At 38.4% G+C, this 57,671-nt stretch carries 54 protein-coding genes and 3 tRNA genes (2 of these 57 cut by a window edge); 24 read left to right on the top strand and 33 right to left on the bottom strand.

The features are described from left to right. Both fabF and ACJVDH_RS18495 read right to left on the bottom strand, forming a co-directional pair. Nucleotides 1-693: the 5' portion of a beta-ketoacyl-ACP synthase II gene (gene fabF, locus ACJVDH_RS18490; RefSeq protein ID WP_443944882.1), read on the bottom strand. It extends 561 nt beyond the left edge of the window; only the first 693 of its 1,254 coding nucleotides appear in the window; the start codon lies at nucleotides 691-693; its stop codon lies beyond the left edge, outside the window. A 22-nt stretch (nucleotides 694-715) separates the two neighbouring features. Continuing rightward, nucleotides 716-952: an acyl carrier protein gene (locus ACJVDH_RS18495; protein ID WP_008508386.1), complete on the bottom strand. Its 237-nt coding sequence runs from the start codon at nucleotides 950-952 to the stop codon at nucleotides 716-718. Between the two features lie 158 nt (nucleotides 953-1,110). Here ACJVDH_RS18495 and ACJVDH_RS18500 point away from each other — a divergent pair, with 158 nt between their 5' ends. From ACJVDH_RS18500 to ACJVDH_RS18510, 3 genes are all read left to right on the top strand, one after another. Next, nucleotides 1,111-1,530 carry an IPExxxVDY family protein gene (locus ACJVDH_RS18500; RefSeq protein WP_443944883.1) on the top strand — a complete coding sequence of 140 codons (420 nt, stop codon included), beginning with the start codon at nucleotides 1,111-1,113 and terminating at the stop codon, nucleotides 1,528-1,530. 145 nt (nucleotides 1,531-1,675) lie between these two features. Next, nucleotides 1,676-3,106, top strand: coding sequence for a pyruvate kinase (gene pyk / locus ACJVDH_RS18505; protein WP_443944884.1), 1,431 nt, complete (start codon nucleotides 1,676-1,678; stop codon nucleotides 3,104-3,106). A 163-nt stretch (nucleotides 3,107-3,269) separates the two neighbouring features. Beyond that, on the top strand, nucleotides 3,270-4,022 hold the full coding sequence (locus tag ACJVDH_RS18510) for an SDR family NAD(P)-dependent oxidoreductase (RefSeq protein WP_443944885.1): 753 nt from the start codon (nucleotides 3,270-3,272) through the stop codon (nucleotides 4,020-4,022). 224 nt (nucleotides 4,023-4,246) lie between these two features. On the opposite strand, the gene ACJVDH_RS18515 is transcribed toward ACJVDH_RS18510, so the two are convergent. Then, nucleotides 4,247-5,089 carry an aldo/keto reductase gene (locus tag ACJVDH_RS18515; RefSeq protein WP_443944886.1) on the bottom strand — a complete coding sequence of 281 codons (843 nt, stop codon included), beginning with the start codon at nucleotides 5,087-5,089 and terminating at the stop codon, nucleotides 4,247-4,249. A gap of 334 nt (nucleotides 5,090-5,423) precedes the next feature. On the opposite strand from ACJVDH_RS18515, the gene ACJVDH_RS18520 reads away from it, so the two are divergent. After that, nucleotides 5,424-5,849 (top strand): winged helix-turn-helix transcriptional regulator, encoded by a 426-nt coding sequence (locus tag ACJVDH_RS18520; protein ID WP_443944887.1) that lies wholly within the window; start codon nucleotides 5,424-5,426, stop codon nucleotides 5,847-5,849. A gap of 142 nt (nucleotides 5,850-5,991) precedes the next feature. Here ACJVDH_RS18520 and ACJVDH_RS18525 read toward each other — a convergent pair. Further along, nucleotides 5,992-6,079: transfer RNA gene (locus ACJVDH_RS18525), tRNA-Ser, on the bottom strand. 123 nt (nucleotides 6,080-6,202) lie between these two features. Further along, a complete protein-coding gene (locus ACJVDH_RS18530; RefSeq protein ID WP_443944888.1) occupies nucleotides 6,203-6,994 on the bottom strand; it encodes a glucose 1-dehydrogenase in 792 nt (263 codons plus the stop codon). Between the two features lie 257 nt (nucleotides 6,995-7,251). Here ACJVDH_RS18530 and ACJVDH_RS18535 point away from each other — a divergent pair, with 257 nt between their 5' ends. After that, nucleotides 7,252-7,605: a hypothetical protein gene (locus ACJVDH_RS18535; RefSeq protein WP_443944889.1), complete on the top strand. Its 354-nt coding sequence runs from the start codon at nucleotides 7,252-7,254 to the stop codon at nucleotides 7,603-7,605. A gap of 52 nt (nucleotides 7,606-7,657) precedes the next feature. On the opposite strand, the gene ACJVDH_RS18540 is transcribed toward ACJVDH_RS18535, so the two are convergent. The 8 genes from ACJVDH_RS18540 to panC all read right to left on the bottom strand — a co-directional run bounded on the left by ACJVDH_RS18540 (nucleotide 7,658) and on the right by panC (nucleotide 16,409). Beyond that, entirely contained in the window at nucleotides 7,658-8,335 is a 678-nt protein-coding gene (locus ACJVDH_RS18540) for a metal-dependent hydrolase (protein ID WP_443944890.1), read from the bottom strand. Between the two features lie 78 nt (nucleotides 8,336-8,413). Beyond that, the gene (locus ACJVDH_RS18545) at nucleotides 8,414-8,719 is read right to left on the bottom strand and encodes a YbaB/EbfC family nucleoid-associated protein (RefSeq protein WP_443944891.1); all 306 of its coding nucleotides are present in this window, start codon (nucleotides 8,717-8,719) and stop codon (nucleotides 8,414-8,416) included. Nucleotides 8,720-9,320: 601 nt separating this feature from the next. Further along, the gene (locus ACJVDH_RS18550; RefSeq protein ID WP_443944892.1) at nucleotides 9,321-10,304 is read right to left on the bottom strand and encodes a hypothetical protein; all 984 of its coding nucleotides are present in this window, start codon (nucleotides 10,302-10,304) and stop codon (nucleotides 9,321-9,323) included. Between the two features lie 40 nt (nucleotides 10,305-10,344). After that, complete coding sequence (locus ACJVDH_RS18555; RefSeq protein ID WP_443944893.1) at nucleotides 10,345-11,574, bottom strand: serine hydrolase domain-containing protein; 1,230 nt, start codon at nucleotides 11,572-11,574, stop codon at nucleotides 10,345-10,347. Nucleotides 11,575-11,643: 69 nt separating this feature from the next. After that, nucleotides 11,644-12,195, bottom strand: a complete 552-nt coding sequence (locus ACJVDH_RS18560; RefSeq protein ID WP_443944894.1) for a cupin domain-containing protein — start codon at nucleotides 12,193-12,195, stop codon at nucleotides 11,644-11,646. A 327-nt stretch (nucleotides 12,196-12,522) separates the two neighbouring features. Beyond that, a complete protein-coding gene (locus ACJVDH_RS18565; RefSeq protein ID WP_443944895.1) occupies nucleotides 12,523-14,196 on the bottom strand; it encodes a 2-oxo acid dehydrogenase subunit E2 in 1,674 nt (557 codons plus the stop codon). 30 nt (nucleotides 14,197-14,226) lie between these two features. Beyond that, a complete protein-coding gene (gene pdhA / locus ACJVDH_RS18570; protein WP_443944896.1) occupies nucleotides 14,227-15,222 on the bottom strand; it encodes a pyruvate dehydrogenase (acetyl-transferring) E1 component subunit alpha in 996 nt (331 codons plus the stop codon). 341 nt (nucleotides 15,223-15,563) lie between these two features. Beyond that, nucleotides 15,564-16,409 (bottom strand): pantoate--beta-alanine ligase, encoded by an 846-nt coding sequence (panC, locus tag ACJVDH_RS18575; protein WP_443944897.1) that lies wholly within the window; start codon nucleotides 16,407-16,409, stop codon nucleotides 15,564-15,566. Between the two features lie 149 nt (nucleotides 16,410-16,558). Here panC and ACJVDH_RS18580 point away from each other — a divergent pair, with 149 nt between their 5' ends. The 6 genes from ACJVDH_RS18580 to feoB all read left to right on the top strand — a co-directional run bounded on the left by ACJVDH_RS18580 (nucleotide 16,559) and on the right by feoB (nucleotide 26,033). Further along, entirely contained in the window at nucleotides 16,559-17,383 is an 825-nt protein-coding gene (locus ACJVDH_RS18580) for a glycogen/starch synthase (protein ID WP_443944898.1), read from the top strand. A gap of 21 nt (nucleotides 17,384-17,404) precedes the next feature. Further along, nucleotides 17,405-18,775, top strand: coding sequence for a DUF4270 domain-containing protein (locus ACJVDH_RS18585; protein WP_443944899.1), 1,371 nt, complete (start codon nucleotides 17,405-17,407; stop codon nucleotides 18,773-18,775). 78 nt (nucleotides 18,776-18,853) lie between these two features. Next, entirely contained in the window at nucleotides 18,854-20,692 is a 1,839-nt protein-coding gene (gene glmS / locus ACJVDH_RS18590; RefSeq protein ID WP_443944900.1) for a glutamine--fructose-6-phosphate transaminase (isomerizing), read from the top strand. Between the two features lie 143 nt (nucleotides 20,693-20,835). After that, on the top strand, nucleotides 20,836-23,607 hold the full coding sequence (locus ACJVDH_RS18595; RefSeq protein ID WP_443944901.1) for an outer membrane beta-barrel family protein: 2,772 nt from the start codon (nucleotides 20,836-20,838) through the stop codon (nucleotides 23,605-23,607). A 90-nt stretch (nucleotides 23,608-23,697) separates the two neighbouring features. After that, nucleotides 23,698-23,913, top strand: coding sequence for a FeoA family protein (locus ACJVDH_RS18600; RefSeq protein ID WP_443944902.1), 216 nt, complete (start codon nucleotides 23,698-23,700; stop codon nucleotides 23,911-23,913). Between the two features lie 11 nt (nucleotides 23,914-23,924). Further along, entirely contained in the window at nucleotides 23,925-26,033 is a 2,109-nt protein-coding gene (gene feoB, locus ACJVDH_RS18605; RefSeq protein ID WP_443944903.1) for a ferrous iron transport protein B, read from the top strand. A gap of 503 nt (nucleotides 26,034-26,536) precedes the next feature. On the opposite strand, the gene ACJVDH_RS18610 is transcribed toward feoB, so the two are convergent. Further along, nucleotides 26,537-27,013 carry an Lrp/AsnC ligand binding domain-containing protein gene (locus tag ACJVDH_RS18610; RefSeq protein WP_133260856.1) on the bottom strand — a complete coding sequence of 159 codons (477 nt, stop codon included), beginning with the start codon at nucleotides 27,011-27,013 and terminating at the stop codon, nucleotides 26,537-26,539. 153 nt (nucleotides 27,014-27,166) lie between these two features. Between ACJVDH_RS18610 and ACJVDH_RS18615 the strand changes: the two genes are divergently transcribed. From ACJVDH_RS18615 to ACJVDH_RS18625, 3 genes are all read left to right on the top strand, one after another. Further along, nucleotides 27,167-27,274: transfer RNA gene (locus tag ACJVDH_RS18615), tRNA-Asp, on the top strand. 73 nt (nucleotides 27,275-27,347) lie between these two features. Further along, nucleotides 27,348-27,493 (top strand) — tRNA-Asp (locus ACJVDH_RS18620). Between the two features lie 146 nt (nucleotides 27,494-27,639). Then, the gene (locus tag ACJVDH_RS18625) at nucleotides 27,640-28,656 is read left to right on the top strand and encodes a LacI family DNA-binding transcriptional regulator (protein WP_443944904.1); all 1,017 of its coding nucleotides are present in this window, start codon (nucleotides 27,640-27,642) and stop codon (nucleotides 28,654-28,656) included. 43 nt (nucleotides 28,657-28,699) lie between these two features. Here the strand turns inward: ACJVDH_RS18625 and frr are convergent, their stop codons facing one another. From frr to ACJVDH_RS18675, 10 genes are all read right to left on the bottom strand, one after another. Further along, nucleotides 28,700-29,263: a ribosome recycling factor gene (frr, locus tag ACJVDH_RS18630; RefSeq protein WP_443944905.1), complete on the bottom strand. Its 564-nt coding sequence runs from the start codon at nucleotides 29,261-29,263 to the stop codon at nucleotides 28,700-28,702. 37 nt (nucleotides 29,264-29,300) lie between these two features. Further along, nucleotides 29,301-30,005: a UMP kinase gene (gene pyrH, locus ACJVDH_RS18635; RefSeq protein WP_443944906.1), complete on the bottom strand. Its 705-nt coding sequence runs from the start codon at nucleotides 30,003-30,005 to the stop codon at nucleotides 29,301-29,303. Between the two features lie 64 nt (nucleotides 30,006-30,069). Then, a complete protein-coding gene (gene nagA, locus ACJVDH_RS18640; protein WP_443944907.1) occupies nucleotides 30,070-31,158 on the bottom strand; it encodes an N-acetylglucosamine-6-phosphate deacetylase in 1,089 nt (362 codons plus the stop codon). Between the two features lie 138 nt (nucleotides 31,159-31,296). After that, on the bottom strand, nucleotides 31,297-32,142 hold the full coding sequence (tsf, locus tag ACJVDH_RS18645; RefSeq protein ID WP_443944908.1) for a translation elongation factor Ts: 846 nt from the start codon (nucleotides 32,140-32,142) through the stop codon (nucleotides 31,297-31,299). Nucleotides 32,143-32,270: 128 nt separating this feature from the next. Then, nucleotides 32,271-33,110 carry a 30S ribosomal protein S2 gene (gene rpsB / locus ACJVDH_RS18650; RefSeq protein ID WP_443944909.1) on the bottom strand — a complete coding sequence of 280 codons (840 nt, stop codon included), beginning with the start codon at nucleotides 33,108-33,110 and terminating at the stop codon, nucleotides 32,271-32,273. 18 nt (nucleotides 33,111-33,128) lie between these two features. Further along, nucleotides 33,129-33,515 (bottom strand): 30S ribosomal protein S9, encoded by a 387-nt coding sequence (gene rpsI / locus ACJVDH_RS18655; protein ID WP_443944910.1) that lies wholly within the window; start codon nucleotides 33,513-33,515, stop codon nucleotides 33,129-33,131. 3 nt (nucleotides 33,516-33,518) lie between these two features. After that, the gene (gene rplM / locus ACJVDH_RS18660) at nucleotides 33,519-33,962 is read right to left on the bottom strand and encodes a 50S ribosomal protein L13 (protein WP_090888304.1); all 444 of its coding nucleotides are present in this window, start codon (nucleotides 33,960-33,962) and stop codon (nucleotides 33,519-33,521) included. Nucleotides 33,963-34,109: 147 nt separating this feature from the next. Further along, the gene (locus tag ACJVDH_RS18665) at nucleotides 34,110-34,295 is read right to left on the bottom strand and encodes a hypothetical protein (protein ID WP_443944911.1); all 186 of its coding nucleotides are present in this window, start codon (nucleotides 34,293-34,295) and stop codon (nucleotides 34,110-34,112) included. Next, complete coding sequence (locus ACJVDH_RS18670; RefSeq protein ID WP_443944912.1) at nucleotides 34,288-34,464, bottom strand: ORF6N domain-containing protein; 177 nt, start codon at nucleotides 34,462-34,464, stop codon at nucleotides 34,288-34,290. Before ACJVDH_RS18670 ends, ACJVDH_RS18665 begins: the two co-directional genes overlap by 8 nt. A 45-nt stretch (nucleotides 34,465-34,509) precedes the next feature. After that, nucleotides 34,510-34,641: an ORF6N domain-containing protein gene (locus ACJVDH_RS18675; RefSeq protein ID WP_443944913.1), complete on the bottom strand. Its 132-nt coding sequence runs from the start codon at nucleotides 34,639-34,641 to the stop codon at nucleotides 34,510-34,512. A gap of 154 nt (nucleotides 34,642-34,795) precedes the next feature. On the opposite strand from ACJVDH_RS18675, the gene ACJVDH_RS18680 reads away from it, so the two are divergent. Next, a complete protein-coding gene (locus ACJVDH_RS18680; RefSeq protein WP_443944914.1) occupies nucleotides 34,796-35,875 on the top strand; it encodes a mechanosensitive ion channel family protein in 1,080 nt (359 codons plus the stop codon). 47 nt (nucleotides 35,876-35,922) lie between these two features. On the opposite strand, the gene ACJVDH_RS18685 is transcribed toward ACJVDH_RS18680, so the two are convergent. The 9 genes from ACJVDH_RS18685 to ACJVDH_RS18725 all read right to left on the bottom strand — a co-directional run bounded on the left by ACJVDH_RS18685 (nucleotide 35,923) and on the right by ACJVDH_RS18725 (nucleotide 45,541). Then, nucleotides 35,923-38,211 carry a Tex family protein gene (locus ACJVDH_RS18685; RefSeq protein WP_443944915.1) on the bottom strand — a complete coding sequence of 763 codons (2,289 nt, stop codon included), beginning with the start codon at nucleotides 38,209-38,211 and terminating at the stop codon, nucleotides 35,923-35,925. A gap of 314 nt (nucleotides 38,212-38,525) precedes the next feature. Beyond that, the gene (locus tag ACJVDH_RS18690) at nucleotides 38,526-38,894 is read right to left on the bottom strand and encodes an iron chaperone (protein ID WP_443944916.1); all 369 of its coding nucleotides are present in this window, start codon (nucleotides 38,892-38,894) and stop codon (nucleotides 38,526-38,528) included. A gap of 18 nt (nucleotides 38,895-38,912) precedes the next feature. After that, a complete protein-coding gene (locus tag ACJVDH_RS18695) occupies nucleotides 38,913-39,485 on the bottom strand; it encodes a pentapeptide repeat-containing protein (RefSeq protein ID WP_443944917.1) in 573 nt (190 codons plus the stop codon). 391 nt (nucleotides 39,486-39,876) lie between these two features. Then, on the bottom strand, nucleotides 39,877-40,863 hold the full coding sequence (locus ACJVDH_RS18700; RefSeq protein WP_443944918.1) for a pyruvate dehydrogenase complex E1 component subunit beta: 987 nt from the start codon (nucleotides 40,861-40,863) through the stop codon (nucleotides 39,877-39,879). Between the two features lie 246 nt (nucleotides 40,864-41,109). Beyond that, nucleotides 41,110-41,466 carry a bleomycin resistance protein gene (locus tag ACJVDH_RS18705; protein WP_443944919.1) on the bottom strand — a complete coding sequence of 119 codons (357 nt, stop codon included), beginning with the start codon at nucleotides 41,464-41,466 and terminating at the stop codon, nucleotides 41,110-41,112. Between the two features lie 4 nt (nucleotides 41,467-41,470). Further along, the gene (locus ACJVDH_RS18710) at nucleotides 41,471-42,034 is read right to left on the bottom strand and encodes a GNAT family N-acetyltransferase (RefSeq protein ID WP_443944920.1); all 564 of its coding nucleotides are present in this window, start codon (nucleotides 42,032-42,034) and stop codon (nucleotides 41,471-41,473) included. A 54-nt stretch (nucleotides 42,035-42,088) separates the two neighbouring features. Further along, the gene (locus ACJVDH_RS18715) at nucleotides 42,089-42,880 is read right to left on the bottom strand and encodes a rhamnogalacturonan acetylesterase (protein ID WP_443944921.1); all 792 of its coding nucleotides are present in this window, start codon (nucleotides 42,878-42,880) and stop codon (nucleotides 42,089-42,091) included. Between the two features lie 23 nt (nucleotides 42,881-42,903). After that, nucleotides 42,904-44,523: a glycoside hydrolase family 43 protein gene (locus tag ACJVDH_RS18720; protein ID WP_443944922.1), complete on the bottom strand. Its 1,620-nt coding sequence runs from the start codon at nucleotides 44,521-44,523 to the stop codon at nucleotides 42,904-42,906. Between the two features lies 1 nt (nucleotide 44,524). Beyond that, nucleotides 44,525-45,541, bottom strand: coding sequence for a pectinesterase family protein (locus tag ACJVDH_RS18725; RefSeq protein WP_443944923.1), 1,017 nt, complete (start codon nucleotides 45,539-45,541; stop codon nucleotides 44,525-44,527). A 241-nt stretch (nucleotides 45,542-45,782) separates the two neighbouring features. On the opposite strand from ACJVDH_RS18725, the gene ACJVDH_RS18730 reads away from it, so the two are divergent. From ACJVDH_RS18730 to ACJVDH_RS18770, 9 genes are all read left to right on the top strand, one after another. Then, nucleotides 45,783-46,739 carry a pectinesterase family protein gene (locus ACJVDH_RS18730; protein WP_443944924.1) on the top strand — a complete coding sequence of 319 codons (957 nt, stop codon included), beginning with the start codon at nucleotides 45,783-45,785 and terminating at the stop codon, nucleotides 46,737-46,739. Between the two features lie 152 nt (nucleotides 46,740-46,891). After that, nucleotides 46,892-48,562: a glycoside hydrolase family 28 protein gene (locus tag ACJVDH_RS18735; RefSeq protein WP_443944925.1), complete on the top strand. Its 1,671-nt coding sequence runs from the start codon at nucleotides 46,892-46,894 to the stop codon at nucleotides 48,560-48,562. A 6-nt stretch (nucleotides 48,563-48,568) separates the two neighbouring features. Next, nucleotides 48,569-50,497: a DUF4350 domain-containing protein gene (locus ACJVDH_RS18740; RefSeq protein WP_443944926.1), complete on the top strand. Its 1,929-nt coding sequence runs from the start codon at nucleotides 48,569-48,571 to the stop codon at nucleotides 50,495-50,497. A 22-nt stretch (nucleotides 50,498-50,519) separates the two neighbouring features. After that, entirely contained in the window at nucleotides 50,520-51,548 is a 1,029-nt protein-coding gene (gene pelA, locus ACJVDH_RS18745) for a pectate lyase (RefSeq protein WP_443944927.1), read from the top strand. A 29-nt stretch (nucleotides 51,549-51,577) separates the two neighbouring features. Next, the gene (locus ACJVDH_RS18750; RefSeq protein WP_443944928.1) at nucleotides 51,578-53,089 is read left to right on the top strand and encodes a tagaturonate reductase; all 1,512 of its coding nucleotides are present in this window, start codon (nucleotides 51,578-51,580) and stop codon (nucleotides 53,087-53,089) included. 1 nt (nucleotide 53,090) lies between these two features. Then, on the top strand, nucleotides 53,091-54,737 hold the full coding sequence (locus ACJVDH_RS18755; RefSeq protein ID WP_443944929.1) for a UxaA family hydrolase: 1,647 nt from the start codon (nucleotides 53,091-53,093) through the stop codon (nucleotides 54,735-54,737). 72 nt (nucleotides 54,738-54,809) lie between these two features. Then, on the top strand, nucleotides 54,810-56,210 hold the full coding sequence (gene uxaC, locus ACJVDH_RS18760) for a glucuronate isomerase (RefSeq protein WP_443944930.1): 1,401 nt from the start codon (nucleotides 54,810-54,812) through the stop codon (nucleotides 56,208-56,210). Nucleotides 56,211-56,324: 114 nt separating this feature from the next. After that, complete coding sequence (locus ACJVDH_RS18765) at nucleotides 56,325-57,374, top strand: PfkB family carbohydrate kinase (RefSeq protein ID WP_443944931.1); 1,050 nt, start codon at nucleotides 56,325-56,327, stop codon at nucleotides 57,372-57,374. After that, nucleotides 57,371-57,671: the start of a bifunctional 4-hydroxy-2-oxoglutarate aldolase/2-dehydro-3-deoxy-phosphogluconate aldolase gene (locus tag ACJVDH_RS18770; RefSeq protein ID WP_443944932.1), read on the top strand. 362 nt of this gene lie beyond the right edge of the window; 301 of the gene's 663 nt are visible here — the first part of the coding sequence; its start codon is at nucleotides 57,371-57,373; its stop codon lies beyond the right edge, outside the window. The genes ACJVDH_RS18765 and ACJVDH_RS18770 overlap by 4 nt, the downstream gene beginning before the upstream one ends.

Consider the following 57,671-nt stretch of genomic DNA (forward strand, 5'->3'; position numbering starts at 1 on the left):
AAAGCCATCGCGATCTTTATCAAACGGGCGGGAAGCCGTTGACGGATCATCATTACGTGTAGACAATGCATGCATGGCGTTAAAACCACCCATACCTGCTTCATTAATAATCGCTTCAGAACCACCACTAATGATCACATCAGCCATACCCAAACGGATATAGTTGAACGCATCAATCATGGCATTTGTTGATGAAGCACACGCAGAAACAGTTGCAAAGTTAGGCCCACGCAGGCCATACTTAATTGAAATATGCCCGGGAGCAATATCAATAATCATTTTAGGAATAAAGAATGGATTGTACCTAGGTGTACCATCTCCTTTCGCAAAATTGCTTACTTCATCCAGGAAAGTTTTTAAACCGCCAATTCCAGCACCCCAGATTACACCGATCCTGTTGGTATCCAATTCCGAAAAATTAAAACCACCATCTTTCACAGCTTCATCTGTTGCGACAAGCGCATACTGTACAAACGGATCTAGCTTACGGGCTTCTTTCTTTTCCAGAAAATCTTCCGGATTAAAATTTTTAACCTCGCATGCAAACTTTGTCTTGAACTTTTCTGTGTCAAAACCCTTGATAGGAGCAGCGCCACTCACCCCATTAGTTAAACCTTCCCAAAATTCGGGAACGGTATTACCTATTGGAGTGAGCGCACCTAACCCTGTTACTACTACTCTTTTTAATTCCATTTATACTGAAAAAGCGTACTTTCTACTTAACGTTTTTTTCCAAATAAGCGATTGCTTGACCAACAGTACCGATGGTTTCAGCCTGATCATCAGGAATAGCTACATTAAATTCTTTTTCAAATTCCATAATTAATTCTACGGTATCTAAAGAATCTGCACCCAAATCGTTGGTGAATGAAGCCTCTGGTGTAACTTCGCTTTCATCAACACCTAATTTTTCTACGATAATAGCCTTTACTCTTGAAGCAATATCAGACATAATTTTATAATTTAATGGTTAAATAATTCAGTGCAAAGAAAAATAAATTCTTACAATTTTCAAATGTTTTTATTTCGACACCTTATCTTGGTTCGTAAATAACACAGCGAATATAGAATTAGTTTTTTAAATTCGTTCTCTTAATAATTTATTTTGCCTTGAATAAAACTTATCTAAAACTCACTTTAGACCTTGATTTCATACTAATTGCAATCACAGCGCCACTAAAAGACTATGTACTCTGCCACAAAATTAATACGCGATTAGATACACATTTTGAGAAAGTGGATGACCACGAAATATTTTTTAACATTGATGAACCTGCCTGGTATTTCTCTAAATATTACTTTTTTGTAGAGCAAGGAGACGTTGAATATTACCTGATTAGCAACCGAAGTTTAGATGGATTGCTGATTCCGGAAATGAGTAATGTTGATTTTTTTATTATCATTAAAGAATTTATCGATAAGGACGACTTGAATTATCTCCTCAACGGATTGAATAAAATACCTGATATTCAGGTAGCTGCAAAAATAGACCCATCTAAACTGAAGAGCAAGGAAAATTTGGTAATATAAAAATTATATACATGGTGTATTAATTACACTATATTTGAGGGTTAAACAACAAACGAAAAAACAAAATATATAAATATTAATGCAGTTTGATTAATTTAGATGATAATTGACGCTCACAAACCGCATTGCTAAAATCAATTATTAAATGAAACCATTTCATTCCAGAACTAAAATTGTTGCTACGCTTGGGCCAGCATCAGCGAAACCAGATGTTTTATACAGCATGTTTAATGCAGGTCTAGACGTTTGCCGCTTAAATTTTTCCCATGGCTCACAAGCTGACCACCAAAAAGTTTTAGATACCATTAAGGATCTGAACAAAAAATACGATTATAACGTAGGTATCCTTGCCGATTTACAAGGTCCTAAAATCCGTATTGGTTTGGTAAAAGAAGGTGGTATTAACTTAATTAATGGTGCTAAAACCATCATTACCACGAAAGAATGTATTGGTAATGAAGAACGTATTTACATTACATATCCAAGTTTCCCTAAAGATGTTCAAAAAGGCGAAATCATCTTATTAGATGATGGAAAACTTCAAATGAAAGTTTTGGAAACCAACCAGGAAGATGAGGTTGTTTGCGAGATTGTTCATGGTGGTATCTTAACTTCAAGAAAAGGTGTTAACCTTCCTAATACAAAAGTTTCAATTCCTTCTTTAACGCCAGAAGATCGCGAAAACCTGGAATTTGTTCTTCAGAATGATGTAGAGTGGATTGGTTTATCTTTCGTTCGTAAGGCTGAGGATATTATAGAGTTGAAAAAAATTATTGCAGAACGTGGTAAAACAGCGCGTGTAATTGCAAAAATTGAAAAACCTGAAGCCATTGCAAATATCGACGAAATTATCGCTGTAACAGATGGCATTATGGTTGCTCGTGGAGATTTGGGGGTTGAATGTCCGATGGAAGAAGTTCCATTATTACAGAAAATGATTGTAGCTAAATGTAGAGCAGCTTCTAAACCTGTAATTGTGGCTACACAAATGTTGGAGAGTATGATCACTACACCTCGCCCAACACGTGCTGAAGTAAATGATGTTGCAAACTCTGTATTGGATGGTGCAGATGCGGTAATGTTAAGTGGAGAAACTTCTGTTGGAGAATTTCCGTTAATCGTTATCGAAACGATGCAGAAAATTATCCAGAACATTGAAGAAAACAACTATCCATTCCACCCGGATAAATACTTAAAACCGAAATCTGAATCATTTTTAAGTGATGCAATTTGCGATTCTGCTTGTTTCTTAGCTAAACAAACCAATGCTGTTGGTATTGTTTCTATGACTTTGAGTGGCTATACTGCTTTTGAAATTTCCAGTCACCGTCCGGAGGCCTTAACTTTTATCTTTACTAGTAACAGAGCATTATTAAATGCAGTAAGTTTGCTTTGGGGAGTAAGAGGCTTCTATTATGATAAATTCGAAAGCACCGATAATACCATTATCGAAGTAAACGAATTTTTGAAAAGCAAAAAACTGGTTAAATCTGGCGATATTGTTATCAATACTGCTGCTATCCCGATGGAAGTAAAAGGCAAAACCAATATGTTAAAAATTACCGTAATCGATTAATTTTTAATCTTTAAAATACAACCTCCTGAGCTCTGTTCAGGAGGTTTTTTTATGGAAAAAAGTACCGGTAAAAAGCACAATTGTACACTTAAAACACTGGGTAAACAGACAAACTTTCGCGTCCTTTAAACGTTTAATAAAATAGAATAAAGAACGATAAATTATGTCAATTTTAAAAGATAAAGTGGCTTTTGTATCTGGTGCAGGATCAGGTATTGGCCGTTCAATAGCAATTACTTACGCTAAAGAAGGTGCTAAAGTTGCCGTTAGCGACATCAATGAAGCACATGCTCAGGAAACTGTGAAAATGATTATTGATAATGGTGGCGAGGCGTTTTCTCTGGTTGCAGATTCATCAAAAGCAGAAGAAAATAAGCGTGTAGTAACTGAAATTGTAGCAAAATATGGCCGATTGGACGTTGCGTGCAACAATGCCGGAATGGGCGGCCCACCTAAACCAACAGGTGAATATGAACCAGAAGAGTGGGACCGCGTAATTGCACTCAACCTGAATGGCGTCTTTTATGCCTGCCGTTATCAGCTGGAACAAATGGAAAAAAATGGTGGTGGATCAATTGTAAATATTGCTTCTATCCACGGACAGGTTGCAGCACCAAATAGTCCGGCTTACACCGCCTCTAAACATGCTGTTGTAGGACTAACTAAAAATATTGCAGCAGAATATGCACAAAAAAATATTAGATGTAATGCAGTTGGGCCAGGATATATCGAAACGCCTTTATTAAGTGCAAACTTAAGTGACGAAATGCAAAAAGCCATTGCAGCGAAAAGCCCGATGAACAGATTAGGTACTCCAGAAGAAATTGCCGATTTAGTTTCGTTTCTAAGCTCCGATAAATCTTCATTTACAACAGGCAGTTATATCATCGCCGATGGCGGATATACAAGCATATAATTGATTAATAGGCCTGTATCATAAACCATAATTTTAAGGCTAAACTTCTTATTCTTTCGAGTTTTTACAAAAAATAACCAAGATCGTTTCGGGAACAAATTGGGGCTTATGATACAGACGTCTATTTTGCAGATACCTATATAGGTATTTTAAATTGCGAGCAAAAGCGCGCGATTATTTTCTATATTAGATATGAAAAGAAACTTCAATATTATACCGACAGGCTAAAAATCAACTTCATCAGGGTGTAAACCTGTGAATCCCTGAGCAGGAATACTACCGATAAGTTCAAGATCTGCTGGTGAAAGCTCAAAATCGTAAATATCAAAATTCTCCTTGATTCTACTTTCCTTAACGGATTTTACCAGAGGAAGAATTTCATGTTGCAAAAGCCATTTTACCAATATTTGGGCGGCAGTTTTACCATATTTTTCGGCAACTTCCTGTACAGTTTCATTATTTAGTATACGAGACTGTCCCAAGGCTGCCCACGCTTCTACTACTATCCCCAGTTCTTTTGAATAGGCTACATTTTCAGTATTCTGATGTCCGGCATTTACTTCAATCTGGTTAACCATGGGTAAAATTTCTGCCGTTTGAACCAATTGTTCTAAATGTTTCTTATCAAAATTGCTGACACCAATGCTCTTCACTTTACCATCTTTGTATAGTTTTTCCAAAGCTTTCCAGGTATCTGCATTTATTTCTGCCCAATTATCGAACTGCTTGGTATTTGCTGGCCAGTGAATAAGGTACAAATCCAGGTAATCCATTTGTAACTCATTTAATGTCGCCTCAAATGCGGCTAAGGTCTTATCAAAACCTCTTTCGCTATTCCACAATTTACTTGTAACAAAGATATTTTCTCTTCCAATACCAGAATTTCTTATACCTTCTCCAACAGCGCGCTCATTGCCGTAAATAGCCGCTGTATCAATATGTCTGTAACCAGCAGAAATGGCTTGTTCTACAACTTTAGCTGTGATTTCTTTTTCAACAAGATAGGTTCCATATCCTATCGACGGTATTTCTAAACCGTTTGATAATTTAAAAATGTTTGTACTCATTTTCGTTTTATTTATTACTTAACTAATATTATCCTTATTTAATGTTAAAGAGATCATCCATCAAATAGCTTCTGATTAACATAAATTGTTTCGCAAACGAAACGCCAAAGTGGGAATGTGAGATACAATAAGTAACTATTGTTTTCTAAAATCAGATCGCGGATGTAAAGAAACCTACTCTACAATTTAACCTCGACAACTGATTTTCAGCGTTCATTCTAAAACTACAAATCCTTTTTCGAAAAGAAAAGAAATTGAACAACACAAAGCAATAAAAATACTTTCACTTTGCAAGTATTTTTATAGATGCGATTATAGTTTTTACATTTGTATTATGGTTGAGAAGAAGATAAAATCACATTGTGCAATTAATTCGGCTTTAGAAGTTTTGGGCGACAAGTGGAGTTTGCTGATTGTTAGAGACCTGATGTTTAACAGCAAACGCTATTTTGGAGACTTTCTAAAGTCAGAAGAAGGTATTGCTACAAATATACTGGCTTCGCGATTGTCAGTGCTTGAACAGGCCGGGATTATTGTCAAACAATCAAATCCTCGAAACAAGTTAAAATTTATTTATAAACTAAGCCATAAAGGAATTGACTTATTACCGATTCTTTTGGAAATGATGTTTTGGTCTGCGACACATGATCAACAAGCGTTCATTAATCCAGCACTCGAGAAAGTATACAGAAACCCTGAGTTTATCAATCAAACGTCGCATCGATTAAAACAGATTTTAATCGATGAAGATTTAAAATAAATCGAGCGTGTTTTTTAACTTTTTGAACAGAAAAACTTTTTTTCTGCTCAAAATCACGATTTCAAAACCGATATTGGAATGAAAAAACAAAACCCACCAAACGAAAACATTTGACGGGTTTATGAATTTAATACTTTAAATGCGGAGAGTGAGGGATTCGAACCCTCGATACCCTTTTGGAGTATACACACTTTCCAGGCGTGCTCCTTCGACCACTCGGACAACTCTCCAATGGGAGGCGAAAATAGGAAAATTCTTGATATTATAGTGAAGAATTAAAACTTTCACCCTAAAAAAATAGCCACCTGATTCGAAAATCAGATGGCTTTGCTGTAATCTAAAATAGGGAATATTTATACGGTTCCGTAAGCGTTGGATTGCCCGCCATCTATCGCGATGGTTTGTCCATTTACATAGGCACAATCTTCACTCAAAAGAAATACAACCAGTTTGCCCACCTCCTCTGGTTTACCTAATCGTTTCGTTGGGTTTGCCTGTGCATATTCATCTTCTGCTTTTTGGGGATCTGCCGGATTTACCTGTTTAAATGCTTCAGCAACCATCGGTGTTAAGATTGCACCTGGCGCAATTGCATTGGTCAAAATTCCATATCTGCCATATTCAAGGGCAGCATTCTTAGTCATACCAGAAACTGCATGTTTACTGGCCACGTAAGGCATTTGATTCATGACACCGCGAATACCACCAACAGAGGCAACATTTACAATTCTTCCGTAGCCTTGCTCTTGCATAACTGGAATAATGTAGCGCATGCCGTAATACGCACCAAGCAAGTTAATGTCTAATACCTTTTTGAACACATCCAGATCATAAGATACAATTGGTGCTTGCCGGCCTTCTATACCTGCGTTGTTGTAAAAACCATCAATCCGACCGAAGGTCTCTTTGGTTTTCTGCACGTAATTTTTCACCGCATCTTCGTCAGAAACATCAGCTGTAATTGTTAATATTTCTGTATCAGGATGATTGCTCAGAATTTGTGCTTTTGCTTTTCCTAGAAACTCTTCGTTATAATCTATAAGTGCTAATTTGGCGCCGTTTTTTGCGGCCTCAACTGCTGTTGCATATCCTAGGCCCATACCCGCGCCGGTAATAATAATGACTTTATCTTTTAAACTGCTCATTGTAATTTGTGTTTTATTGCTCGAATGCAACTTATGCATCCTTATCACCAGATACACACAATGCATACCAGAACGATATTTTCAGGAAGCTTTAAAGCGCACAATATTTACTTTTTAAGGTACATTTTAACCCCAATCAGAAGATAGACCGAAATTTTACTAAGAACGAAGCGGATAGTTTTTTATCTTCATCATATCTTCATATCAAATAATGAATTTTATATCAACAAATTAACGGAGCATTTAAAATTACAGACATGAAAAAATTATTGAGTTTAATCGCAATCGCAGCATTTGGCTTGTCAACAGCCTTTGCTCAAACACCAGCTACTACGGCACCTGCAAAAAAAGTAGTGAAAAAAGAAGTAAAAACCACTACAGCACCTGTAAAAGCCGGAGTGAAACAAGAAGCGAAAAAAGTGGAGACTAAAACTACCACAACAGCTTCGAAAGTAAAAGCAGACGGAACGCCAGATATGCGTTTTAAAGAAAATAAAGCAAAAACAGTAGCTAAAGTGGCCGGACCAACAAAGAAAGACGGAACTGCTGATATGCGTTATAAAGCGAACAAAGATGCTGCAAAAACAACTACAGCAACAAAAAAGAATTAGGTTTAGGTTTATATTGAAGGGGTTGTACCGAAAGGAACAGCCCCTTTTTTTGTTATAAGCTTATTGTTTCGCCAACATCAGGCAGCAATAAAGTGATGTTTTCGCGTTTAAATTTCTCTACAGCATCTTCTGTATCTATACTTATTGGAGGGAAAGTATTGTAATGAACGCCAATTACCTGCGTAGTATTGATATATTTCGCCGCGATAACAGCATCGTCTACACCCATTGTATAATGGCCACCTAAAGGAAGAATTGCATAATCTATACTGTGTAAATCTGCCAGTAATTTCATTTCTAATGTCAGTGCTGTATCTCCGGCAAAATAAATCTGTTTGCCTTCTAGCTCCAATACGAAACCCGCAGGATTACCACCATAACTTCCATCAGGATTGGAACTGGTATGCACTGCCCAAACGGTGCGCATTTTACCGAAAGAAAGATCCTGAACACCAAAATTAATGTCGGTTACCTTTTCTATACCTTGTTTGCGAATCCAGCCGGCAACTTCTACCATTGCAATAACTTCTGCATTAGTTTGTTTAGCCAATTCTACTAAATCTGCAACGTGATCGCCATGACCATGGCTAACCAAAATATAATCGGCTTCGATTTTCGAGGTATCGATATCTTTTGCCAGCGGATTAGGTTTTATAAATGGATCAAAAAGGAATTTTTTGCCTTCTGCTTCAATCAAAAAACACGACTGGCCATAATATGTAAATTTCATAATTCTGTATAAGTATCAAGATTTAACTTTCTGAGTATTTGTAACGCAAGATTAATGCTGTTAATTTTTCAGTTTTTTCTATTGCCCGAACATGCCGCCTAAACCACCAAGCATATCTTGGGCTGACGATTGCATCTCTGCTGCACTCACTTGCTCGGCATTTGCCAACGCTTTATTAATTGCAACCTGAAGCAGCTCTTCCAGTTCTTCTCTATCGGCATTTTTGAAAAATTCTTCATCGATAGAAACACCGGTAATTGCTTTATTGGCAGTTGCCGTGATCTTTATTGCTCCATTCTCTACCTCTCCAAATACAGAAACGGTATCCAATCTTTTTTTGATTTCCTCAGCTTTCTGTTGCGCTGCAAATAATTTATCAAACATAATTTCTATTTTATATTATAAAACGAAATTAGGATCTTTTGTTTGGATTTTACTCATTTTTTCAGAAAAGGATATGGATTAAATAGAGTGGTCAAATGATGCCCAAACCACCGCGACCCCAGTATTATTGGTCTTAAAATGCTTCGTTCAACTTATAAAATTTACAAATTGTCTTGCAAACAAGAGATGTCTTTTGTTGAATGGCAAATTAAAATAGTCTCCAATGAAGTTTATTTCCACGGATATGTGGCGTTGATAAAAATGACCACTAATTCGGGGTAAGATGCTCTCAAGATTACGGAAAGTATAGCTTTTGCTTACCTGTTTATTACCTATTCTTTACCTGTTTATTACCTATTGTTTACCTCCGAGGTAAACAATAGGTAAACAAAGGGTAATGCAAGGGTTAACCTGGTGTAAGCAAAAGGGTAAAAAATTTGCAAATTCTGACCCCAACTTGTGACCGATTGATTTCTTAAAAAGGTACACAAGCATCACGTATCAAAATGAATGTCTATCAAGCTCTGTAGTTTTCAGTTACAATAGACAGCAAGCTGCAAATTACATACGCGATGTATTTAACAACGGACATAATTCAAAATCAAATACGCCCCAAAATGGTGTTGGCTTCATCCAAAAAACGTTCTATTTTTTTTGTACTTCTGAAACTTCTGAGCGGAAGCGGATGGATTCTATTTTTTTTCCTTAAATCAATCTGAGCGTTTACCTCAGTTCCGGTATACACAAAATTTGTTGATTTACGCAGCACTTGAAAATGAATCAAATCATCAAAAGAATATGTTCGTTTTATGCGCCCGGCTAAAGTAGAATGGATAATCTCTCTACGGTTTTTGTCAAATACAATACTGGAAAAATATGCATTGATAAATATTAGCCCAAGTACCAAAGGAAAATACGTCACCAGAATACGTTTAAATGCCGGGTCGTACTCCATGAATGTTGACGAAGTCAGAATGGCTATGGTAACGCCAACCAAAATGATGCCCAATATCAAAGACCCAATTTTGTTTCCTTTTACAGCATAAACATCTCCCACACTTGTAAAAAATTCAAAATCGTAAATGATTTGTTTTTGTTTAAGCGGTGCATTTGCAAAAACAAGTTCATCAATTTTTGGTAATACTTCGTTCTCAAATTCCAACAGATTTTTGTTGGTATCTTTAGAATATCCGCCAGAAACAATCCATCCTTTTCCATGGCGATTGCTTCGTTTAAACAACATATAGTTAAACCCGCTGCCTATTACCTGATACCGCTCAATAGTTGCAATCTCATCAAATGGAAGCGATCCTAAGGGCAGAAAAAAGATATTTCTGCTAACGGTTCTGGTTGAGGCATTAAATGTAATGCTGCTTTCACCGATACAGTAAAGTATAAAAGGAACCAGAACAGTTAAACCATAAAACAAAAATGCAGTTGATGAGCCTGCGGCTAAAGAGCCTGTATAAATCACTACAGAAATTGCGGCAAATAGCACAAAAAAAATAAGCGCGGTGATGCGCAAAGCACGTTTTGGGTAAATGGTAATTTTACCGGGTTCTACATTCCAAGAGGTTCTGGGCATATTTCAAAGGGGGATTAAATGTTAGCCGAGCAGAATAAGGCTAATCTTCGTCGCTTCCCGGCAAACTTCCATTTCCATGATAAGCTCCTTTCCGTATGATTGGCATATTGAGATGTTTATATAGATCATCCAGATGCATTAAACTTCCGTTGGTCAGGTTTCCGAGAAAAATGACGATGATATCCTTATCGAGATCGCGTACATAAATATGTCTAAAACCATGCCACCATCCAGTGTGGTAAACAACTTTATCCATTTTTTCTCCATCAAACATTCTCCATCCATAGCCATAATTGAAGTGGCCATTTACAGGTTTATTTCTACCAACGTAAGCCGAATCAAGGCTTTTTTTAGAGAGCAATCTTCCATTTTTCAAATATTTATCATACAGAACCAAATCATGCACTGTACTGTAAATTCCCTTGTCGCCAACTGGCCCATCCAAAAAATTTTGCGCTACAGAATATCTCCACGTGCGATCGTGCCCTACAACATCAACCGGTACTTTTTCATATTCTGTAGTTGAATATACATGTGTATGTTTTAAACCTGCAGGTTTAAAAACATGTTCCATCATGTATTGAGAATAACGCTGTCCGCTTACCTTTTCAATAATTGCCCCCAAAACCATAAAGTTAGAATTGTTGTAGTGGAAACGATTGTCTGGTTTTGTGTACGGATTTGGTTTCTTCTCGGCGATAATATCCATTACTTCCTGGTTGGTTACACCTTTTTTCATGTTGCGTTTTTCTTTACGCCAAATATCGTCTATGAAGTAAACATAATTCATCATTCCGCTTCGGTGACTCAGCAACAGCTTCACGGTTATTCCATCATAAGGGAAATTTGGAAAGAATTTTTTAACATTATCGTTTAATGAAAGTTTCCCGGCCTCTACAAGTTGCATGACCGCAACTCCTGTAAACGTTTTAGTAATAGAAGCGAGCTCAAACTCGGAATTGATATTTAGGCTATCGCGATGTAAATAATCTGCCCAGCCGATGGCTTTTTCATACAAAATTTTACCCTGTTTTGCCACCAACATATTGCCATTAAAACCATATTTTTTATGTAGATTATCTACAAAATCAGCAATCCATTTATCTCCCTTTTTGGGATCGTAAGCAATCAATAAACTATCGGCTCTGTCATCTTCCTTTACCCGAATTTTGGCGTCTGCAGTTTTTTGCTCTTCAGTTTTTTTTTCAGAACAAGCGGCAATCAGTGTAGCGGAGAGCGCTAAAGCTGAACATATATATCGAAATTTCATTTATATCGGGAATAGTTGATTTAAAACCCGAAAAATAAAGAATTTTGAATGTTTAGCGGCAAAAGAGTTTTACACATTTTCGCAATTTTGGGAATACCAACATTCAAAAAGATGCCCCTTACTTCCGTAAACCGGATCATTATCCGGAACACGAACTTTCGAAATATCTTCGTCCGCCTGCGGTCGGTCTCCTTCTTTTCCGTATAGAATATTATATGACAACCCATTCGGATATGCACCAACAACCGTAAAGTCTGCACTAGAACTCAGTTTCTTATGCGCAACGCCTGCCGGGATTACCACAACATCCCCTTTATCCAATTCTACACATACACCGTGTTCGCCGCCAAATTGAACATCTGCACGGCCGCAAAAGACGCCTAAAACTTCATGAGTATTGCTGTGGTAGTGGTGGTAATCAAAAATCCCATCTACCCAGGCATTGGTATATCCATTCTGTGCAAAAACTCTTTTTATGCTTTCGGTGGTTTCATCAGGATGAAGTAAGAATGCACCTTTGTAAATCATCAGCGGAAGATTTGGATTATTGGGAAAGTTCCCGTTTTCTTCAATCTTATGTGCAACCAGGTAGGCTTCTTGCACCAGTTTTTCTTTGTCCATGATTAAGTTATTTTCAATAATTAACAAAGTATAAAGGAAAGGGTTTAGATTTTTATGGCGGCGGTTTGCCATTCAAGAAATCTAAGAATATAAGCTACATTATTCTTAGATGTCTTATATGGTTAGACTTATGACCGCAAACCATTTATGGACATTTTTTTGTGTTATACCGATTAAGGGATCCTTGTTTTTGACAACTAAACTCAGGTGCAAATTAGCATGAGAAACTGTATCAAAAAAAATTTCAAACAGAAAAAGCCATTCCTTTTCAGGAATGGCTTTACATATTGTCAATTATCCTTTACGTTAAGTTCAGGAAAACAAAGATTACGCTAATAATCTGATCGGCTCTTCTAATAAACCTTTCAAAGTTTGTAAGAAAGCAGCTCCGGTAGCACCATCAACCACACGGTGATCGCAACCTAGAGTCAACTTCATTACATTTCCTGGTACTACAGCGCCGTTTTTAACTACAGGGACCTGTTGGATTGCACCTACAGATAAAATTGCGCCATCAGGAGAGTTGATGATTGATGTAAACTCATCAATACCAAACATACCTAAATTAGATACTGTAAATGTTGAGCCTTCCCAATCTGACGGTTGTAGTTTTTTCGATTTCGCTTTTTGTCCGTATTCTTTAACCTCTGCAGAAATGTGAGATAAAGACTTACCATCAGCAAAACGAACTACAGGAACCAATAATCCATCTTCAACGGCCATTGCAACGCCAATGTTTGTATGCTCGTTAAATCTGATTTTATCGCCACCCCAAGAAGAGTTAACTGCTGGGTGTTGTTTTAATGCAACTGCAACCGCTTTAATTACAATATCGTTGAATGATACTTTTACCGGAGCAACAGCGTTGATTGCTGTACGCGCAGACATTGCATTGTCCATATCGATACTGATCGTTAAATAGAAGTGAGGTGCTGTGAATAAGCTTTCGCCTAAACGTTTCGCAATCACTTTGCGCATTTGAGAAACTGGTTTCTCTGTATACTTTTCTTCGCCAACGTAAGTAGGAATTACCGGAGCAGCTTTTTCAGCAGCAGGAGCGCTTTCTGTTTTTGCTTTTCCATTTTCCGCTTGCGCCGATGGCTTAAAGTTTTCAATATCTTTTTTAATGATACGGCCACCTTCTGCACTACCAGAAACCTGAGAAAGATCAATTCCTTTATCTTTAGCAATTTTCTTAGCTAAAGGAGAAGCTTTAACGCGACTATCAGATGAAGTGCTTTCCGCTGCAGGAGCAGATGAACCCGAATCAGCAGAAGTTGCCTGTTTTTCTTCTTTTGGTGCTTCGCTTTGGTCTTTAGCCTTTGGACTACTTTCAGTTCCTCCGGCTAAAATACCGCTAACATCTGTTCCTTCAGGACCAACAATGGCGATAATTCCATTTACTTTAGCTGCTGCACCTTTTTCTACACCAATGTGCAATAAAGTACCTGTAGCATATCCCATAACTTCCATGGTTGCCTTATCGGTTTCCACATCAGCAAGAACATCATCATCTTTAACTTTATCACCAACCTTTTTATGCCATTCAGCAATTACGCCTTCAGTCATGGTATCGCTTAACAAAGGCATACGGATTACCGTGATTCCCTTGGCAGATAATTCTTCTTCACTTAAAGCACCACCTTGTGCAGGTGCAGCTTCTTCTTTTTTATTATCAGCTTTAGGTGCTTCATCATCAGACTTCGGACTTGCCGACTCCTGATTTCCTGATTCTGCTTCTAAAGCTGCTTTATAATCTTCGCCTTCTTTACCAATAACGGCCATGATTGCATCAACCGGAACAGCTTGTCCTTCTTCAACACCTACGTATAAAAGAGTACCATCCCAATAAGATTCCATGTCCATTGTAGCTTTGTCTGTTTCAACCTCGGCCAAAACATCTCCGCTTTTAACTTTATCACCCACTTTTTTGTGCCACTTTGCCAAAACCCCTTCGGTCATGGTGTCGCTCATTTTGGGCATTCTAATTACATCAGCCATTATATCTAATTAATTGAAATCTTAAATAAATTAATCCATTACGTATGGATAGTTCTCAGTCATGTATACATCTTTATACAACTCAGATGCATCTGGCCAAGGAGATTCTTCAGCAAATTTTACCGCTTGGTCTACAGTTGCCTTTACTTTCGCTTCTACTTCTTCAATCCAAGCTTGATCTGCATATTTTTGCTCAAGAATGGTTTCTCTTGCCAATTCTACCGGATCTTTTGCTTTATACTCTTCTAATTCTTCTTTGGTACGGTATTTAGCCGGGTCAGACATTGAATGTCCACGGTAACGATACGTTCTCATTTCAAGGAAAGTTGGTCCTTCACCTGCACGTGCACGTTGAATGGCTTCATCCATTGCGTTGTGTACAGCAACCGGATCCATTCCATCAACAGGGGCGCAAGGCATATCGAAACCTAAACCAATTTTATAAATATCGGTCATGTTGGTGGTACGTTGTACGGAGGTACCCATTGCATAACCGTTGTTTTCGCAAACAAAAATTACAGGTAATTTCCAAAGCATGGCCATGTTAAATGTTTCGTTTAATGCACCCTGGCGTACAGCGCCATCGCCCATATAACAAATATTAACATTATCTGTTCCTTTATATTTTTCAGCAAAAGCAACACCAGCACCTAATGGAATCTGGCCACCTACAATGGCATGACCACCATAAAAGTTATGTTCTTTACTGAACATGTGCATAGAACCACCTTTACCTTTTGAGCAACCAGTAGCTTTACCATACATCTCTGCCATAATGCTGTCGGCGCTAACGCCTAAAGCCAATGCATGAGCGTGATCACGGTAAGTTGTAATCATTGAATCACCTTTTTGCATTGCAGATATTGCACCTGCAACTACAGCTTCTTGTCCAATGTATAAATGGCAAAAGCCACGAATTTTTTGTTGTCCGTATAACTGACCAGTTTTTTCTTCGAATTTGCGCATAAGCAACATCGATTCAAACCACTTTAGCCAGGTATCTTTATTTATTTCTACTGCACTCATTTTAGGGTATTTGTTTTTTTGCGACAGCAAATCTAATTTTTTTATTGTAATTTCACGCACCTTCAATTGTAAAAACATCATTAATTCAGCGATGAAATTACATTTAACGATCATTTTATGATTAAAGCGAAGCCTTATGATCTACTTCGCTTAAACTGCCGATTTTACATAAATTAAACTTTGCATTTTATCACATTCTGTATTTAATTTATTGTGAAATTTAATTCTGATTATTGATAATTACACGAGAGATAATATTCAAAGTATAACAATCCATTATAACATTTGTAAATCGGCGAATTTTTCTTTCCAGAGCGTGTATTTATTTGTGCTTTTCGTTATTATGACAACAACATATTATCTATTAACCTCGTCGACCCAACTTTTGCAGCAACCAATGCAATCAAATTTGGTTCGTTTTTGCTTTGAGCGGGCTCTAAAGTATTGCCATTGGCAATGGTGAAATAATCCAACTCCACATCTTCAATATCCTTGTATAAAGAAGATGCTTTTTCAATCAATTCTTCCAATGAATATTCGTTAAAATGATCCTTTACAAATTGTAGTGAAGCACTAAGCACCAGCGCATGTTTTCGGTCAGCTTGTGAAAGATGAATGTTCCGACTGCTCATAGCCAAACCATCTTCTTCGCGTATAATCGGACAGGTAAAAATTTCTATCGGAAGGTTAAAATGCGTAAGCATATTTTTGATCATCAGAATCTGCTGAAAATCTTTTTGCCCAAACATAGCAATATCCGGCTCAGCAGCATCGAACAATTTTTTTACAATTTGTGTAACGCCCTGGTAATGCCCTTTACGAAAAGCGCCTTCAAGAACAAATTCTGCATGACCTAAATTTATATGCCAGTTTTCCTCTTTACCATCGGGATACATTTCATGTACATCAGGCATAAATACGGCGGAACAGCCCGCTTCAGAAAGCATTAATAAATCATGCTCAATTGGCCTCGGATATTTCTCCAGATCTTTAGGATCAGTGAATTGCGTAGGGTTTACAAAGATACTACAGATAATGACATCGGCGTTTTGCTGGGCAATTTTGATGAGGGAGATATGCCCATTATGCAAGGCACCCATGGTAGGTACAAGTGCTACTTTTTGGTTGTTTTGTTTAAGCGGCTCCAGATAATTTTTCAGTTCCACTTTAGTCTTAAATATTTCCAATTCAAGCAATTTAAAATAAAGCCGTAAAGGTGTAAATTAATCCATTTGAAACCAAACAAATGCTTGCTATATTGATAAATAGTATTATTATTCTTATCTTTGCAGCTCATTATCTTTTATTTAACTTAATATTTTCTTAAAATATGGAGATGGCAAAAACGAAGCTGCTGATAGTTACACACGAGATGTCGCCTTTCCTCGAGCTTACTAAAATTTCTGAAATCACACGTCAATTACCACAGGCAATGCAAGATAAAGGATTCGAAATCCGCATCTTAATGCCCAAGTTTGGCAACATCAATGAACGAAGAAATCGTTTACACGAGGTAATCCGCTTATCGGGGATGAACATTATTATTGATGACAATGACAACCCGCTTATTATTAAGGTTGCCTCCATTCCAGCTGCACGTATGCAAGTTTATTTCCTGGATAATGAAGAATATTTCCAGCGCAAACAAGTATTCAGAGATGCCAGTGGAAAATTCTTTGACGACAATGACGAACGTACAATATTCTTTTGCAAAGGTGCCTTAGAAACAGTAAAAAAACTGGGTTGGTCTCCTGATATCGTACATTGCCATGGATGGATGAGTGCTTTGGTTCCGGCATATATTAAAACAACGTACAAAAATGACCCTACTTTCAAAAATTCTAAAGTAGTGTATTCAATTTACGAAAACTGTTTTGAAGAAAAATTAAATGCCAATTTATACAAGAAAGCAGTAATGTCTAATATGACAGAGGCCGACACAAAAGCCTTTGAACCAGCAGACAATAACAGCATGCATGTAGGCGCCGTAACACACTCAGACGCAGTAGTTTTAGCAGATGAAAACATCCACGAAGATGTGTTAAAATTTGTTAAAGATTCCAATAAGCCAACATTAGCCTTTAACTTAACCGAAAATTTTGAAAACTTCTACACGTTTTATGAGGAGATTTCAAATGATGAGTTGGTTTCAGTAGCGTAATCAGGTTTTATTATATCATATATGAAATTTACAAAACTAGACTTATTAACCCTGTTGATAGGTCTTTTTCTTTTTGCATCATGCAATACACCCGACGGAGTAGGTTTAGATGTTGATCCGGCGACAGAAATACAAGGCACTTTGGTTGATAATGAACCGGTTACCTCACAAACAGTACGTGAGGCAGACATTTCTACCGCAGGATTGGAACGTTACCCACTTGGTTATATCAAAGACCCGATTATGGGTACAACAGAATCCAGTTTAGCCATGACTGTATGGCCTGTGGTAAGTCACGATTTTGGAACTTCACCTACTTTAGACTCTGCAGTGCTTGTTATGAACCTGAGTACTGATTTTTATGGTGATACAACAAGTTCACGCTATAATATCAATGTGTATCAGTTAACCAATACAATTACAAACGTTAAAAGTTCAGATACACAACCGCACAACAGCCAGTTGCTGGGTAGCTTTAACAGCAGAATTTTCCCGAACACGCCAATAAAAGTAACTGATGTTGTAGCAGGTGCAGCAGATACGGTTAGAAACGCGACTGCACAAATCCGTATTCCATTAGATAAAACTTTTATCCAGAATACCATTTTAACACGTTCTGCTACGGATTTATCCACAACAGCAAAATTTGTAGACTACTTTAAGGGTCTTTATGCTGAAGTGAACAAAACAACTTCTACGGGTACCGGAGGCATCGCATTTATAGATTTTGCAAGCACAAACTCTTACTTAAGACTTACCTACAAAAAAACCAATACTTCAAGTGGTATTGATACAACATTTGTAGATTTCCCAATCAACACAAGCTCTGGTGCAATTGCCGCAAAGATTACACATGATTATTCGGGAACAGCCGTGCAAACGCAACTTGACAATCCCTCTACACAGTATAATGTAACATATACACAAGGATTGGTAGGATTGAAAACTAAAATCTCATTTCCAAATCTGGCTAATTTCACCACTACATATGGTAAGGCTATTATAAATAAAGCCGAACTGGTAGTTGATCTTTCTGATGGAACGTATGGCTATCCTTTTCTGCCTGCCAGAAGATTAAATCTTTACCGTTGGGATATTGCCGAGCAACCGGCAGATATTATCGATTACACGAATTATGCATCGTCAAGTCCGGCAACTTTTGGCGGATATTTTGATTCGCTAAAAAACAGATATATCTTTCTAGTAACAAGCTACGTTCAGCAACTGATTAATAAAACTGTTGTAGATTATGGTACTTTCATTGCGCCAACATCTTACAGCACGTATCAAAAAACGCCAACGGCAGCTTCTGCCGGAAGATCTGTAATTGGTTCTAATGGAAATATAACGAACAAGATAAAATTGAACATTTATTATACAAAGATCAATTAGCGTGTTCATAAAAAATTCATTACAAAATTCACCTATTGTTTATACTTTAGGTGAATTTTTCATTTTATACCAAAAATTATGTGTGGAATTGTAGGCTACATTGGCTTTAGGGAAGCCTGGCCAATTGTTTTAAAAGGTCTAAAACGACTGGAATACAGAGGTTACGATAGTGCGGGTATTGCGCTCTTAGACAACAATGGACAAAGAATTTATAAAAAAGCCGGGAAAGTTGCTTTTCTAGAAGAATACTCAGAAGATAAAGATAAATCGGGCCAAGTAGGCATGGGCCATACCAGATGGGCTACACATGGTGTACCTTCTGATCGAAATTCTCATCCACACACATCAAATCATGGAAAGCTATCCATCATTCATAACGGTATCATCGAAAATTATTCGACATTAAAAGAAGAACTTTCTCGCCGTGGGCACGAATTTAAAAGTGATACGGATACCGAAGTATTGATTCATTTGATTGAAGAAATCCAACAAATCGGAAATCTCGATCTGCTTGAGGGTGTAAGGCAAGCTTTAAATGAAGTAATTGGTGCGTACGCTATAGTTGTTATGGATAATGAACATCCCGAACAATTAATTGTTGCCAGAAAAGGTAGTCCGATGGTGATTGGCGTGGGAAAAGGCGAATATTTTATTGCTTCTGATGCCACACCAATTGTTGAATATACAAAGAACGTAATTTACCTGAACGACAATGAAATTGCATTGGTAACCAAAGAGGATCTTTTGGTTAAAAGGCTAGACAATGTAGTTCAAACGCCACACATCCAAGAACTGCAACTGCAGTTGGAGATGCTTGAAAAAGGTGGTTTTGATCATTTTATGTTGAAAGAGATTTATGAGCAACCACGTTCGATAAAAGATTGTATGCGTGGCCGGATCTATCCTTCAGAAGGTAAAGTACAACTGGGTGGCATTAAAGAGTTTGCGGAAAAACTTAAAAACATAGATCGGATAATTATTGTGGCTTGCGGAACTTCATGGCATGCAGGCTTGGTTGGAGAATATTTAATTGAAGAATACGCGCGTATCCCGGTTGAGGTAGAATACGCTTCAGAATTTAGATACCGAAATCCAATTATCACAGAAAAAGACGTTGTAATTGCAATCTCCCAATCTGGCGAAACTGCAGATACAATGGCAGCTATTGAAATGGCCAAAGAACGTGGCGCCACGATTTTTGGAATCTGTAATGTTGCAGGCGCTTCAATTCCGCGGTTAACACACGCAGGAGTTTATACGCACGCCGGTCCAGAAATTGGTGTTGCATCAACCAAAGCTTTTACGGCGCAAGTAACTGTTCTTACCCTGATGGCTTTTTATATGGCTCAACAAAAAGGAACGATAACGCAATCCAAACTGATAGAATTACTTACTGAGCTTGATGCAATTCCGGATAAAATCCAAATTGCTCTAGAATCCAATGAGCTGATTAAAGAAGTTTCTGCTAAAATCAAAGATGCAAGAAACTGTCTGTTCTTAGGCCGAGGAAGTGGGTTTCCGGTAGCCCTTGAAGGTGCATTAAAACTTAAAGAGATTTCCTATATCCACGCCGAAGGTTATCCGGCTGCAGAGATGAAACATGGCCCCATTGCTTTAATTGATGAAGAAATGCCTGTAGTATTTATTGCTACACAAAATTCATCATATGAGAAAGTAATCAGTAATATTCAAGAAGTAAAAGCAAGAAAAGGCCAAGTTATTGCCATTGTAACAGAAGGCGATACAGAGGTTAAAAAAATGGCGGATTACTGTATAGAAATTCCAGATAGTGACGAAGCTTTTTTGCCTTTATTGGCAACAATTCCGCTTCAGTTGCTTTCTTATCACATTGCAGTAATGCGCAATTGTAACGTAGACCAACCCAGAAACCTGGCTAAATCTGTTACTGTAGAATAAATTAAAATGGCTGCCACTTAAAATTGGCAGCCATTTTATTAATAACTGATCACACCAGTAACAAATGTATTCCATTTGTTACGCGTATTAAATAAACCTTGTACATAAGTTTGGGTCTGAACTACAAATCATAACCTAACCGAATGAACAAAATTTTTACTCTTTTTCTGTTCTTATACTCTAGTGCAACTTTTGCACAGAATGCATCGACTGTAAAAGGGCGAGTTATAGAAGCTTCAAACAAAAAAGCAATCGATTATGCTTCTGTTGCAATACGCAACCTGAGCGATTCTAGTGTTGTTGCTTCAATCAATACCAATACCGATGGCAAATTCTCTGTCAAAAATCTAAAACCCGGCAGGTATAAAATCTATGCAGCATTTCTTGGGCTGAAAACGTTTACCAAAGACTTTACCTTAACAGAAAACAAATCAGAGCTTGATTTAGGAGATTTACCGCTAGAAGGAAATTCAATAGACCTTCAAACCGTAGAGATTAAAGCAGAAGTGCCTCCAATTGTTGTTAAAAAAGATACGCTTGAATTTAACGCCAGCTCATTTAAAGTGGTAGAAAATGCGGTAGTTGAAGACTTGCTGAAAAAACTTCCGGGCGTAGAAGTAGATAAAGAAGGTACAGTAAAAGCGCAGGGCGAAACCATTACCAAAGTAAAAGTAGATGGGAAAGAATTTTTTGCGAATGATCCATTATTGGCAACCAAAAATCTGCCCGCAGATATGATTGATAAAATCCAGATCATTGACGAACTTTCAGATCAAGCGCAATTCACGGGTATTGACGACGGTACACGTACTAAAATCATCAACATCACAACCCGAAAAGATAAGAAGCACGGCTATTTCGGGAACAGCACCGTTGGTTATGGAACCGATGATCGTTATGATGTAAATGCCAATATTAACCGCTTTAACCAAGAGCAAAAAATGAGTGTAATTGCTCAATTTAATAATGTGAATAAGCAGAATTTTGGCGGCGGACTTGGAGGTGGAAATTCTGGCGGTGGCCGGAGTGGCATTACCGAGACCAATGCCGGCGGTTTTAATTTCGCCGACGTATATGCAGACGAAACTGAAGTGAATTTTAGTTACTTCGTAAATAAATCGCAAAACCTGATTACACGCAATAGTGTAACTCAAAATCTGCTGGGCGATATTACCACAATTTTTAACAATGCGCAAAACAATACATCTTCGAGATTAAACCATCGATTAAATTTTATGGTCGATACTAAAATTGATTCGCTCACTTCGCTGAGAATACAACCAAGTTTAAGTTACACAGACAATAAAAGTTTAAATAAAAGCGTGTATACCAGAGATTATAGCACGTATAAAATTAATGGATCGCAGGGATTAACTTCATCAACAACAGCGCCTTCGATCAACAATAACCTTTTACTGCGCCGAAAATTTAGGCGGCGCGGACGTACGCTATCGCTTAACTTCAATACCAGCATCAATAATAATGACGGCGGTAATTACAACAATATTTTAGATTCTACCTATAACGGAGGCGTAATTACATCTAAACACACGGATCAGTTTAATGATCAAGAGAGTGAGTCGCTCAATCAGAATACACGACTGGTTTATACTGAGCCACTTTCTAAAACCCTCAGTATAGAATTTAATTTGCAAAATGGATACAATCACAATACATCAGACCGGTATACGTACAATTTTAATCCGGCTACGTTGCAATATGATTTGTTGGATTTAACCTATAGCAACGCCTACGAAAATACAATTTGGACCAATTCAGCAGGCTTTAGCTTTAACAAAGCAGCAGAAAAATACAACTGGAATGTGGGTATAGCTGTACAGAATACAGACCGAACCAATGACAATAAAAGTTCAGGCTTCGTGTTGAAACAGAACGTATTCAATTACACACCATCGGCCATGTTTCGCTACAATTTCAATAAAAGCAAACGTTTGGTATTTAATTATCGCGGCAGCACCAATCAACCCACTATACAGCAATTGCAACCTGTATTAAACAACACCAATACACAAAGTATTCCTGTCGGAAATCCAGATCTTAAGCCAGAATTTAACAACAACCTACGCATTGCGTACAATACCTTTAGTGTTGGCAAAAACCGATCGTTATTTGTAAATGTAAATTTAACGCAAACCACAAACCGCATTGCCAACAGCAGCAGTTTGATTGAAAGTGGCGAAAACCAAGGCAAACTCGCAATATTACCGGTAAATGTAAATGGCGTATACTCTGGCAATATCTCCTCTTCGCTGGGTTTGCCCATCATGCCAGAAAATAAATTAAACTTTCACATTAATATTTCTGGAAATTATGGCCGGGATGTCAATTTTACAAATACCCTTAAAAATATCACTAATAGTTGGTCTGTAACCAATGGCTACAGATTGGTTTCTAACTTAAACAAACTCGATTTAATTGCCGGCATTAACGGTTCCATTAACCGGGCAACATATTCTGTACAACCAAATTCGAATACCAGATTTTATACGTTTAGTCCAAATGTAAGTGTGAGCTATCTTTTCCCCGGCGAGATTCGCTGGTCTGTGGATGCGGACTACAACCAGAATACCGGAAGAGGTGAAGGTTTTGACACGCAATTTACCATCGTAAATTCGTATATAAGCAAACAGTTCTTCCATAATCAGGGTACATTTAAAGCATCTGTAAATGATTTACTCAATCAAAATCAGGGCATAACCAGAACAGCTAATAATAACACCATACAGGATGTAAGTTTTAATGTGCTTAAACGTTATTTTATGTTTTCCTTCACGTATTCGCTGAATAGAATGGGCGGAAAAAACCGGTTCAGAAATGAAGATGGCCAGGATGGAAATAGAGAAAACGGACGCAGACGAATGGGTGGTGGCTTTGGAGGCGCAGGGCGAAATTAAAACGCAAACTGAACGTCAAAATTTGGCTAGATGACACCTGTTATTTGGAACAAATCTAAAGAAAGGCTATCTTGCAGCAAAATTTGACGGATGAAACTTTCACATTTAAAAGTTGGCGAAAAAGGAACGATAGTTGCCTTTACAGATCTAGATCTATCTGTAAAGTTGATGGAAATGGGTTGTTTACCAGGAGAAGAAGTTGAAGTTGAACGCTTTGCACCTCTTGGCGATCCTATGGCCATTCGCGTTGCCGGTTACCAGCTTTGCCTGCGAAAAAGTGAAGCAGATGTCATTATCATTCAATAATTTTTCTGGACTTGGATATTAAAGTTGCATTAGTTGGTAATCCCAATACAGGTAAATCTACTCTCTTTAACCGTTTAACTGGTTTAAATCAAAAAATAGGAAACTTTCCAGGAATTACTGTCGATAAAAAAACGGGCTTCACAAAACTTCCCGGTGGGAAAGGAGCAGAAATTATCGATTTACCCGGAACATATAGTCTGTATCCTAAAAGTGCAGATGAAAGTATTGTTTTTCAGGTTCTTGCAGATCAGAGTAATCAAAGTCACCCGGATATTATTGTTTTAATTGCCGATGCAACCAATCTGAAGCGGAATATGTTGTTGTATTCACAAGTTGCAGATTTGGGAATCCCGATGGTTCTGGCCCTAAACATGTTAGATCTTTCTTCTAAACAAGGTATCGATATTAATCTGGATAAACTTGCAGAAAAACTTGGTATCCAAGTGGTTTCTATATCAGCCAGAAATAATATTGGCATTGATAAACTCAAAACAGCCATTTCCAATACGACAAACATCGCGACACAATCTCAAGATATTGACGTCAACCTCCTTGCTCCTGAAGCTATAAATGCGATAAAATCGAAATTAAATTCGACCAACGATTATTTCGCCCTACAGGTATTACATCAACATGAGTATCTGAATTTCTTTACAGAAACCCAACAGGGCGAGATAGAGGAAATTGAACAATCTCACAAATTTGAATCGTCAAAAATCCAGGCTGCAGAAACAGTTGCTCGTTATAAACATTTAAGCTCAGTACTTTCCGATGTGATAACTTATGCACCGGAAGATAAAAAATACTCCACTAGCGACAAACTAGACCAGATTTTAACACATAAAATCTGGGGTTTTGCCATTTTTCTGGCTATCTTATTTGTTATCTTCAACGCCATTTTCGCCTGGTCATCTTACCCGATGGATTGGATTGAAAGTGGTTTCGGCTTTATCACGGATTTTGGACATGAACATTTACCGGAAGGAATGTTTACAGATCTGATTTTAGATGGTGTAATTGCAGGTTTAGGCGGAATTTTTGTCTTTATTCCTCAAATCGCCATTTTGTTTGCTTTTATTTCCATTCTGGAAGATACCGGCTATATGGCGAGAGTAACCTTCATGATGGACAAAGTTATGAGCAAAGTTGGCTTAAATGGCAAATCTGTTGTGCCAATGATTGGTGGCTTAGCTTGTGCAGTACCTTCCATCATGGCCGCCAGAAATATCGAAAACTGGAAAGACAGAATCATTACGATTTTGGTAACACCTTTGGTAAGCTGCTCTGCAAGATTACCGGTATATATCCTCATCATTTCCCTTATTGTACCTTCAGAAAAGGTTCTGGGAATTTTTAATTTACAGGGCTTGGCTTTGATGATAATGTACCTTGTCGGTATCGTAGCTGCAGTTTTAGTAGCATGGGTGATGAAATTTATCATCAAAACAAAGGAACGTTCTTATTTTATTATGGAACTGCCTTTATACCGTATGCCAAGATGGAAGAACGTTTTGTTTACGATGTATGAAAAATCTAAAACTTTTGTATTTGAAGCCGGTAAAGTGATTATTGCCATTTCAATCATTCTTTGGGTAATGGCATCTTTCGGACCAGGAGAAAGATTTGAAAACATTGATAAAAAATATGCTTCGGCTTTGGCGGATTCTACAAGGGATGCCGGACATATTGAAACGCTTATTGCAACTGAAAAGCTAGAAAATTCTTATGTGGGGATTTTAGGCCAATGGATAGAGCCAGCAATCAGACCTTTAGGATACGATTGGAAAATTGGTATTGGATTGATTACATCATTCGCTGCGCGCGAGGCTTTCGTAGGCACAATGGCTACAATTTATAGCGTGGATGGTGGCGAAGAAGACAGTACAACCATTAGAGAACGGATGGAAGCATCTGTAAACAGCTCAACCGGTTTACCGGTATATACTTTTGCAACCGGAATTTCACTCATGTTGTTTTACGCATTTGCAATGCAATGTATGAGCACTGTTGCCATTGTATACAGAGAAACCAAAGGCTGGAAATGGCCGGTTATTCAATTGGTGTATATGACTGCTATGGCTTATTTTGCTGCGCTAATTGCTTACCAGCTTTTGAAATAAATAGCTTACTATTTCTTCCGTTGTCACCCAGAGCTTAGTCGCAGGGGCATCTAGAATGTAATTATCAAAGGTTGGGAGAGCAGTTTCTTTACAACTATTAGAGTTCATTTCCGCTTTACTTCGCCTATAGCTTTGTGTTCACTTCAATCTGGTATAAGAAGCCGTTACGGTACTGTTATTTTCGGTTAGGAGCATGTTTTTCCTTCTTTCATTTTTAGGGTGCTTGTGCATTGGCCACCCTGAACATAGCGAAAGCGAACAATAGGCAAATTGCCATTTATTACATCAACCTTTGTTTGTAAACCCGGTAGAAGTGGCAGCCCCGATTGCAATTCGGAAATATAGCGAATCACAGGATTGTTGTTACCGAAATCTGACTGGACTTTCATTTCCTAACATCAATTGAGAATAAGTATAAGCATTTTATCTAATAAGATATATAAGATCATTTTAAAGCCCGGCATTCTTATTGAAATTTTTTGCTGATGTCGTGTTGTGTAATCTTAGCCCAGCTCAATCTGCCGTTTGATACTTTCTTCCAATGAGATCAGCGTTTCTGTACGTTGGATTCCGTTTACGGCCTGTATTTCTTCGTTCAGAACATGACGTAAATGGTTAGTATCGCGACAAATAATCTTTGCAAACATACTGTAAGCGCCGGTAGTGTAATGCAACTCCACTACCTCTTTAATTTTGCTGAGCTGAGCAACTGCATCTTTATACTGAATTCCTTTTTCCAGATAAATACCTAAAAAAGCACAAATATCGTATCCAGCTTTCTGCGGATCTATAATTAAATGAGACCCTTTTATAATGCCCATTTCCTGAAGCTTTTTCATACGAACGTGAATAGTTCCACCGGAAACGATTAAATCTTTCGCGATTTCCGTATAGGGTTTTGTTGCATCCTGCATCAATTGCTTCAGAATATCAATATCCAGGTTGTCAATTTCTAAATTGGGATTGTCTTTTTTCAACATATTTTTTAATTATGATAAGCGAATTTACAATATTTTATAATTATTACAAAAATAAAATTAAATGTTTAAAACATTTGCAACACATAGGTCAATCCTTTACATTTGTATCAAGCAAAACAAAAAGGAACGTTCTTTAAATGATGCTTAACATACTGTAGGGTGGTGAAACAGGCAGACACACCTCCTTGTCTCGGTGGCGGAGAATATGGAAAATCGGAAACGGCTAACCACTCCTTGAAGGTTCGATTCCTTCCCCTACAGCTTTTTAGTAACAAGTTAAGGTTTCACAATCTGAGAAAGATTCTGAAGCACAAACTTCGAACTAAAATTATAATGTTGGGTGGTGAAATTGGCAGACACGCCTCCTTGTCTCGGTGGTGGGGAATAATGGGACAAACGCAGTTTATTTGGGTTGACCACAAATTAATTTATTGAACTGTAGCTAACTACCCCTTGAAGGTTCGACTCCTTCCCCAACAGCATTTTTTATGAATAATAAGTTAGTTAATTGAGCAATCCTGGATGGGCTTGCTCTTTTTATTTGTGCCAATTTTCAAATTTGTGGGTATATTTTTTTAAGATGTTGTATCTTGCCTGTGGTGTAACCTTAATATGCACAAATTTTAATGAAGAAAATTTCCATAAAAGATATTGCAAGTAGACTCAATATTTCAATCACTACTGTATCTTTCGTGATCAACGGAAAAGCAAAAGAAAAAAACATAAGCGACGCCCTCACTAAAAAGGTCTTGGACTTAGTTGCAGAGTTGAATTACCAACCAAATGCCCTCGCCAAAAGTCTTCGTACCGGAAAAACAAAAATCCTCGGCTTCCTGGTGGATGATATCTCAGAGCCCTTTTTTGCCGGCATTGCCCGCAATATTGATGAAATCGCATCCGGTTTAGGGTATAAAATACTATTTAGCAGTACCAGAAATAATACCGATAAGGCAATAGAACTGCTTCAGATTTTTAAAGATCGGCACGTTGATGGCTACATCATGGCTTTACCCGAAGGACTTGAAGAAGAAGTTAACAAACTGATTAAAACAGATGCGCCTGTTGTTCTTTTTGACCGTTACGAGCAAGATGTAAAAACAGATTATGTTATTATAGACAATGAGGCAAGTGTGCTACAGGCTACATCTCACTTAATTGACAATGGGTATAAAAACATAGGTTTTGTAACACTTGATACGGAACAAAACCAGATGATCGACCGCCTTTCTGGTTACAATAAAGCAGTTAAAAAGGCAAAACAAAAATCTTCTGTACTTAAAGTAGATTATAAAGGTGAAGTGCCTGCAATAACGCAAATAGAGAAATATCTTACTTCGGAGCAGCAACTGGATGCAATAGTTTTTGCGGCAAACTACATTTGCCTGGATGGTTTAAGAACTTTCAAAAAGATGGGACTTAAAATCCACAAAGATCTTGCAGTTGTATCTTTTGACGATTTTGAGTTGCTGGAGTTTTGCGAGCCACCTGTTACTGCTATTGTGCAGCCGTTAAATGCGATTGCAGACAATATCATGAAGATTTTACTTGCCAAACTAAATAAACGCAGCAGCGGTACGGAAAACACCCAAATTAAACTTCCCACTGTTTTGGAAGTAAGAGGTTCCAGTTTGAAAAAGGCATAAAAAAAGGAAGATTAAATCTTCCTTTTTTTATGCCTACTATTTCTTAAACCGTCATGATATCTTTTTCTTTAGCTTCCGCATGTTTGTCTACTTTGACAATATATGCATCTGTAAGCTTCTGAACTTCGGCTTCGCCTGTTTTGATTTCATCATCAGAAACATTTTCGCCTTTAAGTTTTTTAATTTTTTCGTTAGCATCTTTACGGATATTTCTTACGGTAACTTTCCCGCGTTCGGCTTCTTCTTTTACTTTCTTAACCAAATCTCTTCTACGCTCTTCTGTAAGTGGCGGTACCACCAATCGAATCACAATACCATCATTCTGAGGGTTGATTCCGATGTTAGCTTCTTGAATCGCACGTTCGATAGGTGTAAGTAAATTTTTCTCCCAAGGCTGGATAATCAACGTTCTGGCATCAGGTGTGTTAATACTGGCTACCTGAGACAAAGCTGTTGCTGAACCATAATAATCAACGAAAATTCCATCCAACATCCCGGCAGATGCTTTTCCTGCTCTAATTTTAGTCAATTCTGATTCACAATGATCAATGGCTCTGTCCATTGCGCCCTGAGAATCTAATAATTGTAACTTTATGAGGTCATTCATAATTGTGTGTATTTCTACAAATATATTTCTTTTTAGCTTATTTAACCAAAGTACCGATTTGTTCTCCGTCGGCAATTTTCATAAAATTCCCTGGTTTGTTCATATCAAACACAATAATTGGAACTTGGTTTTCTTCGCAAAGCGTGAAGGCCGTCATATCCATTACGTTAAGATTTTTCGCGTATACTTCTTTAAATGATATTTGTTCAAACTTTGTAGCAGTCGCATCTTTTTCAGGGTCTGCAGTATAAATACCATCTACACGCGTACCTTTTAAAACTGCATCGGCCTTAATTTCAATTGCACGTAAAGCAGCAGCAGAATCCGTGGTAAAATAAGGATTGCCTGTGCCAGCCCCGAAAATAACAACGCGTCCTTTCTCCAAGTGGCGAACAGCTCTTCTGCGGATAAATGGTTCACAGATTTGCTCCATTTTTATAGCAGTAAGTAAACGGGTTTTGATGCCAACTTTTTCCAGCGCATCTTGTAAAGCCATTGAGTTGATTACCGTCGCCAGCATACCCATATAATCGGCCTGAGCTCTATCCATCCCACTTTTTTCGGCACTCAAGCCTCTAAAAATATTCCCACCACCAATAACGATTGCAATCTCCAGACCTTTATCGTGTACAGCCTTGATATCTTCCGCGTATTGTCTAACGCGTTCATTATCAATTCCATATTGTTTGTCGCCCATTAGCGATTCGCCGCTAAGTTTTAACAGGATGCGTTTGTATTTCATGGCCTCAAAAATATTAACATTTTTTTAATACCAAGCTATGCTTTTTAACAAATGATGTAAATATTTAGATTGATTGCTCCACACCCTTAAAGATGATCTTTTCAAGGCCCAGTTGTTGATTTAGCAGCAAGAGATCTGCGCTTTTGCCAATATCAATTTGACCTACTAAAGCGTCGAGTCCGATAAGTTTAGCAGGTGTATGTGTGGCCATTTTTACAGCTTCTGGAAATGCTAAGCCACATTGTTTAACACAGTTCTGCACGGATTGCAACATCGTAACTGCGGAGCCAGAGAGTGTGCCATCTGGCATTACATATCTATTTTCTTGAAATATGTGTGGATACGGACCGATATTACAAGCTGTAACGGCATCCGTGATGAGGAATAAACGCTCTTTCAATATTTTATGCGCAAATTTAACGACTTCAAAACTTACGTGTTGACCATCGGCTATAATGCTGGCTAATGCTTTATCGTGATTAAAAACGGCACTTGGTATACCTGGAGCACGGTGGTGAATCGGGCTCATTGCGTTAAATAAGTGCGTTGTAGATTGGATCCCCATGTTATAAGCCTTCGTGGCTTCATCAAAAGTAGCATCGCTATGCCCTAAAGAAACAACTACACCGTTATCCAGCAAATATTGAATAACACTATCCTCCTGTAATTCTGGAGCGAGCGTCATCATCCGGATTACGCCATCGCCCAAATCCAGCAAAGATTTAACTTCGTCTAATGAAGCTTTATGCACAAATTCTGGAATGTGCGCGCCCAAACGCTTTGGGTTCATATATGGGCCTTCCAAATGCAACCCCAAGAAATTGCGGGCATTAGCGCGGTGTTCTTTAGCAGCAGTAATACATGCCTGAAAAACTTCCAGACTATTTGTGGCCATACAGGCAAGAAAACCAGTAGTTCCTGTTTTCATCAAGGTTTCTTCCATTACAGAAAGCGACTCGGCACTTGGTTCGGCAGAAAACATTTTTCCTCCGGCGCCATAAATCTGCAGATCGATGAAACCCGGAACCAACCAGTCATTGCCAGAAACTGAAGGGGAATTTTCTATAGAAGATATAAACCCCTCCTTAATTTCTATATTTTTATTTTGTACTAATGTTTTGTCCTGATAAAAATTAACACCTTGAATAATCATAATAGCAACTTTAGTATAAAGCAAGTTACAAAAAAGACCCAAAGCACAAGAAACAGAAAGCGATTATACCTGCCCACAAAAAAAATGATCAAAAAAAAACCCCTCAATTGAGGGGTTTCCATAAAATATTTTCAGTGCTTATGCACCTAATTGTACACGTTTGAAAGCAGATACAGTTAATCCTTTAACAGTATTGTCTAAGAATTTACGAACATCTACTGAGCTATCTTTAACAAACTCTTGGTTTAATAAAGTACTGTCTTTGTAGAATTTGTTCAATTTACCAGCAGCAATTTTTTCAACCATTTCTTCTGGTTTACCTTCCTGACGGATTACATCTTTAGCAATTTCGATTTCGCGTTCGATAGTAGCTGGATCAACACCATCTTTATCTACAGCTACCGGGTTCATTGCGGCAATTTGCATTGCAACATCTTTACCAGCTTCAGTAATATCAGCACCATTAGCACCTTCAAATACTACCAAAACGCCCATTTTACCGTTTGAATGGATATAAGAAACGATTTTTTCGCCAGAAATATTTGCATACTCCTGGATAACGATTTTCTCACCGATTTTACCTGTTAGTTCAGTAATGGTTTCGGCAACTGTACGTCCATCTTCCAAAGCGATTGCTGACAATTCTTCTGCAGTAGCAGGATTGTTTGCAACAGCTGCAGCTAAAACAGCCTGAGCTAAATTACGGAAATCTTCAACTTTAGAAACTGGCTCAGTTTCACAAGCTAAAGCGACTAATTTACCGTTTGTGCCATCTGCTGAAACATGGATTGACACAAGACCTTCTGAAGTCGCATTACCAGAACGGGCAGCCGATACTTTTTGACCTTTTTTACGCAATAAATCAACAGCTGCTTCAAAATCGCCATTAGCTTCAACTAAAGCTTTTTTACAATCCATCATACCAGCGCCAGTTTGTTGACGCAATTTATTTACATCTGCTGCAGAAATTTGTACTGTAGACATTTTATTTCCTTTTTAAAGTTTAAAATCTTGTTATAACAATTACAGGTTACAAGTTACAAGCTGCAAGTTAAACTCTTGTTAAGTCAACTTAAAACCTGGCACCAGTAACCTGCAATTAAAAAATATTACTATTCTTCTGTTTTATTTTCTTCTGATGAAGAACCTTCTACTTCAGCTTCAGCAGTTTCTTTTTTAGCACGTTTTGGTTCTTTAACCTCTGGTGCATCAGCTGCAGTTTTAGCTGCTACTGCTTCTTTTTCTGCTTCATCATCTTTCTCACGTTTACGTTCTTCTAAACCTTCTTCAATTGCTTTGATGATTACATCAGTAATTAAAGAGATAGATTTAGTAGCATCGTCATTCGCAGGAATTGGGAAATCGATGTTAGAAGGATCAGAGTTGGTATCAACCATCGCAAAAGTAGGGATGTTTAATTTCAACGCTTCAGTTACCGCGATGTGCTCTTTCTTAACATCAATTAAAAATAAAGCTGCTGGTAAACGGTTCAAATCAGCAATACCACCTAAAAGTGATTCTAATTTAATACGTTCACGTTGGATCATTAAACGCTCTTTTTTAGATAAGATCGCATAAGTACCGTCTTTAGTCATTTTATCGATGTTAGACATCTTTTTGATTGACTTACGAACAGTAGCAAAGTTAGTTAACATACCACCTAACCAACGTTCAGTTACGAAAGGCATGTTTACTTTTTTAGCTTGTTCAGCTACGATTCCTTTTGCTTGTTTTTTTGTCGATACAAATAAAACTTTACGTCCTGATTTTACGATTTGTTTAATCGCAGCCGCAGCTTCTTCAGTTTTAGTTAAAGTTTTGTTTAAATCTATAATGTGAATTCCATTACGCTCCATGAAAATGTAAGGAGCCATTTTTGGATTCCATTTACGGGTAAGGTGACCAAAGTGCACACCTGCATCCAATAAGTCTTGATAAGTTGTTCTTGCCATTGTCTTTGCCTCCTGTGATTAACGTTTACTGAATTGGAATTTCTTACGGGCTTTAGCACGTCCTGGTTTCTTACGTTCAACCATACGCATATCACGCGTCATTAGTCCTTTAGCACGTAATGCAGGTTTTTTCTCCGCATCTAGTTCAACAATCGCTTTAGCAATAGCCAAACGAACAGCTTCTGCTTGTCCTTTTACTCCACCACCTTGTACATTTACAGTGATATCATAACGGCCTACAAGCTCAGAAACTTCTAAACTTTGGTTTACGATATATTGTAAAGGTAAAGTAGGGAAATATACTTTGTGGTCTTTACCGTTAACGGTAATTGTGCCAGCACCATCTTTTAAGTAGATACGTGCAACAGCTGTTTTTCTTCTTCCTGAAGTGTTAGTAACTGACATTTCTTAAAGTTTAATGGTTTTAGGAGACTGAGCAGCATGAGGGTGTTTATCACCAGCATACACAAAAAGATTTGTGTATAATTTTTTGCCCAATTTAGTTTTCGGTAACATACCACGTACCGCTTTCTCAATTACACGCTGAGGGTGTTTCGCCATTAACTCTTTTGGAGAGATAAAACGTTGACCACCTGGATAACCAGTGTATGAAACATATTCTTTTTCACTGAATTTGTTCCCTGTCAATTTAACCTTGTCTGCATTGATAACAATAACATTATCACCGCAGTCTACGTGTGGGGTATACTCAGGCTTGTTTTTACCACGGATGATCATTGCGATCTTCGATGACAAGCGCCCCAGAATCTCGCCTTCCGCATCAACTACAATCCACTGTTTGTTTACAGTTTTAGCATTGGCCGAGACAGTTTTGTAACTTAACGTATTCACTTGCTTGTATTTAATTTATTAAACAATTATTTATTCCCATTAAATTTGGGACTGCAAAGATAGATGAAATTGTTTTATTATCAAATAGTTGAAGTTAAATATTTTTGACGATTATACAATTGCTAAACAAAGTAAGGCGCCGCCAGATTAAATCTCATCCTGCCGATATCCTATGCGCTTTCTTGGCTTTTCTATTTTTGCGGCCAGCTCATCCACATAATTAAACACCACTTCGATATTCTTATCGTGATTGTAAATTTTAAGTTTAATATCTTCAATCTCGGCTTTCAGGGAATTATTCCCGTTCAGCAATTGCCTGAAATGACTAAACAATCTGGATATTCATCTGAACGGCCTTATCATTGTTTAAAACACTCGAAATCATCAATACACCATGCGCCGTAAATACATTCGGCAAATAAGTTCTACCTCCTCTGCCACCTTTTGAGGTCACATTTTGTGACCTCAAAAGGTACCACACCTCTTCGGTAAGCTGAAACATAAAGTCTTCCGGAAATCTGTCCAGATTTCTTCTTATCGCCTGATTTTAGGCTTTCGTACCCACATCGTAAAGCGTAGCCAGATCGCTATCTCGCATAACTTTATGTCCACGTACTTCATAAATTTTACTTGCAATGGGATTTTCTGGGAGGATAGATTGCGTAGAGTCAGCTTTCATATCATGTTTGGATTTATGCTAACTATGATAATAAATACGAAACCCACTGCGCTAGCAAGCTTTATAAAATTGCGCAAACAATCAATCCGGCCTGTTGTTAAAAAAACAGATAGCGCTACCAATACATTCCTTACACTAAACAACAAATTCCCTTATGCACTACCTCGATGAAATTTTCGGATATCCAATACCGGTCTTTCTAAAAAATATTATAATTGCTGCAATCGCGATCCTTCTTGGCCTTCTTGTAAAATTTATCATTCACAAATCCTTCGCTTTTCTATCTAGATGGTGGGATTTCATCATAATTAAGCTAACCATTAAACATTTACGTCATCCGGTTGCTGTTTTTATTCCATTATTGTTTCTAAACTCTTCTCTCGACTTGATGGAAATGAGGCCCACGATAAAAGCACCTTTAGACAGAACATTGGAAATTGCACTCACCGCAATTTTCGCTTTAATCCTTATACGGCTGATTAATGTTTTGGAAGATTATTTTTATTTTAAGTACGATCTGAATAAAGAAAACAATCTAAAGGAGCGAAAAATACGTACACAACTTCAGTTTGTAAAAAAATTCATCGTGTCGCTAATTGTCATTATCACGGCAGCCATTATATTGCTCAGTTTTGAGAGCATGCGAAAAATCGGAGCAGGTTTACTCACCGGCGTTGGTATTGGCGGAATAATCATCGGCTTCGCCGCGCAAAAATCACTCGGAAATCTGCTTGCCGGATTTCAGATTGCGTTTACGCAACCCATCCGGATAGATGATGTTTTAATTGTTGAAGGCGAGTGGGGCAGAGTAGAAGAAATAACACTTACATATGTTGTGGTAAGCATCTGGGATCAACGCCGACTTATACTTCCCATTACTTATTTTATTGAAAAACCTTTCCAAAACTGGACAAGAGTTTCGGCTGATCTTCTGGGTACTGTTTTTCTCTATCTGGATTATACTGTTCCGATTGAACCTTTACGACAGGAAATGACACGTTTGCTAAATATGAACCCTTTGTGGGATAAACGCGTAAATGTAGTTCAGGTAACCGATAGCACTAAAGATGGTAATATTGAAGTCCGTTTTTTAATGAGCGCTTCAAATTCATCAAAAGCTTTCGATTTGCGCTGCTTTGTACGCGAATCTATGATCGGTTTTATCCAGAATAATTTCCCTGGCGGACTTCCAAAACAACGACTTGAAATAAAAGACGGAATGATCAGAACATAAAAATTAAAGGCTCCTTTTTAGAAAGGAGCCTTTAGCATAATACCTATTTATTTGAATAAGCCTTTTAATTTGGCTAGTTTTTCCTGCAAATCGCCATCCGCATCTTTTTGTGGTTTAGCTTTAAAATTGCTTTTCCCGCCTTGAGGTTTGAAATCCGACTTCGATTTATCGTCTTTTGTTTTTCGGATTTGATCTTTAGGTTTTGCAGCGGTTTCTGTTTTCATAGACAGCGAAATTCTTTTCCGCGCGGCGTCTACCTCTACAACGGTCACCTCTACTTTTTGATGAACCTTAACTACATCATTTGGATTGGCAACAAAACGATTGGCCAGCTGACTGGTATGGACCAAACCATCCTGATGCACGCCAATATCTACGAAAGCGCCAAAGTTGGTAATGTTTGTTACAATGCCTGGCAATTTCATTCCGGCTTTTAAATCGCCAATTTCATTTATGCCATCTGTAAAACTAAACGTTTCAAATTGCTCACGCGGATCTCTTCCGGGTTTTGCGAGTTCTTTTACAATATCTGTCAACGTAGGCAAACCAATTTCATCACTTACGTAAGCTTGTAATTTGATTTGCTTTTGCAATTGAGTGTCTTTCATCAATTGGCTTACAGTTGTACCCAAATCTTTCGCCATTTTATCTACAACAGCATATCTTTCCGGGTGTACGCCACTCATATCCAATACATTTTCCGCATTGCGGATGCGAAGAAAACCAGCCGCCTGCTCATAAGCTTTATCGCCAAGGCGAGGCACCTTTTTTAAACTTTCCCGGTTTTTAAATGCACCGTGTGTATTTCTATAGTCTACAATGTTTTGCGCCAAACTTGGCCCCAATCCAGAAACATAAGCCAAAATCTGTTTCGATGCCGTATTAAGTTCAACGCCAACAGCATTTACAGCGCTAATAACGGTATCGTCCAAACTGGCCTGAAGTTTATTCTGATCTACATCATGCTGATACTGACCAACACCAATAGATTTTGGATCAATTTTCACCAACTCAGCAAGCGGATCCATCAATCTGCGGCCAATAGATACTGCACCGCGCACGGTGATATCTTGCGTCGGAAATTCTTCTCTGGCCACTTCAGAAGCTGAATAAATAGATGCGCCACTTTCATTAACCATTACAATGGTTACATTTGGTAAATTCAACTTGCGCACAAAAGCTTCAGTTTCGCGGCCTGCAGTTCCATTTCCTATTGCAATGGCTTCTACAGCATGTTTTTCGCAAAGCTGACGCAATATCACTTCCGCATTTTTCTCGTTTCCTTGTCCGGTGTGCGGATAAATTGCAGTATTTTCCAGCAATTGCCCTTGCTGATCCAAGCAAACAACTTTACAACCTGTACGGAAACCCGGATCTATTGCCAAAACATTTTTCTGTCCCATTGGCGCAGCAAGCAACAACTGACGGGCATTTTCTGCAAAAACCCGAATGGCTTCTTCGTCTGCTTTCTGTTTGGTCAGCACACGAAGTTCAGTTTCCATTGCGGGTTCTAACAATCGTTTATAGCCATCTTCCAGCGCTTGCTGAACTTGCTTTGACGCTGCATTATTGCTATGTACAAATTGGTTTTCGAGCAAAGCAATGGCGTCTTCTGCTGGCGGAAGTGCATCTAAACGCAAAATCAATTCTTTCTCGCCACGGCGCATAGCCAAAACGCGATGAGAAGCGGCACTTTTTACCGGCTCATTCCAATCAAAATAATCTTTATATTTAATGCCTTCCTCTTCTTTGCCTTTAATTACTTCAGATTTAAACTCGGCCTTTTCCTGAAAGTAAGTACGCATTTTGGTACGCGCTTCTGCATTCTCAGAAATCATTTCTGCAATAATATCGCGCGCGCCAGCCAAAGCTTCATCAAAAGAGGCCACTCCTTTTTCATCGCTCACAAATTTTGCCGCTTCAGCTTCCAGATCGAAATGCTCCTGATCAAAAATTTGAAGTGCAAGTGGTTCCAAACCTTTTTCTTTTGCAACCGAAGCGCGTGTTTTACGTTTGGGTTTATAAGGCAGGTAAATATCTTCCAGCAGCGAAATGGTTTCGGCTTCGTTAATTTGTTTTTCAAGCTCTGGGGTAAGTTTTCCCAAATCGGTCATCGATTTTAAAATCGCTTCCCGGCGCTTATCCAAATCACGCAATTGCGTAACGCGATCGCGGATTGCCGCAACCTGTACTTCATCTAAACTTCCGGTCATTTCTTTACGGTAACGCGAAATAAAAGGAACGGTTGCGCCTTCATCTAACAAGCTAAGCGTTGCAGTAACTTGTTTTTCGGAAATCTTCAATTCCGAGGCAATTGTTTTATGGTGGGTTAACATATTCTAATTTTAAAGTGGCAAAGCTACTCAGGATTTTAAGGAATTAAAGGATTTTGGGCGCAAGTTTTCCACCGAAATTTGTGGGTAAAATTATTGGAAAAGATAAGGTAAAGATTAAGATTGATGGGCTTCGATAAACTCAGGTAAACAAAACGGAACTCAGACAGACAAAAGAAATTTAGCTTGGTCATTATAGATTCCACATTTTTTTCCAAGCATTAACTGGCCACGGAAACACAGAAGACACGGAGTTCTTTTGAAAACTCTGTTGCCATTAACGTTTGAAGAGTATTCTTCACCAAACATATTGCTCATTATTTTTCTTTACTTGCCATTTCTTCAACATCAATTTCGGCTTTAAACTTTGTAATTCGAGCAACCAAATCAAGCGGAAGCGGTTTATCCAATGGAAACTGAACAGCACCTTTACTCCATTTATAATCTGTAAATTCTTGTGTAAACGCATCAATTCCGGAACCTGTTGGATAGAAGCCAATATGATTTTTATAGCCCGCAAAATAAACCAGTACGTGCTTTAACTTATATGCCGGCATTCCATAACTGATAATTTCTTTGACTTCCGGAACGGCTTTTTTAATGGTTTGGCGCATCTGCTGAAGCAGTTTCTGTACCTCTGCAGGAAATAAATTGATATAGGCATCAACATTTTCTGGTTTTTCCATCGTATTGGAATGCTGTGGTTATTTTATTTCAATATCGTATTTCTGTAGCAAACCGGCAACACCAGCGTTAGAAAACCTTGCTTTTTTGATTCTGTTGTTTTCCGGATCCAGCGTATAATTATAGGCCGATCTGAAATCTGCTTTTTCCAAAATTGTACGATCGAATGTAGCCCGGTATAAATCGCAATGGTCAAAAACAGATTGGGCCAAATCTGCTTCTGTAAAATCCACTTCGTGTAATTGTGTATTCTTGAACGCTGTTTTCTTGAGTTTAAGTTTAAAGAACGAAGAATGATCCAGTTTGCAGGCATCAAAATTGAAAGCCAGGCCAAAATCATCACAATTTTCAAATTTTAATCCAAGCATTTTACAGTCGGTAAATTTGATTCCATTCAAACCAGTTTTAATTAAAGTGGCCAAACTCAAATTGCAGGAAATGAATGTACAATCTAACAATTTTACGCCGCTCAAATCTGAATTTGAAAAATTACAGTTGATGAATGTACAGTTTTCGTATTCTGCTTTTGGCAAAGGCCGTATGGTATAATCTAATTTATCAAAAGTTTGATCTGCGATGTAATTGGCGGACATATAAGATTTTTTTTCGTTGCCGAAGATAAAGAAAATGGCGGTTTTTTTGTCCGCTGAACTCGAGCAAAATTCAGTTTAAATTACAGTTTCATCCACCTAAACCCGACAGCAATGGAAATACTTTTTGGGCTTTAATACTTGAAAGATTGCATTGCCGTTCCTCCTTGCACTAACGAGAACCGATTGATGTTTTTGCCAAAAAGATTGTAATGAATGGCGGGACGGATAGAACCGAAGGAATACTTGCGTTGGTTTTCAAAAAGATAACATTTAAGTTCGTCCAAACTCAAATATTTTATCATACCGTAAAAATAAAAAATCCCCCAAGCATTGCTTAGAGGATTTATATGTGAAATATCAGTCTTAGATAAACTCAGACCAACAGGTTGTACTATTTTGTAGCGTACATTACTTCTTTAACCGCTTTAACAACTTTTTCTGCATTTGGTAAACTTGCAGCAATTAAAGTAGGCGAATACGGAAGTGGAACGTCTGCACAAGTGATACGCAATACTGGTGAATCTAAATAATCAAAAGCATTTTTCTGAACGTTGAATGCAATCTCACTAGAGATTGAAGCCAATGGCCAGGCTTCTTCTACAACAACCAAACGGTTTGTTTTCTTAACCGATTCTATAATGGTTGCATAATCAATAGGACGTACAGTACGCAAATCAATTACTTCTACATTAATCCCTTCTTTAGTTAATTCTTCTACTGCCGGATTTACCACGCGGGTTAACATTTTACCAAAAGTAACAATCGTTACATCAGTACCTTCTTTAACCACTTTAGCTTTACCAATTTCGATATAATATTCTTCTGCCGGAACATCGCCTTTGTCGCCATACATTACTTCAGATTCCATGAAAATTACTGGATCCGGATCGATGATTGCTTGTTTTAATAAACCTTTAGCATCATAAGGCGTTGCAGGAACAACAACTTTTAAACCTGGTGTATTTGCAAACCAGTTTTCAAAGTTTTGAGAGTGTTGTGCACCCAATTGACCAGCATTACCGGTTGGGCCACGGAATACCATTGGACAAGAAAACTGACCACCGCTCATTGAAAGGATTTTTGCAGCGCCATTGATGATCTGATCAATTGCAACCAATGAGAAGTTAAATGTCATAAACTCTACAATTGGAATAAGTCCGGCAGTAGCTGCACCTGTGGCAATACCTGCAAAACCCAATTCAGCAATTGGAGTATCGATAATTCTTTTGGCTCCAAATTCATCAAGCATACCTTGACTTACTTTGTACGCTCCATTATATTCTGCTACTTCTTCACCTAATAAAAAAACGCGGTCATCTTTACGCATTTCTTCGCTCATGGCTTCGCGTAGTGCTTCTCTAAATTGGATTTCTCTCATCGTATTTTTAACTAACAGGCGCAAATATAATTATTATTGCCTTTGATTAAAATGTAAGTACAAGAAAATTGGATACTTGTACTGTTTTAATTACAATTAATAAATGTAACGTTGCATTAACTTGTTTTCACAATATTTCTTTTGGGCAAACTGGCTTTTCTTGCGAAAGAAATTTGGTAGCAAAATTAAGCCATTCGCCTTTTTACCTTATTTTTTTCGTTGATACAGATTTTTTCCGGCGTGTTTTTACAAATTTCCTGCCAGATCCTCTCCAAAATGGATGATGTTTCCATTGTTATCAAGCACAGAAAACTGACGCATTCCCCAGGGCATATTTTTTATTTTGCCGTTGGGATGAATAATGTCATGCGTCTGATATTCGGCATATAAATCGTTTACTCCAGTCACATTTACATAACAACCTGTGTTTTTCGGGATGCTTTCATCTTCAGTTGGCCAAAGGTGAATGTTAATTTCATCTCTGCTGAAAATTAAATATCCATCCCAATTGTTGTGAAAAGTAAAACCGAGCTTTTCTGTATAAAATTTTATGGTTTCCTCTGCATCTAATGAAGCCAAAATGGGTGTGGCAGCTTTAAGCATATCTCTATTTTGTATGTTGTGGATTAATTAGCCCGTAAATTTCGCTATCTAAAAATTCGCCGTTAAAGTAATAATCTTCCCGGAAGTAGGCTTCTTTTACAAAACCTTGTTTAAGGAGCAACTGGCGCGATGCATCATTTTTCGGGTTGATGTTGGCTTGTATGGTGTGCAGATTTATGTGTTCAAAACCAAAATCGATCACCTTATTTAAAGCTTCGCTAATGATACCTTTCCGCCAGAAATTAGGTTGTAACATATAACCAACTTCTGCCCGGTGGTTTGTTAAATCTGAACGCCAGTAACCAATGGAACCAATCATACAATCGGGTTGTTCTTTTAAGGCGATTACCCATGCAATATTTTTACCCGCGCGGCAATCTTCCGTAAATGCAGAAATAAAATTTCGGATATCCTGAAGATTACTTGGCCGTTGCCGGTCAATGTAACGCATCACTTCTTCATTGGTTCGCATTTCAAAAAGAATTTCTGCATCATTATAGGCATATTCGCGAAGCAGAAGGCGCGGAGTTTCCAAAATTGGAAAGGGGTTAAAATTCGGGCTAAGCATAAATGTTTGTTTAAAGTATTAAGCCGTGACAACCAAATATAACACCTTACGTGCTTAGTTTTTATTGCTTATTTTTTTCAAGCCTTCATACACTAATTTTGCCATTTCTTTAGCGCCTGCGGGTTGAAAGTGTGTATTGTCTTTATTGCCTTTAGGATACGCTTCATACTTTGCAGAATCGAGATTCATGAAATAATTGCGCGCAGAAAACTCTTTACCTTTTGAGGTTAAAAAGGCCATTGATAACGCATTAAGATCAATTAAAGGAACCTTTAACTCGTTTGCTACATCGATTACACCTTGCGGATAATCTGTATGTGAGTTGTTTAGCTTTCCATCTTTCCAGGGCGAGTTGCGTGCAACCGGAGTAAGCAATATCGGTTTTGCACCTTTAGAACGGGTTTCATTCACGTACATCCGCAAAAAATCTTTATAACCGGCAACATCTATATAACGTTCTGGTTTGTCTTTTGCACCATCGTTGTGCCCAAACTGGATCAAAACTAAATCATTCTTTTCCAATGAAGCAAGCACTTCTTTCCATCTGCCTTCATTAAAAAAGCTTTTTGTACTTCTTCCGCCTTTGGCTTTATCTACCACAAGTACACTATCGCTTTTTATTAATGTTCTCAATTGTTTTAAGCTATCGCGAGTGAAAAATGGCTGAAAAACCTGTCCCCAACCTGTAATTGGATATTTCTTTTGCATATAACCCTCTTCAAGCGAGTAATCGGCTACGGTAGAATCTCCGATAAGAAAAATTTTAACGGGCTTTGGTTTTAATACGAAAGAAAACATAGCGATGGTTAGCACACCTGCGGCCAGGTATAAAAAAATCTTTTTCATGTTGAAGATATTTGTGACATTAATTATTTTGAAAACCGAAACCAATCAAACTCGGCAATCCCGGCATCATTGGTTTGTGAATCTCTAATGGCGAAAAGACCAATTTTCGCACCAATCCATTGGCCGGCAACTGCCTGAAATTCTTCGCCAACGGGCGTAAAATTTGTTCCGTCTTCGCTGTAACTGAACTGGCATTTTGCACCTGCAGAAACTTTTACTTTCAAGAAAACAGTGTTTGATTTCAGCCTTGTAATTTCTTTAGTGTTTTCGGCTTTGCCTTTATCTGCATTCTGGCCAATCCCAAAGATTAAGTACACACCATCTTTCTTACTTTGCAAACCAACCTGCGCATAACTTCTGCCCATCACAACCAGTCCGGCTTTTTCATTTTCCAATTTCGGATTCGGTTTAAAAGTAAGTTTTGTGGTTGTCGTAAATTCATCGGCCGGAAATTTCTGCATCAATAGATTTGGCACATCCCACAGGTTTTTTGCTTCATCTGGAATTTTAGCTGTATACAATTTCAAAATGCCAGCAGCGGCATCAGTAAAAAGCCAGGTTGGTTGTGGGTTTGCCTGCCATTGCCATTGCAAGCCCAATTGTGCAGTAGAAAACTCATCATTATCTGCCGGCGTTTGTATTGGGTAAGTTTTACCAACATTTGGTTTTTTATACACTGAAACTGGCGTTCCTTTGCCGCTGTTGTTTTCGTCTGCGCCAATAACCGGCCAATTATTCATCCATTTCATTGGTTGTAAATGGACTACACGGCCATATGCATCTTTATCCTGAAAATGCAGAAACCAATCTTCGCCGGTTTGTGTAGTTACCCAGGCGCCTTGGTGCGGACCATTAACATCAGATTTCCCCTGATCCATCACCACTTTCCGTTCATACGGGCCATAAATATTTTTACTTCGCAGCACAAGTTGCCAACCGGTTGATACACCTCCGGCAGGTGCAAATAAATAATAATATCCGTTGCGTTTATAGAATTTTGGGCCTTCAATAGTTGGATCTTTTTCGTGCCCATCATACACAATTTGCCCGTTTCCAATAGCTTTAGAGCCGTCTGCATTCAATGGCATAACAGCAAGAACACTTTTAATTCCGGCGCGGCTTCCTGCGTACGCGTAAGCCAGATAGGCTTTACTGTCGTCATCCCAAAGCGGGCATGGATCAATCAATCCTTTTCCGGCAATCACCAATTCGGGTTTAGACCACTCGCCATTGATGGTTTTGGCTTTAGTTAGATAAATCCCAAAATCGGGATCGGGATAATAAATATAAAATTCGCCATTACGATAACGTATGGATGGTGCCCAAACGCCATTTCCATGCTGTGTTTTCTCGAAATGATCAAAAGGTGCTTGTCTTTTTAAGGCATGGCCGATGATTTTCCAGTTCACCAAATCGTTTGATTGTAATATGGGCAATCCCGGTATGGCATCAAAACTTGATGCAATCATGTAAAAATCATTACCTACACGAATGGCATCCGGATCGGAATAATCGGCATTCAATACCGGGTTTTTAAACGTTCCGTTTCCCAGATCAGACACCCAAACATTGGATTTGAATTGTGCTAAACTGGCTAAAGAAAACCCCATCAAAATGGAGGCAAATAACAGTTTTCTGGTCATCTTATTTTGTTGTCGTGGCTTTTGGCATCCAGTGATCTGATCCCGAAAGAACATTTTCTATTTTATATTTTTTAAGCATTTTAGCATTCAATTGCTTCGCCCAGGTTACACGTTTTGATACATCGGCACCAATTCCTGTATTTTCAGCTTCTGCGTAAAAGGTTGTTTTTTCATTCTCCGCATTGCGCCAATTGTCCCAGCCTTCTGCACGTATATGCTTATCCATATTTGTCCGGATAAAAACCGTTTTGGCATAAGGGCGCCAAGGCCGGCCAAGAAATACTTTTGTTGCGGCAGCATCGGCAATTAATGTACAGTGTAAAAAAACAAAACCATAAGCCTGTTGCCTACTGGTTGCCGCAGCGGTGATGTAAGAATTTTGAAGACTTTTTATCGTGCAATCTTCAAAGAAAGCGGTTGCCTGACCAAAAATAAAATCGGTTGTACCCTCTATATAACAATTTTTATAGTATTGGCGGCTGCTTTCTGTGGCGGCATATAAAGTATCTTGATTTCCGAGCAAACTACAGTTGAAAACCGCCGTTCTGTCGCCTTCAATATGTAAAGCTACCGCCTGTCCAACGCGCCCGGCTGTATTTCTAATGGTTAAATTTTCTACGGTGCAATCGCTCCCAGAAATAAGCAGTGTATAAGATGTATATGTGCTAAACTTATCGTTACCATACAAATCTTTTCCTGCCAGATAACTTTTGCCAGAGTAATCTGCATTGGTGATAATGGTAATTTCCTTATCTGTACCAATTAAAGAAATATGTTGTTTCCAACTGGGAATTACCAATTTCTCTGTGTAAATACCCGGTTTTATAAAAATGGAAACCTGTTGTTGCGATAAATCCCTAACAGCGTTAATCGCTTCCTGAACGGTCTTAAAATCGCCAGAGCCATCTTGAGCTACAGTAAAAGAACTTGGATAACTTATCGGTGCAACTTGCGCAAAACTGCCGAAACAAAAAAATAGCAGAACGAGCAAAGGGAATGCGTGTAAATTGCGTTTCATCGATGTCTTTATATTTGGTTTGGAGCCAAATAATACGCTTCAGCATCCTAAAACAAGATTAGCCTTTTTTTCTATTTATCGCAAAAGGATTGTATGCAAACGTTTGCGCGGTTTTATATGCTCAAACTTTCGCTGCGACACATTTTAATGATTAAAATTGCCTGTCATATATTTATCTGAATAGCGCTGCGGAATGGTTTTGGTGCCCGCAGCCTATTTCGTTATCCCTAACCAAATGTATATGAAAACATTTCTTTTATTTATCCTCGCCACTATCGGCATTTCGGCGAATGCCATTGATGTCCAAGCCGATTTTACGGTTGCAACCGACGGAAGTGGAAACTTCAAAACCGTTCAGGAAGCGATTAATGCTGTTCCTGATTTTCGGAAAAAAGTGACTACAATTTTCATTAAAAAAGGTAAATACAAAGAAAAGTTGGTACTTGCTGCTTCTAAACAAAATGTCCGTTTTATTGGAGAAAGCCTGGCTGAAACCGTTCTTACGTATGACGATTATGCACAAAAGAAAAATCAGTTTGGTGAAGATAAGGGCACCTCTGGCTCATCTAGTTTTTACATTTATGGAGAAGGTTTTTCTGCAGAAAACATCACTTTTGAGAACTCATCTGGCCCGGTTGGCCAGGCTGTAGCGGTTTGGGCGGGCGGCGATAAACTGCTTTTCAGCAATTGCAGGTTTCTGGGCTTTCAAGACACATTATATACCTATGGAGGCAACAACCGCCAATACTACAAAAACTGTTACATAGAAGGAACGGTAGATTTTATATTCGGCGCATCTACGGCCTGGTTTGAAAACTGTACCATTTTCTGCAAAAAAAATGGCTACATCACCGCAGCTTCTACGCCAGATACCACCAAATACGGTTATGTATTTAACCGCTGCAAAGTTACCGGCAATGCCGAACCTAATGGATTTTATTTGGGCAGACCGTGGCGCCCTTACGCTAAAGTAGCCTTTCTAAATTGCGAACTTCCTGAATTTATTCGTGCAGAAGGATGGAACAATTGGGGCAAAGAAAGCAATGAACAAACCGCATTTTATGCAGAATATAACAGCAGCGGAAAAGGTGCTAACGCCAAAGGAAGAGCGAAATGGAGCCACCAACTTACAGAAACAGATTACCGCGAATACATTTTGGAAAACGTTTTCCGTGGTTGGATACCAGAATCAAAATAACAACACAAAACACTATTAGTCAATAAATTAAAATTTTTCAATCAATTATTCCCAGCCTTAAACCGGCAACGATTGCATAGATTTCTCTTCTAAATTATCGTCAAAGAACGTACACTTGTTTTATAAACCAGATATAATTTAATAGCGTCATAATGAATCCCCTAAAAAGTAATTTTTATTTTTTGTCATTCCTCTTTGCCGGAATCGGAAGTTTCCAGGCAAATTATGCGTGCGCACAAAAAACAGCTCTTCCAACAATTCAGCAGGTTGCGTTTAAAACAGATACAACCAGTATTGCGAGTTTTGGAGCCAAAGGCGATGGTTTAACATTAAATACCCAAAGCATTAACAAAACCATTGCAGCAGTAAGTCAGAAAGGTGGCGGCGTTGTCCTTATTCCTTCTGGTTTGTGGCTTACCGGCCCGATAGAGCTTAAAAGCAATGTTAATCTTCATATAAAACGCGATGCCATTTTGCAGTTTACAGATGACTTTAATCAATATAAATTGGTTGAAGGCAATTGGGAAGGGCAACCGGCATGGCGCAATCAAAGTCCGATTTCAGGAAGTAACCTCGAAAATATTGCTATTACCGGAACTGGAATTATTGATGGAAACGGCGGAGCATGGAGAATGGTAAAGAAAGATAAACTTACCGAAACGCAATGGAAAAAATTAGTTTCGAGTGGTGGTCTGGTGAGTGAAGACGGAAAAATGTGGTATCCATCAGAAAAAGTTGTTAAAGGTTCTAAAACCAAAAATGCCGGTGTTGTAGTTGCTGGTAAAACGGCAGCAGATTATGCAGAGATAAAAGATTTCCTTCGTCCAAATCTATTGGTACTTACCAACTGCAAACGTATTTTACTGGAAGGCGTTACCTTTCAAAACTCGCCAGCCTGGAATTTGCATCCCTTGCTTTGCCAGGATTTAACCTTACGCAATTTGCAGGTAAAAAACCCTTGGTTTGCGCAAAATGGCGATGGTGTTGATGTAGAATCCTGCAAGAATGTATTGATTGAAGGCAGCACATTTGACGTTGGCGACGATGGTATCTGCATTAAATCCGGGCGCGATGAAGCCGGAAGAAAACGTGGTGTAGCAACAGAAAATGTAATCATCAGAAATAACATTGTATACCACGCACATGGCGGTTTTGTAATTGGAAGTGAAATGAGCGGGGGTGCAAAAAACATTTGGGTTTACGATTGTTCTTTCATCGGTACCGATATTGGTTTGCGCTTTAAAACAACCAGAGGAAGAGGTGGTGTTGTAGAAAATATTTATATCGACAGAATTAATATGATCGATATTCCTGGAGAAGCCATTCTTTTCGATATGTATTATGCAGCGGTAGATCCAATTGCTTTGGCTGGAGAAAAACGCGAAGCCATCAAAACCATCACTATTCCGGTAACAGAAGCTACGCCACAGTTTAAAAACTTTTTCATTAAAGATATTGTAGCCAACGGCGCAGATAAAGCCATTTTTTTTAGAGGATTGCCAGAAATGAACATAAAAGATATTTATCTCGAAAATGTAACCATTCAGGCTAAAAAAGGAATTGAAATTATTGAAGCTGATGGCATTTCGCTCAAAAATGTACATGTCATCACCGATGATACCAACCCAATTGTACGCATTCAAAATGGAATGAATATCAACATAAACGGACTTCAATATAAAAAAGATGCGGAGTTGTTGTTTGACATTACCGGCGAAAAAACCAAAGGCGTAAAAGTTTCTGCAACAAACATTTCAAATGCTAAAAAAACTTCTGTATTGGCAGACGGAACGAAAAAAACAGCGCTGGAAATTTCTAAGTAAACTACCATGAAAAAATCAATTTTATATAGTGCAATTGCTGTTGTAGGCCTTTCAATAAGTTCTCAAACGCTTTATGCACAGAAAAAACTTTCAGAGCAATTAACCTTAACTGCCATGGAGAAGCTGTTTCAGGACACAGTGATTTTGAAACCGGCAAAAGGCCCAAAATGGAGTTATGATATGGGCGTCGTATTAGAAGGTGCTGCAGCGGTTTGGCGCAATACTGGAAATGGCGATTATTTCAAATATATCCAATCGTCTATGGATGCGTATCTGGATAAAGAAGGCAACATCAAAACCTATAAAGCCGAAGACTTTAACATAGACAATATCAAAAATGGCCGCTCTTTATTGTTGTTATATAAAGTAACCGGACAACAAAAATACCTGCTTGCGGCAAATAAACTATATGATCAGTTGCAAAACCAACCGCGAACCAAAGAAGGTGGTTTCTGGCACAAAAAAATCTATCCAAATCAAATGTGGTTGGATGGTTTATACATGGGCGAACCTTTCTATGCAGAATATGCTGCGCTGATGAAAAAAGACAATGCTTTCGATGACATTGCCAATCAGTTCATCTGGATGGAAAAACATGCGCGCGACAGCAAAACCGGTCTTCTTTATCACGGTTATGACGAAAGTAAAGCCGAACAATGGGCAGACAAAACGACCGGAAAATCTCCGAATTTTTGGGGCCGTGCAATGGGTTGGTACATTATTGCGCTTGTAGATGTACTGGATAATTTCCCTCAAAATCATCCAAAAAGAGCAGAGCTTCTGCAGATTTTAAATCGTACAGCCACTGCTGTTGTAAAATATCAGGATCCAAAATCCGGTGTTTGGTTTGACATTATGGATATGCCAACACGCAAAGGAAATTACCTTGAAAGTTCAGCGTCGAGCATGTTTGTTTACGGTTTGGCCAAAGGCGTACGCAAAGGCTGGTTACCGGCAAAATTTCGCTCTGCGGCAGAAAAAGGATATGCAGGTCTAAAAAAAGAATTTGTAGAAAATGCCGGCAATGAGCGGATTAACCTGACCAGAACCGTTTCTGTTTCTGGTTTGGGCGGAAAACCCAAATATCGCGATGGAAGCTTTGATTATTACATCAGTGAAAAAGTAATTACAAACGATCCAAAAGGCATGGGCGCTTTTATCTGCGCTGCTGCAGAAATGGAAAGTGATGCTTTACCTAAACCAGGGAAAGGGATGACAGTTACAGTAGACAACTTTTTCAATAATGAATACATGACCGGACCAACCGGCGATAAAATACCGTATCACTACTTGTGGAATGAAGACGACAATAATGGTTTTTCTTTATTCGGAAAGATTTTTGAAAATGCCGGCGTTAAAACAACAACGTTAAAAGATGCACCAACTACAGCGAATTTAAAAGGTACACACATCTTTATTATTGTAGATCCGGATACTGAAAAAGAAACAGCCAAGCCCAATTTCATGAATGCCGAACATGCAAAAGAAATTGCAGAATGGGTAAAAGCCGGCGGCGTTTTGGTATTGCTGTTAAACGATTCCGGGAATTGCGAAATTGCCAAATTCAACACCTTGCCAGAACTTTTCGGCATTCATTTTAATGAAGATAGCCGCAACCGCGTTCAGGGATTAAACTTTGAACAGGGCGCAATTAAAATTCCGGCCGGAAATTCAGTTTTTAAAACAGCAAAAAAAGTTTATATCAAAGAAATATCAACTATTGTGGCTAAAAAGCCAGCTGTTGCTGCGCTGGAAGAAGGCGGCGATGTAATTGTAGCCACAGCAAAATATGGCAAAGGAACTGTTTTTGCCGTTGGTGATCCGTGGTTTTACAATGAATATATTGATGGAAGAAAACTACCGGCAGAATATGAAAACTATAAAGCAACCCAGGATTTGGTAAACTGGCTGATTAAACAAGTACCTGCTAAATAATAAAATACAACAAAACACAGTGATGAAACGGACCGTAATTTTAAGTTTTCTATTCAGTATGATCCTGTCATCCTGTTTTGCCCAACTGCCAACAGATTCCGTTGCCGAAAAGATGCTGGTCTATCAACTCGGCAACGGCGGTTGGCCCAAACAACTACAAGATAAAAGTGTAGTAAATTATGATCTTCCGCTAAACTCAGCTTTGCTTGAAAAAATCAAAGCCACACAAGATTTACATGCAACTTTCGACAACAAAGCCACAAGCCGCGAAATCGTTTATTTGGTAAAAGCGTACAAGAAAACAAAAAACAAAAAATACCTTACCTCAGCAGAAAAAGGGCTGGACTACGCTTTAGAAGCACAATACAGCAATGGTGGCTGGCCTCAGTATTATCCGGATAAATCTTTATACCGTTCGCAGATTACCTTTAATGATGATGCGATGATTAATGTGCTGAATATTTTGCAAGACATCAGCACACAAGCAAATGATTTTGATGTTGTAGATGCGCAGTATATTTCTAAAGCGCAAAAAGCGGTGGCAAAAGGAATAGATTGTATTTTAAAAACACAAATTAAACAACAAGGCAAACTGGGAATTTGGGCTGCACAGTACGATAAAGATAGTATGCAACCAGCAAAAGCGCGTGCTTTTGAACCTGCCTCGTTAAGCACAAGCGAATCGGTTGGTATTGTTCGTTTTTTAATGCGTTTCTCCAATCCATCACCAGAAATTAAAACCGCAGTAACTGCCGCATACAACTGGTTTAATACCAATAAAATTGTGGGTTTCCGTTTTGAACGAACAACCGATCCCATCACAAAAAAGAAAGATGCAGCACTAATTAAAGACGACAATAGTTTGGTTTGGGCGCGTTTTTATGACATCGATACCAATACGCCAATTTTTGGAGACCGCGACAATTCTATCAAAACCAAACTGGAAGAACTGAGTCCGGAGCGCCGGAATGGATACGCCTGGTATGGAAGTTTTGCCTCTAAGCTTTTAGAGAAAGAATATCAAAAGTGGCTTTCTTCTGCCAAAAAATAACCAATTAAACTATAGAAAAATAAAATATTATGATCTTAAATAAAGAAAATCTAAAAAATATCAGCAACGCGGAAGTGATTAAACCGACGGCTGAAATGCTAGCACTTCCGGAACGTGTAATCCAATTCGGAACCGGAGTTTTGCTGCGTGGTTTACCAGATTATTTTATAGATAAAGCCAACCGCCAAGGTATTTTTAACGGCCGTGTTTTGGTGGTAAAATCTACTTCGCGCGGCGGATCTGATGAATTTACAAATCAAGACGGTTTATATACACTTTGCGTTAAAGGCATTGAAGATGGCGAAACAGTAGCAGAAAATAGCATCAATTCATCCATCAACAGGGTGCTTTCTGCTTCTGAAGATTGGGCCGAAATACTAAAAGCCGCACATCAGCCAGAAATGCAGGTGGTCATATCAAACACAACCGAAGTAGGTATTGTAAAGAGCGAAGATCGCGTTAGCGACAATCCACCTCAATCTTATCCCGGCAAATTATTGGCATTTCTTTTTGAGCGCTTCAAAGCCTTTGGCGGTTCTGCAGAAAGCGGAATGGTTATCGTGCCAACAGAACTCATTAGCGATAATGCAGACAAATTGAAAGAAATTGTTCTTGATCTTGCTGTACAAAATAAACTCGGATGGGATTTTGAACAATGGTTAAAAACAGCCAACCACTTTTGTAAAACATTAGTCGACCGTATTGTTCCGGGCAAACTTCCGGCAGCAGAACAAACACAGATGGAAGCACAACTGGGCTATCAGGATGATTTGATGATTATGGCAGAACCATTCAGACTTTGGGCTATAGAATCTTCAAGCAATCGTGTAAAAGAAATTTTATCGTTCGCAACGGCAGATAAAGGAATTTTTATTGTCCCTTCAATTGATAAATTCAAAGAATTAAAGCTACGCTTATTGAATGGAACGCACACCATAACTTGCGGCTTGGCTATTCTGGCAGGTTTTGATACCGTTAAAGAAGCGATGGCAGATGACAATTTCCGCAACCATATTTTACAGCTGATGAAAGAAGAAATTGCACCGGCAGTTGTAAATGAAGACATTACTTATGAAGACGCCCTAAATTTTGCCAATAGCGTTGTAGACCGTTTTAGCAATCCATCTCTGGAACACCAATGGAAAGCAATTACATTAAATTACACCTCTAAATTGCAAATGCGCAATATGCCGCTTATCAGACGGTATTATGCCTTAAAAAATGAAGTTCCACAACTTACAGCATTGGGTATTGCAGCCTATATTCTGTTTATGAACGTAGAGAAAAACGGCGAAAATTATACCGCAAACTTTAATGGAAACAGCTTCCCGATTCAGGATGAATTTGCAGAAGTATTGTGTGAATATTGGAAAACACCAGAAGAGGTAGTAGATCTAACTTTGGGCGACAGACGTTTGTGGGATAAAAACCTGAACAACTATCCTGGCTTTAATGCTGCAGTAAAAAATTATATAGAATTGTTAAAAAATAAAGGTGCAAAACAAACACTAAACGCTTTGCACGCAGAAAGAACAGTATAAAATGGTAACCAGAATTTTAAAAATCCATCCGAATGATAATGTGCTTGTTGCCTTACAAAACCTGGCAAAGGGCGAGACGGTGATTTATGACGGAGAGGAATATACATTGCAGGATGACATTCAGGCCAAGCATAAATTTTTTATGCAGGATATGAATGTTGGCGATCATATTATTATGTATGGTGTTTTGGTTGGAAAAGCACAACACTTTATCCTTAAAGGTGGCTTGATGGACACCGAAAACACTAAACATGCTTCAGATCCTTATGAATTTCGCCCTTACCACTATGAATGGCATGCGCCAGATGTTTCAAAATTTAAAGATCGAACGTTTAATGGATACATCCGCAGTGATGGCCGTGTAGGAACTGCCAATTACTGGTTGTTTATTCCAACAGTTTTCTGCGAAAACCGGAATCTTGATGTTATCCGTGAAGCTTTACACAATGAATTGGGCTACGCCGTAACCGATAAATATAAAACCTACGCGCACCATTTAGTAGAAGCGTATAAAAACGGAGAAGATTTGGCAGAAGCCGATTCTGGATCTATTGCACAGGCAAATCCCGCAGCCAACCGAGTTTTTAAAAATGTTGATGGAATAAAATTCCTGAATCATCAGGGCGGTTGTGGCGGCACACGCCAGGATGCAGCAGTTCTAAGCAAATTGCTTGCAGCCTACGCAGATCATCCAAATGTTGCCGGTGTTACGGTTTTAAGTTTAGGTTGCCAGAATTTGCAAGTGCATGATTTTATGACTGATTTAAAACAACGCAGTCCGAATTTTGATAAACCACTTTTCGTATTTGAACAGCAACAATCGCAAAGCGAAGAACAGCTGGTAAAAGAAGCCATCCGCAAAACATTTATTGGTTTAACTGAAATCAATAAAATTGAACGCCAGCCGGCACCATTAAGCAAACTGGTTTTAGGCGTAAAATGTGGCGGGAGTGATGGTTTTAGCGGAATCAGCGCAAACCCGGCGGTAGGTTACACCTCAGATTTATTGGTGGCTTTAGGCGGTACTGTTTTACTTGCTGAGTTCCCTGAACTTTGCGGTGCAGAACAACAACTTATTGACCGTACAAAAGATGAAACTGCAGCGCGGAAATTTATACAGTTGATGACAGCGTACAACCAGGCGGCAGAAAATGTTGGCTCAGGATTTTTCATGAATCCATCGCCAGGCAACATTAAAGACGGACTAATTACCGACGCCATAAAAAGTACCGGAGCAGCAAAAAAAGGCGGAACATCTCCTGTAGAAGACGTTCTGGATTATACAGAACCTGCAACAAAACCGGGTTTAAATCTGGTTTGCACGCCAGGAAATGATGTTGAAGCCACAACCGGAAAAGCGGCATCCGGAGCAACTTTAATTCTATTTACAACAGGTTTGGGCACACCAACCGGAAATCCGGTTTGTCCGACAATAAAAGTGGCAACCAATAACGCACTGACCAAAAGAATGGGCGATATTATTGATATCAACTGCGGACCAGTAATAGAAGGTGAAAAAACCATCGAACAAATGGGTGAAGATATTCTGGAATATTGTATCAAAGCAGCAAGTGGCGAAGTTATCCCGAAAGCTGTATTATTAAATCAAGACGATTTTATCCCTTGGAAACGCGGGGTAAGTTTATAATTCTCCAGGCAAAAAATTTTAAATCCGGCCTTTGTTAAAAACTGAAAAACCGGCCAAAATCATACTAACAACATGAAATCATTTCTAGATGAAAACTTCCTTCTGCAAAGTAAAACTGCAGAAACGCTCTACCATAATTTTGCAAAATCATTACCAATCATCGATTATCATAACCATTTGATTCCAGAACAAATTGCCAATAACGCGAAATTTGACAACATCAGTCAGGTTTGGCTTTATGGAGATCATTATAAATGGCGTGCTATGCGTACAAATGGTGTAGATGAAAAATACATTACAGGAACGGCGAGCGATTTCGAAAAATTTCAAAAATGGGCAGAAACGGTTCCATATACCATGCGCAATCCGCTCTACCACTGGACGCATTTAGAACTTCAACGTTATTTCGGTATTACTGATTTATTGAGCGAAAAAACTGCGCAGAAAATTTTTGATGATTGTTCTGCTAAACTGCAAAGCGATGAATATTCTGTACGTGGCTTATTGTCAAAAATGAATGTTGAAGTGGTTTGTACCACAGATGATCCGCTTGATGCGCTAAACTTTCATACACAATTGGCTCAAGAAGGAGGCAAACTGAAAATGCTTCCAGCTTTTCGCCCGGATAAAGCCATGAACAGCGATGATGTTGAAGGCTTAAACCAATACATCGATAAGCTTGAAGCGGTTGTTGGCAAAAGCATTGCTAACCTTAAAGAATATTTAGATGCACTTAAATCCCGTCATGATTTTTTTGCAAGCCAAGGTTGTTCAGTATCCGATCACGGTTTGGAACAAATTTATGCTGAAGAGTATACCGAAGCAGAAATTTCGGCCATTTTTGATAAGATCAGAAACAAACAAAACATCTCTTACGGAGAAAACTTAAAATTCAAATCGGCAATGCTGGTTTATTTTGCCGAGTGGGACCACGAGAAAGGTTGGGTACAACAATACCATTTAGGTGCCTTGCGCAACAACAACACCAGAATGTTAAGCCAGCTTGGCCCCGATACGGGTTGGGATTCTATTGGCGACTTTAGTCAGGCGCGTGCATTGTCTAAATTTCTTAACCGCTTAGATACTCAGGACAAACTTGCCAAAACCATTATCTATAATTTAAACCCCGCGGATAATGAACTGATTGCCACGATGATTGGAAATTTTAATGATGGTTCTGTAGCTGGTAAAGTTCAGTTTGGTTCTGCCTGGTGGTTTTTAGATCAAAAAGATGGCATGATCAAACAAATGAATGCATTGTCTAATATGGGATTATTAAGTCGCCTTGTAGGTATGCTTACAGATTCCAGAAGTTTTCTTTCTTTCCCTCGCCACGAGTATTTCCGCAGATTATTGTGTAATCTTTTTGGCGAAGATGTAGAGAACGGCGAATTGCCGAATGACTTGGAATGGATAGGCAAGATAGTTCAGGATATTTCGTATTTTAACGCAAAAAATTACTTTAAATTTTAACCGAATACGCCCTTTTTGGAGTGAAAAGCTTTGAAATAATCCATTTCAATCGTTTTCAAAGAAATAAAATGCAATGTAGCGTTGCATACCGAAATGCGCAGATTAACCACTAAAATGAGCGATCAATTATTAGCTGCAACAGAAAAAGGAAAAAAAGTTTTAAGCTTTGGCGAAATACTTTTACGCATTTGCCCAGATATGAGTGGCGAGTGGTTACGTGAAAATAAATTGCCTTTTTATGTTGGCGGTGCCGAGCTGAATGTTGCAACCGCGCTTGCACTTTGGAACGTACCTTCTTCGTACTTATCGGCTATGCCGGATAATTCAATAACACAAGAAATTGCGAACGATTTACGCCAGAAAAACGTCAATATTGAAAATATGGTTTTTCATGGCGAACGTTTAGGCTTATATTTTTTACCTAAAGGAAAAGACCTTAAAAATGCCGGCGTGATTTATGATCGTGCAAATTCTGCATATGCAGAACTGAAAACCGGCCAGATTAACTGGGATGAAGTTTTTGAAGATGTATGCTGGTTTCATTTCAGCGCAATTTGTCCGGCCATTAATCAATCTGTTGCAGATGTATGTTTAGAAGCATTAAAAGCTGCAAAAGAAAGAAATATTACGATATCTCTGGATTTGAATTACCGGGCAAAACTGTGGAAATATGGCAAAGAACCAATAGATATTTTGCCACAACTGGCCAGCTATTGCACTTTAATTATGGGCAATATTTGGGCTGGAAATAAAATGCTCGGCACAAATCTGCATCCGGATTTAAACCATCAAGGCGAATACGAACAAGAGGTTTTGCTGCAACAAGCGAAAGAAACATCAGAAGAAATTCTGTCCAGCTTTCCAGCTTGTAAAGCGGTTGCCAATACATTCAGATTTGATCACGGTAAAGGCATTCGCTATTACACCACATTATTTATTGATGGAGAATTAACCGTTTCTAATGAATACATATCTGAAGAAATTTTAGACAAAGTGGGCAGTGGCGATTGTTTTATGGCCGGATTAATTTATGGCTTTTACAACCAGTTAAATGCTGCCGAAACGTTGAATTTTGCAACCGCAGCAGCTTATGATAAACTGTATATTCCGAGCGATGCTACCACAAGCACAGTAGAACAAATAGAGAAAAGAATTAGACCATGATAAGCAACAAACACAAAATCTTAGATGCCATTCTAGAGCAAGGTATGTTACCACTTTTCTATCAGGATAGTGAAACAGGCAGTGTAGAAATTTTGCGCACATTATATAAAGCTGGTATTCGCGTTTTTGAATATACAAACAGAGGCAAATCGGCTCTGCCGAATTTCAAAAAACTGAAAGAAGTACGTGATGAAGAAATGCCAGATTTGTATCTGGGGATCGGCACGATAAAAACCCCAACAGAAGCAAAAGCTTTTATTGATGCGGGAACAGATTTTATTGTGGCACCAATTGTAA

The organism is Pedobacter terrestris, from assembly GCF_052343045.1.
GTDB lineage: Bacteria > Bacteroidota > Bacteroidia > Sphingobacteriales > Sphingobacteriaceae > Pedobacter.

Excerpts from the sequence above, each read along its gene's own strand:
- ACJVDH_RS18495 (WP_008508386.1), bottom strand. The coding sequence starts at position 952 with ATGTCTGATATTGCTTCAAGAGTAAAGGCTATTATCGTAGAAAAATTA.
- pyk (WP_443944884.1), top strand. The coding sequence starts at position 1,676 with ATGAAACCATTTCATTCCAGAACTAAAATTGTTGCTACGCTTGGGCCA.
- ACJVDH_RS18510 (WP_443944885.1), top strand. The coding sequence starts at position 3,270 with ATGTCAATTTTAAAAGATAAAGTGGCTTTTGTATCTGGTGCAGGATCA.
- ACJVDH_RS18515 (WP_443944886.1), bottom strand. The coding sequence starts at position 5,089 with ATGAGTACAAACATTTTTAAATTATCAAACGGTTTAGAAATACCGTCG.
- ACJVDH_RS18520 (WP_443944887.1), top strand. The coding sequence starts at position 5,424 with ATGGTTGAGAAGAAGATAAAATCACATTGTGCAATTAATTCGGCTTTA.
- ACJVDH_RS18530 (WP_443944888.1), bottom strand. The coding sequence starts at position 6,994 with ATGAGCAGTTTAAAAGATAAAGTCATTATTATTACCGGCGCGGGTATG.
- ACJVDH_RS18535 (WP_443944889.1), top strand. The coding sequence starts at position 7,252 with ATGAAAAAATTATTGAGTTTAATCGCAATCGCAGCATTTGGCTTGTCA.
- ACJVDH_RS18540 (WP_443944890.1), bottom strand. The coding sequence starts at position 8,335 with ATGAAATTTACATATTATGGCCAGTCGTGTTTTTTGATTGAAGCAGAA.
- ACJVDH_RS18545 (WP_443944891.1), bottom strand. The coding sequence starts at position 8,719 with ATGTTTGATAAATTATTTGCAGCGCAACAGAAAGCTGAGGAAATCAAA.
- ACJVDH_RS18550 (WP_443944892.1), bottom strand. The coding sequence starts at position 10,304 with ATGCCCAGAACCTCTTGGAATGTAGAACCCGGTAAAATTACCATTTAC.
- ACJVDH_RS18555 (WP_443944893.1), bottom strand. The coding sequence starts at position 11,574 with ATGAAATTTCGATATATATGTTCAGCTTTAGCGCTCTCCGCTACACTG.
- ACJVDH_RS18560 (WP_443944894.1), bottom strand. The coding sequence starts at position 12,195 with ATGGACAAAGAAAAACTGGTGCAAGAAGCCTACCTGGTTGCACATAAG.
- ACJVDH_RS18565 (WP_443944895.1), bottom strand. The coding sequence starts at position 14,196 with ATGGCTGATGTAATTAGAATGCCCAAAATGAGCGACACCATGACCGAA.
- pdhA (WP_443944896.1), bottom strand. The coding sequence starts at position 15,222 with ATGAGTGCAGTAGAAATAAATAAAGATACCTGGCTAAAGTGGTTTGAA.
- ACJVDH_RS18580 (WP_443944898.1), top strand. The coding sequence starts at position 16,559 with ATGGCAAAAACGAAGCTGCTGATAGTTACACACGAGATGTCGCCTTTC.
- ACJVDH_RS18585 (WP_443944899.1), top strand. The coding sequence starts at position 17,405 with ATGAAATTTACAAAACTAGACTTATTAACCCTGTTGATAGGTCTTTTT.
- glmS (WP_443944900.1), top strand. The coding sequence starts at position 18,854 with ATGTGTGGAATTGTAGGCTACATTGGCTTTAGGGAAGCCTGGCCAATT.
- ACJVDH_RS18595 (WP_443944901.1), top strand. The coding sequence starts at position 20,836 with ATGAACAAAATTTTTACTCTTTTTCTGTTCTTATACTCTAGTGCAACT.
- ACJVDH_RS18600 (WP_443944902.1), top strand. The coding sequence starts at position 23,698 with ATGAAACTTTCACATTTAAAAGTTGGCGAAAAAGGAACGATAGTTGCC.
- ACJVDH_RS18610 (WP_133260856.1), bottom strand. The coding sequence starts at position 27,013 with ATGTTGAAAAAAGACAATCCCAATTTAGAAATTGACAACCTGGATATT.
- ACJVDH_RS18625 (WP_443944904.1), top strand. The coding sequence starts at position 27,640 with ATGAAGAAAATTTCCATAAAAGATATTGCAAGTAGACTCAATATTTCA.
- frr (WP_443944905.1), bottom strand. The coding sequence starts at position 29,263 with ATGAATGACCTCATAAAGTTACAATTATTAGATTCTCAGGGCGCAATG.
- pyrH (WP_443944906.1), bottom strand. The coding sequence starts at position 30,005 with ATGAAATACAAACGCATCCTGTTAAAACTTAGCGGCGAATCGCTAATG.
- nagA (WP_443944907.1), bottom strand. The coding sequence starts at position 31,158 with ATGATTATTCAAGGTGTTAATTTTTATCAGGACAAAACATTAGTACAA.
- tsf (WP_443944908.1), bottom strand. The coding sequence starts at position 32,142 with ATGTCTACAGTACAAATTTCTGCAGCAGATGTAAATAAATTGCGTCAA.
- rpsB (WP_443944909.1), bottom strand. The coding sequence starts at position 33,110 with ATGGCAAGAACAACTTATCAAGACTTATTGGATGCAGGTGTGCACTTT.
- rpsI (WP_443944910.1), bottom strand. The coding sequence starts at position 33,515 with ATGTCAGTTACTAACACTTCAGGAAGAAGAAAAACAGCTGTTGCACGT.
- ACJVDH_RS18670 (WP_443944912.1), bottom strand. The coding sequence starts at position 34,464 with ATGTTTCAGCTTACCGAAGAGGTGTGGTACCTTTTGAGGTCACAAAAT.
- ACJVDH_RS18675 (WP_443944913.1), bottom strand. The coding sequence starts at position 34,641 with ATGAAAGCTGACTCTACGCAATCTATCCTCCCAGAAAATCCCATTGCA.
- ACJVDH_RS18680 (WP_443944914.1), top strand. The coding sequence starts at position 34,796 with ATGCACTACCTCGATGAAATTTTCGGATATCCAATACCGGTCTTTCTA.
- ACJVDH_RS18685 (WP_443944915.1), bottom strand. The coding sequence starts at position 38,211 with ATGTTAACCCACCATAAAACAATTGCCTCGGAATTGAAGATTTCCGAA.
- ACJVDH_RS18690 (WP_443944916.1), bottom strand. The coding sequence starts at position 38,894 with ATGGAAAAACCAGAAAATGTTGATGCCTATATCAATTTATTTCCTGCA.
- ACJVDH_RS18695 (WP_443944917.1), bottom strand. The coding sequence starts at position 39,485 with ATGTCCGCCAATTACATCGCAGATCAAACTTTTGATAAATTAGATTAT.
- ACJVDH_RS18700 (WP_443944918.1), bottom strand. The coding sequence starts at position 40,863 with ATGAGAGAAATCCAATTTAGAGAAGCACTACGCGAAGCCATGAGCGAA.
- ACJVDH_RS18705 (WP_443944919.1), bottom strand. The coding sequence starts at position 41,466 with ATGCTTAAAGCTGCCACACCCATTTTGGCTTCATTAGATGCAGAGGAA.
- ACJVDH_RS18710 (WP_443944920.1), bottom strand. The coding sequence starts at position 42,034 with ATGCTTAGCCCGAATTTTAACCCCTTTCCAATTTTGGAAACTCCGCGC.
- ACJVDH_RS18715 (WP_443944921.1), bottom strand. The coding sequence starts at position 42,880 with ATGAAAAAGATTTTTTTATACCTGGCCGCAGGTGTGCTAACCATCGCT.
- ACJVDH_RS18720 (WP_443944922.1), bottom strand. The coding sequence starts at position 44,523 with ATGACCAGAAAACTGTTATTTGCCTCCATTTTGATGGGGTTTTCTTTA.
- ACJVDH_RS18725 (WP_443944923.1), bottom strand. The coding sequence starts at position 45,541 with ATGAAACGCAATTTACACGCATTCCCTTTGCTCGTTCTGCTATTTTTT.
- ACJVDH_RS18730 (WP_443944924.1), top strand. The coding sequence starts at position 45,783 with ATGAAAACATTTCTTTTATTTATCCTCGCCACTATCGGCATTTCGGCG.
- ACJVDH_RS18735 (WP_443944925.1), top strand. The coding sequence starts at position 46,892 with ATGAATCCCCTAAAAAGTAATTTTTATTTTTTGTCATTCCTCTTTGCC.
- ACJVDH_RS18740 (WP_443944926.1), top strand. The coding sequence starts at position 48,569 with ATGAAAAAATCAATTTTATATAGTGCAATTGCTGTTGTAGGCCTTTCA.
- pelA (WP_443944927.1), top strand. The coding sequence starts at position 50,520 with ATGAAACGGACCGTAATTTTAAGTTTTCTATTCAGTATGATCCTGTCA.
- ACJVDH_RS18750 (WP_443944928.1), top strand. The coding sequence starts at position 51,578 with ATGATCTTAAATAAAGAAAATCTAAAAAATATCAGCAACGCGGAAGTG.
- ACJVDH_RS18755 (WP_443944929.1), top strand. The coding sequence starts at position 53,091 with ATGGTAACCAGAATTTTAAAAATCCATCCGAATGATAATGTGCTTGTT.
- uxaC (WP_443944930.1), top strand. The coding sequence starts at position 54,810 with ATGAAATCATTTCTAGATGAAAACTTCCTTCTGCAAAGTAAAACTGCA.
- ACJVDH_RS18765 (WP_443944931.1), top strand. The coding sequence starts at position 56,325 with ATGAGCGATCAATTATTAGCTGCAACAGAAAAAGGAAAAAAAGTTTTA.